Annotated in this window: 45 protein-coding genes (1 of these 45 running past the window's edge); 30 read left to right on the top strand and 15 right to left on the bottom strand. The window is 74.4% G+C overall.

Annotation, left to right across the window (positions count from 1 at the left end; genetic code table 11):
• The 13 genes from PUR61_RS25075 to PUR61_RS25015 form a co-directional block, all read left to right on the top strand.
• Window positions 1-513, top strand: partial view of a right-handed parallel beta-helix repeat-containing protein gene (locus tag PUR61_RS25075; protein WP_443035231.1) — the final stretch only. The gene continues 1,011 nt to the left of window position 1, outside the view; only the last 513 of its 1,524 coding nucleotides appear in the window; the start codon falls outside the window, past its left edge; the stop codon is at window positions 511-513.
• A 16-nt stretch (window positions 514-529) separates the two neighbouring features.
• Window positions 530-1,834 carry an O-antigen ligase domain-containing protein gene (locus PUR61_RS25070; protein WP_329881668.1) on the top strand — a complete coding sequence of 435 codons (1,305 nt, stop codon included), beginning with the start codon at window positions 530-532 and terminating at the stop codon, window positions 1,832-1,834.
• A 2-nt stretch (window positions 1,835-1,836) separates the two neighbouring features.
• Window positions 1,837-3,111 (top strand): glycosyltransferase, encoded by a 1,275-nt coding sequence (locus tag PUR61_RS25065; RefSeq protein WP_329881637.1) that lies wholly within the window; start codon window positions 1,837-1,839, stop codon window positions 3,109-3,111.
• On the top strand, window positions 3,112-4,347 hold the full coding sequence (locus tag PUR61_RS25060; protein WP_329881636.1) for a class I SAM-dependent methyltransferase: 1,236 nt from the start codon (window positions 3,112-3,114) through the stop codon (window positions 4,345-4,347).
• Window positions 4,344-5,168 carry a glucose-1-phosphate cytidylyltransferase gene (locus PUR61_RS25055; protein ID WP_329881635.1) on the top strand — a complete coding sequence of 275 codons (825 nt, stop codon included), beginning with the start codon at window positions 4,344-4,346 and terminating at the stop codon, window positions 5,166-5,168. The genes PUR61_RS25060 and PUR61_RS25055 overlap by 4 nt, the downstream gene beginning before the upstream one ends.
• Complete coding sequence (locus PUR61_RS25050; RefSeq protein ID WP_329881634.1) at window positions 5,165-5,812, top strand: PIG-L deacetylase family protein; 648 nt, start codon at window positions 5,165-5,167, stop codon at window positions 5,810-5,812. The genes PUR61_RS25055 and PUR61_RS25050 overlap by 4 nt, the downstream gene beginning before the upstream one ends.
• A 3-nt stretch (window positions 5,813-5,815) precedes the next feature.
• Window positions 5,816-6,841, top strand: a complete 1,026-nt coding sequence (locus PUR61_RS25045) for an NAD-dependent epimerase/dehydratase family protein (RefSeq protein ID WP_329881633.1) — start codon at window positions 5,816-5,818, stop codon at window positions 6,839-6,841.
• Complete coding sequence (locus tag PUR61_RS25040) at window positions 6,838-8,112, top strand: DUF4910 domain-containing protein (RefSeq protein ID WP_329881632.1); 1,275 nt, start codon at window positions 6,838-6,840, stop codon at window positions 8,110-8,112. Before PUR61_RS25045 ends, PUR61_RS25040 begins: the two co-directional genes overlap by 4 nt.
• A 5-nt stretch (window positions 8,113-8,117) precedes the next feature.
• Window positions 8,118-9,440: a hypothetical protein gene (locus PUR61_RS25035; protein ID WP_329881667.1), complete on the top strand. Its 1,323-nt coding sequence runs from the start codon at window positions 8,118-8,120 to the stop codon at window positions 9,438-9,440.
• Entirely contained in the window at window positions 9,437-10,384 is a 948-nt protein-coding gene (locus tag PUR61_RS25030; RefSeq protein WP_329881631.1) for a glycosyltransferase family 2 protein, read from the top strand. Before PUR61_RS25035 ends, PUR61_RS25030 begins: the two co-directional genes overlap by 4 nt.
• Window positions 10,381-11,706: a polysaccharide pyruvyl transferase family protein gene (locus PUR61_RS25025; RefSeq protein WP_329881630.1), complete on the top strand. Its 1,326-nt coding sequence runs from the start codon at window positions 10,381-10,383 to the stop codon at window positions 11,704-11,706. The genes PUR61_RS25030 and PUR61_RS25025 overlap by 4 nt, the downstream gene beginning before the upstream one ends.
• Complete coding sequence (gene rfbC / locus PUR61_RS25020) at window positions 11,703-12,260, top strand: dTDP-4-dehydrorhamnose 3,5-epimerase (protein WP_329881629.1); 558 nt, start codon at window positions 11,703-11,705, stop codon at window positions 12,258-12,260. The genes PUR61_RS25025 and rfbC overlap by 4 nt, the downstream gene beginning before the upstream one ends.
• Window positions 12,261-12,331: 71 nt before the next feature.
• A complete protein-coding gene (locus tag PUR61_RS25015; RefSeq protein ID WP_329881666.1) occupies window positions 12,332-13,636 on the top strand; it encodes a glutamate-1-semialdehyde 2,1-aminomutase in 1,305 nt (434 codons plus the stop codon).
• 7 nt (window positions 13,637-13,643) lie between these two features.
• Here the strand turns inward: PUR61_RS25015 and PUR61_RS25010 are convergent, their stop codons facing one another.
• Complete coding sequence (locus tag PUR61_RS25010) at window positions 13,644-14,345, bottom strand: phosphatase PAP2 family protein (RefSeq protein ID WP_329881665.1); 702 nt, start codon at window positions 14,343-14,345, stop codon at window positions 13,644-13,646.
• Between the two features lie 240 nt (window positions 14,346-14,585).
• Window positions 14,586-15,950, bottom strand: a complete 1,365-nt coding sequence (locus tag PUR61_RS25005; RefSeq protein WP_329881628.1) for a glutamate decarboxylase — start codon at window positions 15,948-15,950, stop codon at window positions 14,586-14,588.
• A 288-nt stretch (window positions 15,951-16,238) separates the two neighbouring features.
• Here PUR61_RS25005 and PUR61_RS25000 point away from each other — a divergent pair, with 288 nt between their 5' ends.
• A complete protein-coding gene (locus PUR61_RS25000; protein WP_329881627.1) occupies window positions 16,239-17,567 on the top strand; it encodes a DUF2254 domain-containing protein in 1,329 nt (442 codons plus the stop codon).
• A gap of 28 nt (window positions 17,568-17,595) precedes the next feature.
• On the opposite strand, the gene PUR61_RS24995 is transcribed toward PUR61_RS25000, so the two are convergent.
• Window positions 17,596-18,138 carry a gluconokinase gene (locus PUR61_RS24995; RefSeq protein ID WP_329881626.1) on the bottom strand — a complete coding sequence of 181 codons (543 nt, stop codon included), beginning with the start codon at window positions 18,136-18,138 and terminating at the stop codon, window positions 17,596-17,598.
• Window positions 18,139-18,450: 312 nt separating this feature from the next.
• On the opposite strand from PUR61_RS24995, the gene PUR61_RS24990 reads away from it, so the two are divergent.
• From PUR61_RS24990 to PUR61_RS24980, 3 genes are all read left to right on the top strand, one after another.
• Window positions 18,451-19,287 carry an SDR family oxidoreductase gene (locus PUR61_RS24990; RefSeq protein ID WP_329881625.1) on the top strand — a complete coding sequence of 279 codons (837 nt, stop codon included), beginning with the start codon at window positions 18,451-18,453 and terminating at the stop codon, window positions 19,285-19,287.
• Between the two features lie 70 nt (window positions 19,288-19,357).
• Window positions 19,358-20,773 (top strand): cytochrome ubiquinol oxidase subunit I, encoded by a 1,416-nt coding sequence (locus PUR61_RS24985; protein WP_329881664.1) that lies wholly within the window; start codon window positions 19,358-19,360, stop codon window positions 20,771-20,773.
• Window positions 20,770-21,789: a cytochrome d ubiquinol oxidase subunit II gene (locus PUR61_RS24980; protein WP_329881624.1), complete on the top strand. Its 1,020-nt coding sequence runs from the start codon at window positions 20,770-20,772 to the stop codon at window positions 21,787-21,789. The genes PUR61_RS24985 and PUR61_RS24980 overlap by 4 nt, the downstream gene beginning before the upstream one ends.
• 16 nt (window positions 21,790-21,805) lie before the next feature.
• Here the strand turns inward: PUR61_RS24980 and PUR61_RS24975 are convergent, their stop codons facing one another.
• The 6 genes from PUR61_RS24975 to PUR61_RS24950 all read right to left on the bottom strand — a co-directional run bounded on the left by PUR61_RS24975 (window position 21,806) and on the right by PUR61_RS24950 (window position 28,065).
• On the bottom strand, window positions 21,806-22,831 hold the full coding sequence (locus PUR61_RS24975; RefSeq protein WP_329881623.1) for an LLM class F420-dependent oxidoreductase: 1,026 nt from the start codon (window positions 22,829-22,831) through the stop codon (window positions 21,806-21,808).
• Between the two features lie 87 nt (window positions 22,832-22,918).
• A complete protein-coding gene (locus PUR61_RS24970) occupies window positions 22,919-24,550 on the bottom strand; it encodes an ABC transporter substrate-binding protein (RefSeq protein ID WP_329881622.1) in 1,632 nt (543 codons plus the stop codon).
• 68 nt (window positions 24,551-24,618) lie between these two features.
• Window positions 24,619-25,404 carry an ABC transporter ATP-binding protein gene (locus tag PUR61_RS24965; RefSeq protein ID WP_329881621.1) on the bottom strand — a complete coding sequence of 262 codons (786 nt, stop codon included), beginning with the start codon at window positions 25,402-25,404 and terminating at the stop codon, window positions 24,619-24,621.
• Window positions 25,401-26,189: an ABC transporter ATP-binding protein gene (locus PUR61_RS24960; protein WP_329881620.1), complete on the bottom strand. Its 789-nt coding sequence runs from the start codon at window positions 26,187-26,189 to the stop codon at window positions 25,401-25,403. The genes PUR61_RS24965 and PUR61_RS24960 overlap by 4 nt, the downstream gene beginning before the upstream one ends.
• Window positions 26,186-27,118, bottom strand: a complete 933-nt coding sequence (locus PUR61_RS24955; RefSeq protein ID WP_329881619.1) for an ABC transporter permease — start codon at window positions 27,116-27,118, stop codon at window positions 26,186-26,188. The genes PUR61_RS24960 and PUR61_RS24955 overlap by 4 nt, the downstream gene beginning before the upstream one ends.
• A 2-nt stretch (window positions 27,119-27,120) precedes the next feature.
• Window positions 27,121-28,065 carry an ABC transporter permease gene (locus PUR61_RS24950; RefSeq protein WP_329881618.1) on the bottom strand — a complete coding sequence of 315 codons (945 nt, stop codon included), beginning with the start codon at window positions 28,063-28,065 and terminating at the stop codon, window positions 27,121-27,123.
• A gap of 646 nt (window positions 28,066-28,711) precedes the next feature.
• On the opposite strand from PUR61_RS24950, the gene PUR61_RS24945 reads away from it, so the two are divergent.
• The 3 genes from PUR61_RS24945 (at window position 28,712) to PUR61_RS24935 (ending at window position 34,175) form a co-directional block, all read left to right on the top strand.
• Entirely contained in the window at window positions 28,712-29,572 is an 861-nt protein-coding gene (locus PUR61_RS24945) for a helix-turn-helix domain-containing protein (protein WP_329881617.1), read from the top strand.
• 109 nt (window positions 29,573-29,681) lie between these two features.
• A complete protein-coding gene (locus tag PUR61_RS24940) occupies window positions 29,682-31,511 on the top strand; it encodes a glycoside hydrolase family 15 protein (protein WP_329881616.1) in 1,830 nt (609 codons plus the stop codon).
• Between the two features lie 525 nt (window positions 31,512-32,036).
• Window positions 32,037-34,175 carry a phosphocholine-specific phospholipase C gene (locus PUR61_RS24935; RefSeq protein WP_329881615.1) on the top strand — a complete coding sequence of 713 codons (2,139 nt, stop codon included), beginning with the start codon at window positions 32,037-32,039 and terminating at the stop codon, window positions 34,173-34,175.
• A gap of 109 nt (window positions 34,176-34,284) precedes the next feature.
• On the opposite strand, the gene PUR61_RS24930 is transcribed toward PUR61_RS24935, so the two are convergent.
• Window positions 34,285-35,904, bottom strand: coding sequence for an ABC-F family ATP-binding cassette domain-containing protein (locus PUR61_RS24930; RefSeq protein ID WP_329881614.1), 1,620 nt, complete (start codon window positions 35,902-35,904; stop codon window positions 34,285-34,287).
• Between the two features lie 342 nt (window positions 35,905-36,246).
• On the opposite strand from PUR61_RS24930, the gene PUR61_RS24925 reads away from it, so the two are divergent.
• Entirely contained in the window at window positions 36,247-36,468 is a 222-nt protein-coding gene (locus PUR61_RS24925; protein WP_329881613.1) for a DUF5988 family protein, read from the top strand.
• 94 nt (window positions 36,469-36,562) lie between these two features.
• On the opposite strand, the gene PUR61_RS24920 is transcribed toward PUR61_RS24925, so the two are convergent.
• Window positions 36,563-36,982 (bottom strand): winged helix-turn-helix transcriptional regulator, encoded by a 420-nt coding sequence (locus PUR61_RS24920; protein WP_329881612.1) that lies wholly within the window; start codon window positions 36,980-36,982, stop codon window positions 36,563-36,565.
• Window positions 36,983-37,104: 122 nt separating this feature from the next.
• Here PUR61_RS24920 and PUR61_RS24915 point away from each other — a divergent pair, with 122 nt between their 5' ends.
• The 7 genes from PUR61_RS24915 to PUR61_RS24885 all read left to right on the top strand — a co-directional run bounded on the left by PUR61_RS24915 (window position 37,105) and on the right by PUR61_RS24885 (window position 46,578).
• A complete protein-coding gene (locus PUR61_RS24915; RefSeq protein ID WP_329881611.1) occupies window positions 37,105-38,613 on the top strand; it encodes an MFS transporter in 1,509 nt (502 codons plus the stop codon).
• 350 nt (window positions 38,614-38,963) lie between these two features.
• A complete protein-coding gene (locus PUR61_RS24910; RefSeq protein ID WP_329881610.1) occupies window positions 38,964-40,607 on the top strand; it encodes an ABC transporter substrate-binding protein in 1,644 nt (547 codons plus the stop codon).
• Window position 40,608: 1 nt separating this feature from the next.
• Window positions 40,609-41,571: an ABC transporter permease gene (locus PUR61_RS24905; RefSeq protein ID WP_329881609.1), complete on the top strand. Its 963-nt coding sequence runs from the start codon at window positions 40,609-40,611 to the stop codon at window positions 41,569-41,571.
• A complete protein-coding gene (locus PUR61_RS24900; RefSeq protein WP_329881608.1) occupies window positions 41,568-42,425 on the top strand; it encodes an ABC transporter permease in 858 nt (285 codons plus the stop codon). Before PUR61_RS24905 ends, PUR61_RS24900 begins: the two co-directional genes overlap by 4 nt.
• Window positions 42,426-42,520: 95 nt before the next feature.
• The gene (locus PUR61_RS24895) at window positions 42,521-44,299 is read left to right on the top strand and encodes an ABC transporter ATP-binding protein (RefSeq protein ID WP_329881607.1); all 1,779 of its coding nucleotides are present in this window, start codon (window positions 42,521-42,523) and stop codon (window positions 44,297-44,299) included.
• Entirely contained in the window at window positions 44,296-45,519 is a 1,224-nt protein-coding gene (locus PUR61_RS24890) for an acyl-CoA dehydrogenase family protein (protein WP_329881606.1), read from the top strand. Before PUR61_RS24895 ends, PUR61_RS24890 begins: the two co-directional genes overlap by 4 nt.
• 24 nt (window positions 45,520-45,543) lie before the next feature.
• Window positions 45,544-46,578, top strand: a complete 1,035-nt coding sequence (locus PUR61_RS24885; protein WP_329881605.1) for an LLM class flavin-dependent oxidoreductase — start codon at window positions 45,544-45,546, stop codon at window positions 46,576-46,578.
• Here the strand turns inward: PUR61_RS24885 and PUR61_RS24880 are convergent.
• Window positions 46,568-49,519, bottom strand: coding sequence for a BTAD domain-containing putative transcriptional regulator (locus PUR61_RS24880; protein ID WP_329881663.1), 2,952 nt, complete (start codon window positions 49,517-49,519; stop codon window positions 46,568-46,570). The two genes, PUR61_RS24885 and PUR61_RS24880, sit on opposite strands and share 11 nt — an antisense overlap.
• A gap of 515 nt (window positions 49,520-50,034) precedes the next feature.
• On the opposite strand from PUR61_RS24880, the gene PUR61_RS24875 reads away from it, so the two are divergent.
• On the top strand, window positions 50,035-52,851 hold the full coding sequence (locus PUR61_RS24875) for a helix-turn-helix transcriptional regulator (protein WP_329881603.1): 2,817 nt from the start codon (window positions 50,035-50,037) through the stop codon (window positions 52,849-52,851).
• Window positions 52,848-54,068: a 3-deoxy-7-phosphoheptulonate synthase gene (locus PUR61_RS24870; protein WP_329881602.1), complete on the top strand. Its 1,221-nt coding sequence runs from the start codon at window positions 52,848-52,850 to the stop codon at window positions 54,066-54,068. Before PUR61_RS24875 ends, PUR61_RS24870 begins: the two co-directional genes overlap by 4 nt.
• Window positions 54,069-54,381: 313 nt before the next feature.
• Here the strand turns inward: PUR61_RS24870 and mhpA are convergent, their stop codons facing one another.
• The 3 genes from mhpA to PUR61_RS24855 all read right to left on the bottom strand — a co-directional run.
• Window positions 54,382-56,052: a bifunctional 3-(3-hydroxy-phenyl)propionate/3-hydroxycinnamic acid hydroxylase MhpA gene (gene mhpA / locus PUR61_RS24865; RefSeq protein ID WP_329881601.1), complete on the bottom strand. Its 1,671-nt coding sequence runs from the start codon at window positions 56,050-56,052 to the stop codon at window positions 54,382-54,384.
• Window positions 56,049-56,846: an arylamine N-acetyltransferase family protein gene (locus PUR61_RS24860; RefSeq protein WP_329881600.1), complete on the bottom strand. Its 798-nt coding sequence runs from the start codon at window positions 56,844-56,846 to the stop codon at window positions 56,049-56,051. The genes mhpA and PUR61_RS24860 overlap by 4 nt, the downstream gene beginning before the upstream one ends.
• A partial coding sequence (locus PUR61_RS24855) for an acyltransferase domain-containing protein (RefSeq protein ID WP_329881599.1) occupies window positions 56,843-57,671 on the bottom strand: 829 nt, incomplete at its 5' end. The genes PUR61_RS24860 and PUR61_RS24855, both read right to left, overlap by 4 nt.

Genomic DNA, 57,671 nt, shown 5'->3' with positions numbered 1-57,671 from the left:
CGCACCGACAGGATCGACATCTACCGGAACGTTCTGGAGGACAACTGGTCCGGCATCACCCTGTGGGAGAACGCCGACCGGTTCTGCAACAGCCCGGCCAACACCTCGACCGGCTACTGCACGTTGCTGGTGAAGGACACCCGGCAGTGCGCGAAGCCGGCGATCGACACCGCACCGCTCTACGCCGACTGCCGGTGGAAGACCCAGCGGGTGGACATCCACGACAACCGCTTCGCCCTCGACACGTCCGTCGTCAGGTGCGCGGTGGAGTGCGCCCGCATGGCGGTGCTCTCCAACTACGGCACCTACCCGGACTGGTCGCCGTACCAGGGCAAGCGGGTGTCCCGGGCGATCACCCTCGAACAGGACAACCGCTGGCACGACAACGCCTACCGCGGACCGTGGAGCTTCGTCGTCGACGACCCGGACCGGAAGCTCGACGCCGGGCGGTGGCAGGGCACGCCGTACCAGCAGGACCAGGGCAGCACCTTCGCCCCGCAGGCCGGTGGTTGAGGTGACCGGGGAACCGATGCGCGGCGGGCCCACGGGCGGCCGGCCGGCGGGCGGACCGGGCACGGCGGTCCCCCGGCCCGGCGCCGAACGACGCCCCGGCGGCACGCCGAAGGCCGTCTGGATCGTCTGGGCCCTCCTGGGCCTCAACACGCTCGGCTCCGCCGGGGCGAAGACCATCGTGAGGCTGCCCCGCTCCCTCATCCAGATGGCCACCATGGGCGCGCTGGTCTCCGCGTTCGCGCTGGCCCTCGCGCTCAACCTCCGGCTGCGCATCCGCGCCAACGCCTTCCTGTTCCTGCTCAGCCTGCTGCTGGTGCCGAGCCTCATCTCCAGCCTGCACCTGGAGGTCGGGGTCGGCGCGCTGTTCCGCTGCACCCGGCTGGCCCTCTTCGTCGGCACCCTGTGGCTGCTCAGCCGCTGGTGGACCGGCAGCCTGATGCTCGTCCGGACCCACATCCGGATGTACTTCGCGGTGCTCGTGTCGGTGGCCGCCGGCCTGGTCATCTCCCCGGGCACCGCCATGCCCGAGTACTACGGCGGGCGCCTGGTCGGCGCGCTGTGGCCGCTCACCCCGCCGCAGATCGGTCAGTACTCCGCGGTGATCATCGGGCTCACCGTGCTGCTCCTGCTGGACCGCCGGACCACCGGGACCGGCGCGGCGGTGGTCATCGTGCCGACGCTCGTCCTGCTCGCGATGACCCACACCCGGACGGCCACGGTCGGCCTGCTCGTCGGGCTGGCGCTGGCGATCGGCTCGCTCGTCCTGACCAGCGCCGCCGCCCGCAGGTTCTTCGCCTGGGCGGTGGTGTGCGCCACGGTGGCCGCGGTGGCGTTCTCCTCCGCGCTGCAGGCGTGGTTCATGCGCGGGCAGAGCAAGGAGAACTTCTCCAACCTCACCGGCCGGGCCAAGGTCTGGGACGCCCTGCTGACGGCGCCCCGGACGCTCCCGGAGCGGGTGTTCGGCACGGGTCTGGGCGACAAGTCGTTCGGCGGGCTGCCCATCGACAACAGCTGGCTGGCCGTCTACAACGAGCAGGGCCAGCTCGGCATCGTCCTCGTGGCGGCGATCCTCCTCTCCCTGGGCGGGATCGCGCTGCTGCGCCCGCCCTCGCTGCCGAGGGCCTGCGCGATCTTCCTCATCAGCTACGTCGCGATGTCGTCGTACACCGAGGCCGGGCTCGGCGACGCCTCGCCCTACCTGCTCCACCTGGCCCTGGCCGCGTCGCTGCTCACGACACCGGCCGCGGCCCCGCCCTTGACGGCGCCCGCGGTACCGCGGCGACGCATCCCCCGCTGGGACCGGAACCGGGAGGTGACCTGACCATGCACGTCCTCGTGGTGCACAACCGCTACTCCTCGGCGCAGCCGAGCGGCGAGAACAGGGTCGTCGACGAGGAGGTGGGGCTGCTGCGCGCGGCCGGCCACCGGGTCGACGTGTTCGAGCGGCGCAGCGACGAGATCGCCGCGCGGTCCCTGCTCGGCAAGGCCGCGGTGCCGCTCCTCGTGCCGTGGAACCCGGCGGTCCGCACGGAGCTCGCCGCCCGGCTCCGCACCGATCGGCCGGACGTGGTGCACGTCCACAACGTCTTCCCGCTCCTGTCGCCGGCGGTGATCGCCGCCTGCGCCGACGCCGGTGTGCCCGTCGTCGCCACCCTGCACAACTACACCCAGGTCTGCCCGCCCGGCACGCTGCACCGGGACGGCGGGGCGTGCACGGAGTGCGTCGGCACGCGGGCCTCGATGCCCGCCGTCCGGCACGGCTGCTACCGGAACTCCCGGCTCGCGACGGTGCCGCTCGCGGTCAGCCTGGCGGTCAACCGGCGGCGGTGGTGGTCCGGCGTGGAGCGGTTCTTCTGCATCTCCGCGGCGCAGCGCGACATCCTGGTGCGGTCCGGCATGCCGGCCGAACGGCTGGTGGTGAAGCACAACTTCGTGCCCGACCCCGGCACCGACCGGGCGGACGCCGGCGAGCACCTGCTCTTCCTCGGCCGGCTGACGGAGTCCAAGGGCGTGCGGCTGCTCATGGCCGCGTGGGACGCGCTCGCCGCGGAGGGCGGGGTCGGCGTGCCGCTCGTGCTCGCCGGCGCGGGGCCGCTGGAGTCCGAGGTGACGGCGTGGGCGGCGGGCCGGGCCGACGTGCGCTACGCCGGCCTGTACGACCCGGCCCAGTGCCGGCAGGCCGTCGCGCGGTCGGTCGCGGTGGTGGCTCCGTCGATGTCCATGGAGACGTTCGGCCTGGTGGTCGCGGAGGCGATGGCGGCGGGGGTCCCGGCCGTCGCCGCCGGTCACGGCGCCTTCGTCGAGCTCGTGCAGGACGGGCTGACCGGGTTGCTGCACCGGCCGGGGGACGCGGGCTCGCTCGCGTCCTGCCTTCGCCGGGTCACGGCCGATCCGGCCGGCAACCGGGAGATGGGCCGGACGGCCCGGCACCGTTACGACCAGGCGTTCAGTCCGGCGGTCGGACTGGAGCGCCTGGTGGAGGAGTACCGCGCCGCGATCGCGGGGCGGGCCGGCGGCGCGGACGGCGCGCCGCCGGTGGTGAGGACGAACGCTGGCTCGCGGCGGGACACCCGCGCGAGCAGGAAATGGGGGCAGTAGATGACACGATGCCGACTCTGCGGCTCGACGGCGCTGGGGAGCGTCGTCGATCTGGGGGCTACCCCGCCGTGCGAGAGCTTCCTCGCCGCGGACCAGTTGGACCGGCCGGAACCGACGTACCCGCTGCACCTGCGGGTCTGCACGGACTGCTGGCTCGCGCAGATCCCTCCGCTGATCACGCCGGAGGAGACGTTCACGCAGTACGCGTACTTCTCCTCGTACTCGACCTCCTGGGTGGAGCACGCGCGCACCTTCGTCGCCGAGGCCGTGCCGCGGCTGGGTCTCGGCCCCGACTCCTTCGTGGTCGAGGTCGCGAGCAACGACGGGTACCTGCTCCGGCACGTGGTGGACCGGGGCATCCGCTGCCTCGGCGTCGAGCCGTCGGTGAACGTCGGTGCCGCGGCGCGGGACGCGGGCGTGCCCACGCTCACGGAGTTCCTGGACCCGGCCACCGGTGCGGCCGTCCGTGCCGAGCACGGCCCGGCGGACCTGGTCGTCGCCAACAACGTGTACGCGCACATCCCCGACGTGGTCGGGTTCACCCGGGGGCTGCGCGCCCTGGTCGCCGACGACGGCTGGGTCTCCGTCGAGGTGCAGCACCTGCTGACCCTGATCGAGGAGAACCAGTACGACACGATCTACCACGAGCACTTCCAGTACTACACGGTCGCGTCCGCGGCCCGGGCGCTGGAGAGCGGCGGACTCGCGCTCGTGGACGTCGAGTTGCTGCCCACGCACGGCGGCTCCATCCGGCTGTGGGCCCGGCCGGCCGAGGTGGCCGGCGAGCCGAGCCGGCGGGTGGCCGACGTGCTGGACCGGGAGAAGGCCGCGGGGCTGCGGGAGCTGTCCGGGTACACCGAGTTCTCCGCCCGGGTGGCGAAGGTGCGCAGGGACCTCCTGCGCTTCCTCGTCGAGGCGGCCGAGCGTGGCGAGACGGTCGTCGGCTACGGCGCCCCGGGCAAGGGCAACACCCTGCTGAACCACTGCGGTGTCCGGCCCGACCTGCTCCCGTACACGGTCGACCGGAATCCCTACAAGCACGGCAGGTTCACACCGGGCACCCGCATCCCGATCCTGCCGCCCGAGCAGATCGCCACCGACCGGCCGGACTACGTCCTCGTCCTCCCGTGGAACCTGCGGGACGAGCTGGTCGAGCAGTTGTCCTTCGTGCACGCCTGGGGCGGCCGGCTGGTCTTCCCCATCCCGGAACTCAGCATTGTCGAGGTCAAGCCGTGAAGGTCGTCCTGTTCTGCGGCGGTTACGGGCTGCGCATGCGCAGCGGAGCCTCCGACGACGTGCCCAAACCGATGGCGATGGTCGGCCCGCGGCCGCTCATCTGGCACGTGATGCGCTACTACGCGTACTTCGGGCACACCGAGTTCATCCTGTGCCTCGGGTACGGGGCCCACCACATCAAGGACTTCTTCCTCAACTACGAGGAGACGACGTCCAACGACTTCGTGCTGCGGGGCGGGCGGACCGAGCTGCTGTCCACCGACATCGCCTCCTGGACGATCACGTTCGCCCAGACGGGCATCGAGTCGCCGATCGGCGAGCGGCTGCGCCGGGTGCGGCACCATCTGGACGGCGACGAGATGTTCCTCGCCAACTACGCCGACGTGCTCACCGACGCCCCGCTGCCGGAGATGATCGACTCGTTCTCCCGGCGTGACGCCGGTGCGTCGATGATGGTGGTGCCGCCGCAGTCCTCGTTCCACTGCGTGGAGCTGGGCGAGGGCGGCCTGGTGGGGGGCATCACCGCGGTGAGCGAACTGCCGCTGTGGGAGAACGGTGGCTACTTCGTGCTCCGTCAGGAGGTCTTCGACCACATCCCGGAGAACGGGGACCTGGTCGCCGACGGCTGCACCCAACTGGCCAAGCGCGGCCGGCTGGTGGCGCACCAGCACCGCGGCTTCTGGAAGCCGACCGACACGGTGAAGGAGCGGGCCGCGCTGGACCTCGCCTACTCCCGGGGCGACCGCCCGTGGGCCGTGTGGGAGCGGGACGCCGCGGGGGCGGGCGGCGGCGGGACCGGCGGCGCGGCGAGGACCGCGTGATCCGGCTCGGGTCCGGGCGCCCGGACCGGGTCGTCGCGGTGGGGGCGCACTGCGACGACATCGCCATCGGCGCCGGCGGCACGCTGCTGACGGTGTGCCGCGCGCGGCCGGGCCTGCGGGTCGACGCGCTGGTGCTCTCCGGCGGTGGCGGCGAGCGGGAGCAGGAGGAACGGGACGCGCTCGCCGCCTTCTGCCCGGACGCCGACCTGCGCCTGACCGTGCTCAAGCTCCCGGACGGCCGGCTGCCCGCACACTGGGACGAGGCCAAGGCCGCGGTCGAGGAGCTGCGCGGGCGGAGCGAGCCGGACCTGGTCCTCGCACCGCGCACCGAGGACGCGCACCAGGACCACCGCGGCCTGGCGCGGCTGGTGACCACCGCGTTCCGCGACCACCTCGTGCTCGGCTACGAGATCGTCAAGTGGGACGCCGACCTCGGCCGTCCCACGGCGTACCAGCCGCTCTCCCCGGAGGTCGCCGAGGAGAAGGTGCGGCTGCTGCAGGAGCACTACCCGTCGCAACGGCACCGGCCCTGGTACGACCGGGAGGCCTTCCTCGGGCTGGCGCGGATCCGCGGCATCGAATGCCACGAGCGCTACGCCGAGGCGTTCGCCGTCACCAAGCTCACTCTCAATCTGGGGGGATGAACCATGCGCGTACTGCTGACCGGACACCAGGGCTACCTGGGCACCGTGATGGCCCCGGTCCTCGCGGCCGCCGGGCACGACGTCGTCGGGCTGGACGCGGGCCTGTTCGCGGACTCGGTCCTCGGCCCGGCGCCCGCCGACCCGCCGGGTCACCGGGTGGACCTGCGTGACGTCACGGCCGACCACGTGGCCGGGGTGGACGCCGTGATCCACCTGGCCGCACTGTCCAACGACCCGCTGGGGTCGCTGGCGCCGGACCTCACCTACGACATCAACCACCACGCCTCCGTGCGGCTGGCCCGGCTGGCCCGCGACGCCGGGGTGCGGCGCTTCCTGTACGCGTCGACCTGCTCGGTCTACGGTGCCGCCGGCGGCGGCGACCTGGTCACCGAGGACGCCCCGCTGCGCCCGGTGACCCCGTACGCGGAGTCCAAGGTGCGGGTGGAGGACGACCTGCACGCGCTGGCCGACGACGACTTCAGCCCGGTGTACCTGCGCAACGCCACCGCCTTCGGCTACTCGCCCCGGCTGCGCGCCGACATCGTGCTGAACAACCTGGTGGGCCACGCGCTCCTGTCCGGCGAGGTGCTGGTGCTCTCCGACGGCACGCCCTGGCGCCCGCTGGTGCACGCCGCCGACATCGCGCGGGCCTTCGCGGCCTCGCTGGTGGCGCCGCGGGAGGCGGTGCACGACCGGGCGTTCAACATCGGCAGCGAGACCAACAACGTCACCGTCGCCGAGATCGCCGAACAGGTCGCCGAGGCGGTGTCCGGCGCGAAGGTGGTGATCACCGGGGAGAACGGTGCCGACCCGCGCTCCTACCGGGTGGACTTCTCCCGGTTCCGCGCCGCGCTGCCCGGCTTCGACTGCGAGTGGACGGTGAAGCGGGGAGCGATCGAACTCGCCGACGCCTACCAGAAGTTCGGTCTGACCCGGGACGACTTCGAGCGACGCTTCACCCGGCTGGCCGTGCTGCGCGCGGCAGCCGACGCCGGCACCGTCGACGACACCCTGCGGTGGCGCCGATGACCACGGCGGGCGACCGGATGCACGCGCTGGTGGAGCGGCTGTACCCGATCTGCCGGAGCATCACCGGCGACGGCGTGCGCGCCACCCTGGACATCGTCGGCGAGTACCTCCCGCTGCAGGTGCACGAGATACCGACCGGGACACGGGTGCTCGACTGGACGGTGCCGCAGGAGTGGAACATCCGGGACGCGTACATCGCCGACGCCACCGGCCGCCGGGTCGTCGACTTCGCCGCGTCCAACCTGCACGTGCTCGGCTACAGCGTCCCGGTGGCGGCGACCGTGCCACTGGCCGAGCTGCGCGAACACCTGCACACGCTGCCCGACCACCCGACCTGGGTGCCGTACCGCACCAGCTACTACACGCCGCAATGGGGGTTCTGCCTGGCCCAGGAGACCTTGGACGCGATGCCGGACGGCGAGTACGAGGTGCGCATCGACTCCACGCTCGCGGACGGCCACCTCACCTACGCCGAGCACGTCGTCCCCGGGCAGGTCACCTACGAGGTGATCGTCTCCTGCCACGTCTGCCACCCGTCGCTGGCGAACGACAACATGGCCGGCGTCGCGGTGGCGATCTTCCTGGCGCGGGAGCTGGCGGAGCGAACGCCGTACTACACCTACCGGTTCATCTTCGCGCCCGGCACCATCGGGGCGATCACCTGGCTGGCCCGCAACGCGGAGCGGGTGGAACGCGTCAAGCACGGGCTGGTACTGGCCTGCGCCGGCGACCGGGGCAAGCTGACGTACAAGCAGAGCCGGCGCGGCGACGCGGAGATCGACCGGGTCCTGCGGCACGTCCTGAACGCGACCGAACGACCGCACCAGGTCAACGGGTTCACGCCGTACGGCTACGACGAGCGGCAGTACTGCTCGCCCGGGTTCGACCTCGGCGTGGGCTCGCTCAGCCGGACCCCGTACGCCGGGTACCCCGAGTACCACACCTCGGCGGACAACCCGGACTTCGTCTCCCCGGAGGCGCTGGCGGACACCCTCGCGGTCTGCCGCGAGGCGTTCTCCGTCCTCGACCGCAACCGGCGGTACCTCAACCTCAGCCCGTACGGCGAACCGCACCTGGGCCGGCGCGGGTTGTACGACTCGCTCGGCGGCCGCAGCGACGCCAAGCAGGCCCAGCTGGCCATGCTCTGGGTGCTCAGCCTCTCCGACGGCGAGCAGAGTCTGCTGGACGTCGCCGAGCGGTCCGGGCTGCCGTTCGACACCGTCGCCGCCGCGGCCGACGCCCTGCACGGCGCCGGGCTGATCAAGGCATGACGCCGATGACCGCCGAGGGGACGGAGACGACGGCGCCGCCGGGCCCGCCGGGGCGGGCCGCCGGCCGGGGCATCGCCGGCCGGCTGTCCTGGGGGCTGGCCGACCAGGCGGTCTCCAGCATGACCAACTTCGCGGTGGGCGCCTTCGTGGCCCGCTCGCTGGGGGTGACGGCGTTCGGCGTGTTCAGCCTCGCCTGGCTGACCTACGGCCTGGTGCTCAACGTCGCCCGCGGGCTGGCCACGGACCCGCTCGTGGTGCGGTTCAGCGGCGTGCCGGAGGCGGTCTGGCGTGCGGCGGCGGCCCGGTCGTCGGGGACGGCGCTCGTCATCGGCTCCTCCCTCGGCGCCGTGTGCCTGCTCACCGGGCTCGGCCTCGGCGGTCGGATCGGGCCCGCGTTCGTCTGCCTCGGCGCCGCCCTGCCGGCGCTGCTGCTCCAGGACTCCCGGCGGTTCGCGTTCTTCGCCGCCGGCGCGGGGCGGAAGGCGTTCACCAACGACCTGGTGCAGGCCGTCGCGCTCGTCCCGGCCATGGTCGTGGCGGCGCGCGTGAACACCGTGGCCGCCTTCCTGCTGGCCTGGGGCGCCGCCGCCGCGGTGGCCGCCGGGTACGGCTTCCTCCAGTCCGGCATCCGGCCCCGGGTGACCGCGGCCCGCGGGTGGCTCCGCGAGCAACGGGACCTCGGTACCCGGTACCTGGCCGAGAACGTCAGCCTCAGCGCCGCCGGCCAGCTCCGGGCGTACGGGCTGGGCGCGATCGTCGGGGTCGGTGCGGTGGGGACGGTCCGGGGCGCCGAGCTCCTGCTCGGCCCCTTCCTCGCCCTGCTGATGGGGCTGTCCCTGGTCACCGTGGCGGAGGCGGCCCGGGTACTGCGGCAGGCACCGCACCGGCTCGGCGGGTTCTGCCTCCGGCTGGGCGGCGGCCAGGCCGTCGCGGCGCTGCTGTGGGGCGCCGCCCTGCTGCTGATGCCCGACCGGATCGGCGAGCTCGTCCTCGGCGACGTCTGGCACGCGTCCTCCGAGCTCATCGTGCCGGCCACCCTCGGCGTCGCCGGCGCCGGCCTGGGCAGCGGCGCGGCGGCCGGGCTGCGCGCGCTCGCCGCGGCCCGGCGCAGCCTGCGCTGCCAGCTGTTCGCCTCCGCCTGCTACCTCGGCGGCGGGCTCGGCGGAGCCGCCCTGGCCGGCACCGCCGGCTCCGCCTGGGGCGTCGCCACCGCGACCGCCTGCGGCTCGGCCGTGTGGTGGTGGCAGCTGAGGGCCGCCCTGCACGAGCACCACCGAGCCCCCACCCCCGAAGTAGAGGACGACACCCCCGAAGTGAGGACTCCATGACCGCCGTACCCCGATTGAGTATCGGGCTGCCCGTCTACAACGGTGAGGAGTACCTCGCCGAGTCCCTCGACGCCCTGCTCGGCCAGACCTACGAGGACTTCGAGCTGATCATCTCCGACAACGCCTCGACCGACGCGACGCAGGACATCTGCCGCCGCTACGCCGCGCGGGACTCCCGCATCCGCTACCTCCGGCTGCCCCGGAACATCGGCGCCTCGCCGAACCACAACCACGTGTTCGCCGAGTGCCGCGGCGAGCTGTTCAAGTGGGCCTCGCACGACGACCTGTACGCCCGGGACCTGCTGCTGCGCTGCGTGGAGGCGCTGGACGAGCGGCCGGACGTGATCCTCGCGCACGCCGACCAGGCGGTCATCGACGGCGACGGCCGGGTGAAGGTCCCCTACGAGTACGGGCTCGCCACCGCCTCGCCGCACGCGCCGGAGCGCTTCCGCAGCATGCTGTTCGAACCCGGCGGCGACGACTTCTACGGCGTGATCCGGGCCGACGTCCTGCGCCGGGTCAAGCCGCTCGACAGCTACCACCACGCGGACCGCACGTTCGTCGCCGAGATCGGCCTGCGCGGGCGCTTCCACCAGGTGCCGGAGCTGCTGTACTTCCGCCGCGACCACCCCACCCGCGCCGAGCGGGCGAACCCCTCCAAGCGCTCCCGGTGCGTCAACCTGGACCCGCGCCGGGCCGGACCGCTGCACCCGACGCCCCGGCTGCTCGCCGAGTACGTCTGGGGCTTCGTCGCGACGATCCGGCGGGTGCCGCTCTCCCCGGCCGACCGGCGCGCGTGCTACGGCCACCTCGCCGCCTGGGCGACCAGCCGGGCCCGGCCGGGCGCCGGCGAGCGGGTCGAGGACCGCACCCCGGTCGACCCGGACCGCCTCGCCGTCTCCGTGGACGCCGTCGTCGCCGGCCGCGAGGGGCGGCGGCCATGACGTCCGCGGCCGAAGGCCGGGTGCGGGTCGGGGTGTTCGGGCTGCTCGGCTCCGGCAACCTCGGCAACGACGGGTCGCTGGAGGCCGTGCTCGGGTACCTGCGCGCCGCGCACCCGGACGCGGTCGTGGACGCGCTGTGCGGCGGGCCCGAGGCCGTGACGGCCCGGTTCGGGATCCCCGCGACCCGGCTGCACTGGAACCGCGGCGAGTACCGGACCGCGTCGCGGGCGGGCTCGATCGCGGCGAAGGGCGCGGGCAAACTCGTCGACGCCTTCCGCACCGCCGCCTGGGTGCGCCGGCACGACGTGGTGATCGTGCCGGGCATGGGCGTCCTGGAGGCCACCCTTCCGCTGCGGCCGTGGGGCTTCCCGTACGCGCTGTTCCTGCTCTGCGCGAGCGGCCGGCTGCTGCGCACCCGGGTCGCGCTGGTCAGCGTCGGCGCGGCCGAGATCCGCAGCCGGCCGACCCGGGCCCTGGTGCGCTGGTCGGCGCGGCTGGCCGCGTACCGGTCGTACCGGGACGCCCCGTCGCGCGACGCGATGCGGGCGATGGGTGTGGACACCGGCCGGGACGAGGTCTACCCGGACCTCGCCTTCTCCCTGCCGGCGCCGTCGTCGGGCGCGCCAGACGACGGCGCACCGGGCCCGGTCTGCGTCGGCGTCATGGCCTTCCACGGCGGGAACGACGACCGCGCCCGGGCGGAGGAGATCCACCGGCGCTACCTCGACGGGACGACCCGCTTCGTCCGCGCGCTGGTCGAGGACGGCAGACGGGTCCGGCTGCTCATGGGCGACGACGTCGACAGGCCGGTGGTCGCCGCGATCCTCGACGCGGTGGACTCGCCGCTGCTCACCGCCGCCTCGCCGGCCTCACTGGCCGACCTGATGAGGGAGACGGCCGCGGCCGACACCGTGGTGGCGACGAGGTACCACAACCTGATCTGCGCGCTGAAGGCCGGCACGCCGACGCTCGCCCTGAGCTACGCGGCGAAGAGCGAGGCGCTGATGGCCCGGATGGGGCTCGGCGAGTACTGCCACCCGGCCCGCGAGGTCGACGCCGACCGGCTGATCGAGCAGTTCCGGGCGCTGGAGAAGCAGTCGCCGGAGCTGCGGCGGACCCTCGCCGAGCGGAACCTGACCGCCCGCCGGGAGCTGGAACAGCAGTTCAGCGCCTTGACGGCGGCCCTCTTCCCGGCGGCCGGCCACGCCCGCTCCCGTTCCGACGCCCCTGACCCGTACCACGCCGAGAACCACGCCCACGACCAGAACCGTGCCCACGCACACGACCACACCCACGACCACGCACCACGGGAGGCTCCATGAAGGCGACCGAAGTCCCGGCGATCGCCGGCGCATACCTTTTCGAACCGACGCCGTACGCCGACGAACGCGGCTTCTTCTGCCGGACGTTCGACGCCGAGGTGGTCCGCTCGGTCGGCCTCGACCCGGCCGCCTTCGTCCAGCACAGCGTGTCCCGCTCGGTCCGCGGCGTGCTGCGCGGCCTGCACCTGCGCTCCGGCGCCGGTGAGGCCAAGCTGGTGCGCTGTTCCTACGGGAAGGTCTTCGACGTCGTCGTGGACCTGCGCCCGGATTCGCCGACCTACCGCAACCAGGCCTTCTTCGAGCTGAGCGGCGAGACGCAGGTGAGCGTGTACATCCCGGCGGGGTGCGCCCACGGGTTCCAGGCCCTGACCGACACCGCCGACGTCTCGTACCGGATCGACCGCCCGCACGATCCGGCCGAGGACGTGACGATCGCCTTCGACGACGTGGAACTCGCCGTCCCCTGGCCGCTGCCCGCCGTGTCCGTGTCCGAGCGGGACCGGAAGGCGCCGAGCCTCGCCGAGGTCCTGCGGCACGAGGGGCGGTCGGCGTGAGCACCCAGCAGAGCCAGGGCGCCCGGGGCTCGCGGGGTTCCTCGGGCCCGCAGGACGCCGACGGGTTCAGCCTGCCGCGGTCGCGGACGGCGAACGAAAGGCTGCACGCCGTGGTCCCCGGGGGCGCGCACACCTACGCCAAGGGCGACGACCAGTACCCCGAGAACCTGGCCCCGGTCATCAGCCACGGCCGCGGTGCCCACGTGTGGGACGTCGACGGCAACCGCTACGTCGAGTACGGCTCCGGCCTGCGGTCGGTCAGCCTCGGCCACGCCCACCCGCGCGTGCTGGAGGCGGTGCGGCGGGAACTCGACCGCGGCAGCAACTTCGTCCGGCCGTCCGTCCTGGAGGTCGAGGCCGCGGAGCACTTCCTGGCCACGGTGCCGACCGCCGAGATGGTGAAGTTCGCGAAGAACGGCTCCGACGCCACCACCGCCGCCGTGCGACTCGCCCGCGCCGTCACCGGGCGCCCGCGGGTGGCCCTCTGCGGCGACCATCCGTTCTTCTCCGTCGACGACTGGTTCATCGGCACCACACCGATGTCCGCCGGTGTCCCGGCCGCGACCACCGAGCTCACCGTGGCGTTCCCCTACGGGGACCTGGCCGCCACGGAGGAGCTGCTCACCCGGTACCCGAACGAGGTCGCCTGCCTGATCCTCGAACCCGCCGGCCACACCGAACCGCCGCCCGGGTACCTCGCCGGCCTGCGCGAGCTGGCCGACCGGCACGGCTGCGTCCTGGTCTTCGACGAGATGATCACCGGCTTCCGCTGGTCCGAGGCGGGCGCCCAGGGCCTGTACGGCGTCGTCCCCGACCTCTCCACGTTCGGCAAGGCCCTGGGCAACGGGTTCGCCGTCTCCGCCCTGGCCGGGCGCCGCGACCTGATGGAGCGGGGCGGGCTGCGTCACTCCGGCGACCGGGTGTTCCTCCTGTCCACCACGCACGGCGCGGAAACGCACGCGCTGGCCGCCGCGATGGCCGTGCAGACCACCTACGTCGAGGAGGGCATCACCGCTCGGCTGCACGCGCTCGGCGAGCGGTTGGCCGCCGGTGTCCGCGAGGCCGCCGCGGGTGCGGGCGTCGGCGACCACCTCGTCCTCCGGGGCCGGGCCAGCAACCTGGTCTTCGCCACCCTCGACGAGGACCGGCAGCCGTCGCAGCAGTACCGCACCCTGTTCCTGAGCCGGCTCCTCGCGGGCGGAGTCCTGGCGCCGTCGTTCGTGGTGAGCAGCGCGCTCGACGACGCCGACATCGACCGCACCGTCGACGTGGTGGCGGGGGCCTGTGCCGTGTACCGGAAGGCGCTGGACGCCGGCGACCCCACCCCCTGGTTCGCCGGGCGGCCGGTGAAGCCCGTGTTCCGGCGCCTGGTGTGACGGAGCGTCACGTCTCGGGCAGCGACGTGACGTGACGTCGGTTCCGCTTCCGCCGGGCGACCTCGGCCACCCGGTCGACCGCCCACGCGGTCGCCGGCACCACCGCCAGCGCGGTGCACCAGCCGCCGAGGGCGTCGGTCGGGTAGTGCGCGCCCAGCGCGACCTGTGCCCAGCCCATGGCGGCGCCGGCGATTAGCGCCGCGGCGAGCACGAGCAGGGTGCCGGCCGTGCGGCCGAGACCGGGCCTGTCCCGGCCTCGGCCGCGGGTCGCGAGCATCGCCACCACGAGGGCGAGCGCGGTGGCGAAGGCGGTGTGACCGCTCGGGTAGGACAGGTACCCGCCGTGGATGGTGCGTCCCACCAGGTGCTTGAGCAGCGTCGTCGCACCCACGGAGATGCCGACGCCGACGACGAGGAACACCGCTGCGCGAGGTCGACGAAGCAGCAGGCAGCTCGCCACGAGTGCCGCGACCAGTGTCGCGGCGCCCACCGGCTCCCCCAGGGAGTCCGTCGCCAGCGCGACGTACCGCCACGGCGGCCCCGCGCCGTCCACCGCCGTCAGGATCCACGCGTCCGCCCTGCCGGGCCCGCCCGCGTCGCCGTACCGGATCCCGAGCAGGACGACCACCAGCGCGGCGAGGGCCGCGATCGACCCGAGCCCCACGCGCAGCGCCGGGGGCAGCACCACGGGCGCCGGCCGGCCGGTCACCCCCACCGCGTCCGATCGGCCTGCGGCCTCAACGGCGGGACGTCGCCTCCGCACCTCTTCAGGCATGGGCCGAGTATGTCAGCGGCTCACCGGCGCCGGCAGCCGTTCACGAAGACCGGCCCCGCCCGGATCGGGTCGCCGGATCGTGCCGGACGCCCGGCGCGTGGCGCCGGGCATCGTGGAGGACGGCCGGCGGGAGCCGCGCTGTCACCCGGCCCGGAAGGGCGCCGGCCGCGACCGTCAGTAGCCGCTGCCGCGCTTGACCTGGGCCCGCTCGACCTCGGTGGTCGCCCCCTTGCGGTCCAGGGTGGCACACGCATCGGCGATGTCCTGGGTCAGGCGGTCGATCTGACCGCGGCTCAGGGTCTCCTTGACCAGGGCCCGCAGGATCTTCACCCGCTCCGCGTTGGGCGGGAGCGTGTACGCCGGCACCATCCAGCCGCGCTCGGCCGAGAGCTGCCAGGCGATGTCGGACTCGTCGTAGGAGTGCTCGCCGGCGAGGCGGAAGGCGACCAGCGGCAGCTGTTCGAGACCGCTGCCGATCACCTCGAACCGGCCGCTGTCCCGCAGGTTGTCCGCCAACGCGCGGGCGTTCGTCTGCATCGTCTCCATGACGTAGGTGTAGCCCTGACGGCCCAGCCGCACGAAGTTGTAGTACTGCGCGAGCACCATCGACGCGCCGGTCGAGAAGTTCAGCGTGAACGTCGCGTCGGTCTTGCCCAGGTAGTTCTCGTAGAACACGAGGTCCTCGGCCAGGTCCGACTCCTCGCGGAAGACCAGCCAGCCGATGCCGGGGTAGACCAGGCCGTACTTGTGTCCCGAGACGTTGATCGACCGGACCTGTTCGAGCCGGAAGTCCCACTTCGAGTCCGGGTAGAGGAAGGGCCACACGAAGCCGCCGCTGGCACCGTCGACGTGGATCGGGATGTCGAGGTCCCGCTTCCTGCGGATCCCGCGCAGGAGCTCGTCGATCCCGACGACGTCGTCCTTGTGGCCGGTGAAGGTGGTACCGACGACGGCGACGACGCCGATGGTGTTCTCGTCGAGGTGGGGCTCGACGTCCTCCGGGCCGATCGTGTACTTGTCCTCGGCGAGCGGCACGATCCGCGGCTCGACGTCGAAGTAGCGGCAGAACTTCTCCCACACGACGTGGACGTCACCGCCGAAGACCAGGTTGGGCCGGTCGACCGACAGGTTGGCCGCCTTGCGGCGCTCCCGCCACTTCCACTTCAGCGACAGCGCGCCGAGCATGATCGCCTCGGACGAGCCCTGGGTCCGGCATCCGGTGGTCCTGCCCGGCGCGTTGAAGAGGTCGGCGAGCATCCGCACGCAGCGCTGCTCGATCTCGGCGGAGATGGGGTACTCCGCGTGATCGATGAAGTTCCGGTGCAGGTTCTCGGCGATGATCCGCTGCGCCTCCGGCTCCATCCACGTGGTGACGAACGTGGCGAGGTTGCGCTGCGGGTCGCCCTCCATGACGAGGTCCTCGTCCACCAGCCGCATGGCGTCCGTCGCGGTCATGCCCGTCTCGGGAAAGGTCTCCGAGGGGGCGGGCACGGTCAGGAAACGGTTGCCGAACAGGGCTCCGACGTCACTCTTGCTCATGTCGGCGACTCAACCAGCTCCGGGCCGGGAGTCGCGCTCGGGACTCATGAGCCGAAATCGAAAACACCCGAACGGCCTACCGTCCCGGGCGGGCGGCGACACCCTCCGGCTGCGGCACCCCCGGTCCGCGGGGCGAACGTCCGCAGGGCCGATCAGGTGGCGGAGGCCGCGTCCGGCCCCGTCGGGCGGCTGCGGGACTCGTCGACGCGGTTGAATCCCACGGGCCCCGGAACTCACCGAGAGGACAACCGCGATGACCGGCGACACCACCGTGCTGCTGGGCCCCGCATGATGTCCTGGGCCACCCGGTTCCGGCTGCGGCAGTACGCCAAGGCGAGCCTGTGGATCGTCCCGCTGTTCGGGCTCCTCCTCGGCGTCGCGCTGGCCGAGGCGGCGGCGGCCGTGGACGGCGCGCCCTGGCTGCCGAAGAGCTGGGACTACTCCGCGACGACCGCGAGCACCGTCCTCAGCTCGGTGGTCGGCTCGATGATCGCGCTGCTGGGATTCGTCGTCACCATCGGCGTCCTCGTCATCCAGCAGGCCACCGGCACGCTCTCGCCGCGCTACATGCGGCTCTGGTACCGCGACCGGCTGCAGAAGGCCGTCCTGGCCACCTTCACCGGCACCTTCGCGTTCGCGTACACGCTGCTGCGGAGCATCGAGACCGACTCCGTGCCCAACCTCGGCGTGACCCTGGCCGGTGTCGCCGTCTCCGTGAGCCTCCTGCTCCTGCTGATCTACCTCAACCGCTTCACCCACAACCTGCGGCCGGTGGCCATCGCCGACATCGTGGGGCGCCAGGGCGAACAGGTCCTCGACCGCGCGGCGGCCCGCCTCCGGGCGTCCGCGCTACCGGGCGGGACGCCGCCGGCGGACGGCCCGGCGGTGCTCGTCCGCTCGGAACGCGGAGGGGTCATCCAGGCGTTCGACGCGCCCGGCATGGTCGAGCTCGCGGCTCGGCACGACTGCGTCCTCGTCCTGGCCGCCCCCGTCGGCGACTTCGTGCCCCCCGGCGCCACCGTCGTCCGGGTCCACGGCGGCGCGGCCACCCCCGACCCGCGCCGGGTGACCGGCTTCCTCGCGCTCGGCGCGGAGCGGACCATCGAACAGGACCCGGCCTTCGCCCTGCGCATCCTCGTCGACATCGCCATCCGCGCCCTCTCCCCCGCCGTCAACGACCCCACCACCGCCGTCCAGGTGCTGAACCACATCGAGGCGTTCCTGCACGCCGTCGGCCGCGTCGGACTGCGCGGTCACTACGTGCTCGCGGACGACCGCGGCCGGCCACGCCTCGTGCTGCCCGACCGGTCCTGGGAGGACTACCTCGAACTCGGCGTCACCGAGATCCGCGACTACGGCGCGAGCTCCGTCCAGGTCTGCCGGCGGCTCCGGTCCCTCCTCGAAGACCTCCTCGCGGCACTGCCCGACACCTGCCGGCCCGCTCTCCGTACCGAACTCCGCCTCCTCGGCGACGCGGTCGAGAGGGGCTTCGACGACGCCCCCCGCCGCGCCCGCGCACGGACGGCCGACCCCCAGGGTCTCGGGGGACGGCAGACCCGGGACGCGCTCCCCGACGCGCTCCCCGGCGCGCCGGCGGCCGACGGGCCCGGCCCCTAGGCCGCCGCCGAGGCCGGGGGCCGCCCGATCAGCCGGGCGGTCCCCCGGCCTCGAACTCCGCGACACCCGTCCGGGCCAGGAGCACGATCGCCTCGGGGTCGAGGGCGGCGTCGACGGTCAGCCCGGGCTCGTCCTCCCGCAGCGGCTCCAGCGCGTCGTACTGGGAGCCGAGGAGGGCGGGCGGCATGAAGTGCCCGGTCCGCCGGGCGATCCGGGTCCGTGCGACCGCCGGGTCCAGAGCCAGGTGGAGGAACCACACGCCGGGCCCGGCCGCCCGCAGGAGCCTCCGGTACTCGTACCGGAGGGCGGAGCACGCGATCACGGCCCCTTCCCCGCGCTCCGTCGCCGCGCGGACCCGGGCCGCGAGGGCCTGGAGCCAGGGCCGGCGCTCCTCGTCGTCGAGCGCCTCGCCGGCCGACATCCGCGCGATGTTCCCGGCCGGCTGGAGGTCGTCGCCCTCCACGAACGGGACTCCCCGGCGTCGCGCGAGCAGGCGGCCCACAGTGCTCTTCCCCGAGGCGGCGACACCCATCACCACCACGACCGCCGGGGTCGGCGCCGGTGTCCCCATCCTGCTCCTCGTGGTCCTCACCCCGGGGGCACCTCCCCCCGCAGCACCCTCCCGCACCGCGGGCGGATCCGGTCCGTCCACCGCCGCGCGGGGCGACCGGTGCACCCGGACGGGCCAGCGACCGGACCGGTCAGGGACCCGTCGGGGCCTGACCGGTCGGGCGCCGACGGGGAAGGACGGGCGGGCGGTACGCCCCGGGAGGGACGCCGCTGGGCCGGACGGCCCAGCGACCGGCGGGCCGAACCCCGACCCGCGGGCGGCGGCGGCACCGTGGCGCCGTACCGAACGCGAGCCCACGAACGGGAGACGACCATGGCCTCACCTGCGGACGAGCCGCGCTCGGAGCTGCCGCCCATCCTCCGGGGCCAGAAGGCCCTGGTCACCGGCGCGAACTCGGGGATCGGCAGGGCGACGGCGCTCGGGCTGGGCCGTGCGGGCGCCGACGTGGTCGTGAACTACGTCGCCGGCCGCGACGCCGCGGAGGAGGTGGCCGAGGAGATCAGGTCGTACGGCGTGCGGGCGTACGCACACGAGGCGGACGTCTCCGACGAGGGCCAGGTCGTCGCCATGGTCGGCCGGATGGTCGAGGAGTTCGGCACCGTCGACGTCCTGGTGGCCAACGCCGGGTTGCAGCGTGACGCCGCCAGCACCGAGATGACGCTCGACCAGTGGAACAAGGTCCTGGAGGTCAACCTCACCGGCCAGTTCCTGTGCGCGCGCGAGGCCGCGAAGGAGTTCGTGCGCCGGGGCGTCGTCCCGGAGGTGTCCCGCTCGGCCGGCAAGATCGTGTGCATGAGTTCGGTCCACCAGATCATCCCCTGGGCGGGCCACGTCAACTACGCGGCCTCCAAGGGCGGCGTCCTGATGATGATGCAGACCCTGGCGCAGGAGCTGGCCCCGCAGGGGATCCGGGTGAACGCCGTCGCGCCCGGCGCCATCCGCACCCCGATCAACCGCGACGCCTGGGACACCCCGGAGTCGGAGGCCGACCTGCTCAAGCTGATCCCGTACCGCCGGGTCGGCGACCCGGAGGACATCGCCCGTACGGTGGCCGTACTGGCCTCCGACCTGATGGACTACGTGGTCGGTGCCACGATCTACGTCGACGGCGGCATGACGCTCTTCCCCGGCTTCGCCACCGGAGGCTGACCCGCAGGTGGACACCGCGACCCAGCTCCTCGCCGGCACCCCGGCGCAGCTCCTCCCCGCCCGCGAGCTGATGGCGTTCACCCTCGCCTCGCACATCCTGCTGGTGCCGTTCGGCGTGGCGCTGCCGTTCATCACCCTGGTGATGCACCACCGCGGCCTGCGCCGGGGCGACGCGACGGCGCTGCTGCTGGCGCGGCGGTGGTCGGCCGTGATGGCCGTGCAGTTCGCCGTCGGCGTCGTCACCGGCACGATCCTGTCCTTCGAGTTCGGCCTGCTGTGGCCCGGCATGATGGGCCGCTGGGGAGACGTCTTCGGCCTCGGATTCGGCGTCGAGGCCTGGGCGTTCTTCCTGGAGGCGGTCCTCATCGCGATCTACCTCTACGGCTGGCGCCGGCTGAAGCCGTGGACGCACTTCTGGCTCGGCGTGCCGCTGCCGCTCACCGCCCTCCTCGGCGCGTTCGGCATCATCGCCGCCAACTCGTGGATGAACACCCCGCAGGGCTTCACCCTCGACGCGGACGGCGATCCCGTGAACGTCGACGTCCGGCAGGCGATCTTCACCCCGATCTTCGGGCCGGAGTACTGGCACTTCACCGTCGCGATGTTCCTCACCGCCGGGTACGTCGTCGCCGGGGTCTACGCGGTCGGCTGGCTGCGCGGCCGCCGCGGCCGCTACCACCGTCTCGGCTTCACCGTGCCGTTCACCGTCGCCGCCGTCCTCACCCCCCTGCAGTTCTTCCTCGGCGACAACATCGCACGGCAGGTCTTCCGGAAGCAGCCGGTCAAGTTCGCGGCCACCGAGCTGGTCTGGGACACCGACACCCATGTGCCGGAGTACCTCTTCGGCCGCCTCCAGGAGGACGGCACCGTCAAGGGCGGCCTCAGGATCCCCCAACTCGACTCCGTGCTGGCCGGATTCAGGCCGGACACGCAGGTCACCGGCCTCGCCTCGGTACCCGCCGCCGACCGCCCCACCGCCACCCAGGCCACCATCGTGCACTGGGCGTTCGACATCATGGCGACCATCGGCAGCCTCCTGATCGTGCTGGCCCTCTGGTACGCCTGGTGCTGGTGGCGCCGCCGCGACCTGCCGCGGTCCCGCTGGTTCTTCCGCTGCGCCGCCCTCGCCGGCGCCGCCAGCATGCTCTGCGTGGAGTGCGGCTGGATCACCACCGAAGTCGGCCGCCAACCGTGGATCGTCTACCAGAACATGCGCGTCTCGGAGGCGGTCACACCGACCCGCGCGGCCTCCCTGTGGGCGATGTTCGGCGTCGTCGTGGTGGTCTACGTCCTCGTCTTCGGGGCGTTCCTCACCGTGCTGCTCAAGATGCGCACCCGCTGGCGTCTGGCCGACGGCGGTGAGGCCGCGGCCGAGAACCCGGAAACGGACACCCCCTACGGCCCGCGCCACGAACCGGCCGGCGCCGGGGCGCAGCCGCCCCCTGCGGAAACCGGTCCCGGGCACACCCCCGGAGGTGCCGGGTGACCGCCGACATCCTCTCCTGGGTGCTCCTGCTGGCGATCGCCGCCTACGCCTGCGGCGGCGGTGTCGACTACGGCGCCGGGTTCTGGGACCTGCTGGCCGGCGGCGCCGAGCGGGGTAGGCGCCCCCGGTGGCTGATCGACCACGCCATGGCACCGGTCTGGGAGGTCAACAACGTCTGGCTGGTCTTCGTCCTGGTGCTGATGTGGACGGGCTTCCCCGAGTTCTTCCAGACCGTCTTCACCGCCCTGTGGCTGCCCCTGGCGCTCGCCGCCGTCGGCATGGTCCTGCGCGGCGCCGGGTTCGCCCTGCGCAAACCCGCCCGCCTTCTCGCCGCCCGCCGGGTCTACGGCGCCACCTTCGCCGTCGCCTCCCTGCTCACGCCGTTCTTCCTCGGCACCGTCATCGGCAGCGTCGCCTCCGGCCGGGTCTCCCCCGGTACCACCGCCTCCGCCGACGCCTGGGCCAACGCCACGTCGGTGACCGCCGGGCTGCTCGCCGTCTGCGCGACCGCCGTGCTCGGCGCGGTCTTCCTCACCGCGGACGCCCGCCGCTTCGGCGCCCACGACCTCGTCGGCCACTTCCGGCTGCGCGCCCGGATCGCCGTCGGGGCCCTGCTGGTCGTCGGCGCGGTGGGCCTCGTCGTGACCGCCGACGACGCCTCGTACGTGCACCACGGGCTCACCCACGGCTGGGGGCTGCTGCTCGTCCTGCTGTCGGCGGCGGCCGGAGCGGTCACCGTCGTCCTGGTCGGCGGGCCCGCCCCGGGCCGGGCCCGGTACAGCGCGGTGGCGGCCGTCGCCCTGGCGGTCGCCGCCTGGGGCGTCGCCCAGCGGCCCTACCTGGTGCCCACCTCACTGACCGTCCGTCAGGCCGTCGGGGCGAGTGCCACCCTGCAGTGGATGCTCGTCGTGTCGCTGGTCGCGCTGCTCCTGATCGGCCCGGCCGTGACCGTGCTCTACCGGCTCGACACGCGGGGCGTCCTGGAGCCGCTGACCGACGAGGACGTCGCGGGCTGACGGCGCTGCCGGGCGGTCAGCCCTCGGCGCCCGGGCCGAGACGGGCGAGGGTGTCCAGCAGCCGGTTCCGGTCGGCGAGCACCTCGGGCGGCAGCGAGACGTACAGCTGGATGGTGGTGACGCCGGGGCGGTGGTAGCGCAGGATCCGCCGGCGGCACTCCTCCGGCGAGCCGCTGACGAACAGCCCGTCGACCACCTCGTCCGGGAGCGCCCGCCGCGCGCCCTCGACGTCGCCCGCCGCCCAGCGCCGGTGGGTCTCGGCGAGGAGCTCGCCGTTCCCGAGCCACTCGTGGAACTTCCGGTACGGCTCCCGGTTGAGGATCCAGGCGAGGAACGGGCGGGTCGCGCGGCGCGCGTGCTCGGTGTCTTCGGTCGGGCAGACGAAGACCTTGACCACCAGTTCCTTTCCCGGCGGCTGCGGGCCGACGGCGTCCAGCACCTTCGGCACGTCCTCGGGGAACAGCAGGTTGGTGATCGCGCCGTCCCCCTCGGTGAAGCCGAGCCGCAGCATGCCGGGGCGCAGCGCGCCGAGGATCACCTTGACCGGCTCGGCCGGCGGCTCCGGCAGCCGGTAGCCGGCGATCGAGAAGGTGTCGAAGTCGCCGGAGACGTGCTCGCCGCGCAGGGCCCGGGTGACGAACCGCAGGACGTCCCGGGTGCGTTTGAACGGCTCGTCGAACGGGATGCCGTTGATGTCGGTGACATGGGCAGGCACCGAGGCCCCGATGCCCAGCAGTACGCGTCCGGGGGCGAGTTGGGCGAGCGTCGCGGCGGTCTGGGCGAGCACGGCGGGGCCGCGGGTGTGCACCGGCACGATGCCGGTGCCGACCCGCAGGCCCGGGGACCACGCGGCGGAGGCCGCCAGCGGGGTGAAGGCGTCGGAGCCGCCGCCCTCACCGGTCCAGACGTCGGTGTAGCCGAGGTCGGGGAGGCGTTCGACGAGGAAGCGGTGCCGGTCGAGGGACAGTCCCGGCAACGGGAGGGTGATGCCCCAGCGGGGCGGGTCGTGCGGACGGGGCGGCGAGGTCATCGGGACGGTCATCGGGGCGGTGGCCTTCCTGGGGCGGCCCGGTGCGGGCCGCCCCGGTGCGGGGAGGGGCGGGGAGGGCTGCGCGGGGCGGGGCGGGGTTCAGCGGCGGACCCAGACCGTGGTCAGGTCGAGGAACCAGGACTGCGGCTGGACCAGGCCCTGGACCTTCGGCGCGAGCGCCCGCGGGTTGCGGTCGTTGACGACGAAGAGCCAGGGCGCGTCCTGGGTGACCAGCGAGAGCGCCGTGCGGTAGTCGGTGGTCCGCTTCGCCCGGTCGGGCGAGGCGGCGGCGGACGCCAGCAGGGCGTCGACCTTCGGGTTGCTGTAACCGCCCGTCCAGAAGGGGCTCTTGGAGCCGACGAACAGCGGCAGCAGCGCCTCGGACTGGAACAGCGTGGTGGACTGCGCGACGGCGTCCGAGCCGAGCGCGACCTGGCCCTTGGCCTCGGCCCCGATCAGCGTGCCCCAGTCGGTGGTGCGCAGTTCGACCTTGATGCCGACGGCGGCGAGGTCGCGCTGGAGGGCCTCCGCGATGGGGACGGGCAGCAGGTTTCCGGAGCCCGCGGTGGGGACGGTGACCGAGGTGGAGAAGCCGTTCGGGACGCCGGCCTCGGTGAGCAGCAGCCTGGCCTTGGCCGGGTCGTAGGAGTAGAGGTCACCGGCCGGGTCGTACGCGCCGGTGGCCCGGGGCGCGGCCTGGTAGGCGGGGTCGGCGGTGCCCTGGAGCAGCTTCTCGGCGATCGCCTTGCGGTCGATGGCGTAGTTGGCGGCCTGCCGGACCCTCGGGTCCTGCCACGGGCCCTTGGCGGTGTCCAGGATCCAGTACCAGAGGTGGTCGTAGCTGTTGGCGGCGATGGTGGCCCCGTCGGACTTCAGGGTCCGGATGTCGTCCGGGTTGGGGTACTCGATCCAGTTGGCTCCGCCGGAGCGCAGGGCCGCGGTCCGGGCGGCGGCGTCCGGGAGGGACTTGACGATCAGCCGGTCGAGCTTGGGGGCGCCGCGCCAGTAGGCCGGGTTGGCGGCGAGCTCGATCTGCTGTCCCTCGGTCTGCGAGACGAAGGAGAACGGGCCGGTGCCGACCGGGTGCTCGGCGAAGTCCGCGGAGCCGGTCTTCCGGACGGCGGTGGGGCTGGCGATGAGGACGTGTGCGAGGTCCTCGGGGAAGTGGCCGTTGGGGTCCTTGGTGACGAGCTCGACGTGGTCGGCGTCGGTCTTGCGGTAGGAGGCGATCCCGCCCGCGTACTCCTTGGCGGCGGCGCCGAGCGCGTCGGTGTACTCGGGGCTGTTCCGGTCGAGGTAGCGGTCCAGGTTGAAGACCACCGCGTCGGCGTCGAACGGCGTGCCGTCCTGGAAGGTCACGCCCTTGCGGAGCCGGAAGGTCCAGGTCCTCGCGTCCGCGGCGACCTCCCAGGACTCGGCGAGGGCACCGGTGACGACCGGCGGCCGGTCGGTGTCCTTGAGCAGCTCGTAGCGGGTCAGGCCCTCGTAGATCTGGAAGCCGACCAGGCGCTTGCCCTCGAAGCCGGCGCCGCCGATGACGGTGTCGGGGTTGGGGAGCTTGCCGGTGGCCCCGATGACCAGGGTGCCGCCGCGCTCCGCACCGCCGCCCGTGTCGGCGGACCCGCCGGACCCCGGGCCGGACACGCAGCCGGTGGCGGCGAGCAGCAGGGCGGCGGCGGCCGGGAGGGCGGCGGCTCTGGAACGGACGGTGCGGTGGCGACGGTGTGTCATGGTGCTTCCTCGTTCGGTCTGCAGGTGTGCGGGTGCGGGGGGCTGCGGGGTGCGGGGGGGCGTGCGGGTCAGTCGGCGGGGTCCGGACGGGGGGCGTGTCCGGTGGCGGCTTCGAGCAGCGCGCGGGTGTAGGGGTGTGCGGGCGACGCCCAGAGGTCGGCGACCGGGCCCTCTTCCAGCACCCGCCCGTACCGCAGCACGAGCACCCGGTCGGCCAGGTGCCGGACGACCGCGAGATCGTGGGAGATGAAGAGGTAGCCGAGCCCGGTCCGTTCGCCGAGGCCGGTCAGCAGGTCCAGCAGCCGCAGCTGGGAGCCGAGGTCGAGCGCGGAGGTCGGCTCGTCGCAGACCAGCAGGTCGGGCCCGGGCGCCAGGGCCCGGGCGACGGCGACCCGCTGGAGCTGCCCGCCGGACAGCTCGCGCGGGTACCGGCGGGCCAGCGCGGGATCCAGCCCGACCTGCCGGAACAGCCCGGCGACGGCCTCGGCCAGTTCGGCCCGGGGCGTGCCGTGCAGCCGCAGCGCGAAGGCCACCGCCTCGCCGGCCCGCAGCGCGGGGTTGAGCGAGCCGCGCGGATCCTGCGGGACGAACTGGAGCCGGGCCCGGACGGAGCGGTCCCGGGCGCCGCGCAGCCGGTACGGGTCGCGGCCGGCGAACCGGACGGTGCCCGCGTCGGGCGCGAGCAGGCCCAGGGCGAGCCGGGCCAGCGTGGACTTCCCCGAACCGGACTCGCCGACCAGGCCCACGGCCTCGCCGGGAGCGACGCTCAGGCTGACCCCGTCGAGGGCGGGCCGACCGGCGAAGTGCCGGACGACCGAGCGGACCTCCAGCAGGGCGGGTGCGGGCTCGGTCATCGGCGGGCTCCGGGGTCGGCGGCGAGCAGGGCCGCGGTGAAGGGGTGCCCGGGCGCGGACAGCACCCGCGCGGCGGGGCCGGCCTCGACGACGCGTCCCTCGCACATCACCGCGACCTCGCCGCCCACCCGGCGGGCCACCGCCAGGTCGTGGGTGACGAGCAGCAGCGCGATGCCGCAGTCGGCGCGCAGGGTGGCGAACAGGTCGAGGATCCGGCCGCGCACCAGCGCGTCCAGGGCGGTGGTCGGTTCGTCCGCGATCACCAGGTCGGGGCCGCAGGCGATCGCGACGGCGATCGCGGCGCGCTGCCGCAGCCCGCCGGAGAGCTCGTGGGGGTAGGCGCGGGCCACCCGTTCGGGGTCGGGGATCCCGGCCGTGGCGAGCAACCGGACCGCCGCGTCGCCGGTGGCCCGGCGGGCCCGGGTGATCCGGTGCCGGCGCAGCACCTCGGCGAGCTGGGGACCGATGCGGCGCAGCGGGTCCAGCGAGCCGCCCGGGTCCTGCGGGACGTAGCCGATCCGCCGCCCGCGCACCCGGGAGAGCGCGCGTTCGTCCAGGGCCGACAGCTCGGTACCGGCGAGGCTGATCCGCCCGGTGACGCGGGCGGACCGGCCGGGCAGGCCGATCAGGGTGCGGGCCAGGGTGGTCTTGCCGCTGCCGGACTCACCGAGCAGGACGAGCGCCGCGCCGGGTGCGAGCGCCAGCGACACCCCGTCCACGGCCCGGACCGGACCCGGGTGGACGACGGAGAGGTCGGTGACCTCCAGGAGGTCGGTCGGGCTCATCGGACGGTCTCCGGCAGCGCGCTCCACCCGGTGTCGCCGACCCTCCGGCGCAGGGTGTCGCCGAGGGTGTTGAAGACCACCGACACCAGCAGCACGGTGAGCGCCGGCAGCACCGCCACCCACGGGTGGGTGAGCAGGCTCGGCCTCAACTCGTCGATCATGGAGCCCCATTCGGCGGTGGGAGGTGCGACGCCGAGCCCGAGGAAGGAGAGTCCGGCGGCGTACACGACGGCGAGGCCGACGAGCGAGGAGCAGTACACGAGGACGACCGGGGCCACCACGGGCAGCACCTGCCGCAGGACGAGGGACGGCAGGCCGGCTCCGCTCACCCGGGCGGCCTCCAGGTACTCGGCGGTCCGGATCCGCCGCACCTCGGTGAAGGCGACCCGGGCGACGGCCGGGGTGAGGACCACGGAGAGGGCGAGCACGGTGGCGCCGAGTCCCGGCCGGAGCAGGGTGGCCACGGCGATGGCCAGCAGGACCCCGGGGAAGGCGTACAGCACGTCCAGTGTCCGCAGCAGGGCCTGTTCGAGCACCCGGCCGCCGAGGCCGGCCGCGATGCCCAGCAGGGTGCCCGCCGTGCCGGCGACGGCGACCGGGAGGAGCCCGGCGGTCAGCGACGTCCGGGTGCCCCAGACCAGCCGGCTCAGCATGTCCCGGCCCTGGCCGTCGGTCCCCAGCGGGTGGCCGGGGGCGCCGGGATCCAGCAGGCGGTCCTGGAGGTGTCCGGCGGCGGGGTCGTGCGGCGCGACCAGCGGGGCGGCCGCGGCGAGCAGCAGGAGCAGCACGACGGCGGTGACGGGCAGGGCGAGGGCCGTGCGGCGCAGCAGGGCCCGGGCCGGCGGGAGCGGGGCCTTCGTCGGCGGGTCCTCCACCGGCGGGGGCGTCGGGGCCTTCGCCGGCGGGGGCGTCGGGGTCGTCCCGGGCATCGTCAGCTCCTCACCCTGGGGTCGATCAGTGCGTGCGCCGCGTCCACCAGCAGGTTGACGCCGACGAAGGCGACGGCCACCACCAGCACCCCGCCCTGGACGAGCGGCAGGTCGCGGGCGGACAGCGCGTCGTACAGCAGCCGGCCGAGGCCGGGCCAGGCGAAGAGCGTCTCCACGAAGACCACGCCCTCCAGTAGGTAGGCGAGTTGGAGCCCGCCGATGGTCAGCAGGGCGGGTGAGGCGTTGTGGACGCAGTGCCGCAGGACGGCCGCCCGGCTCAGCCCCCGGGCACGCAGCCCGTCGGCGAGTTCCCCGACGAGCACCGTGCCGAGGGCGGTCCTGAACACGCGGGCGGTCAGGCCGAGCGGTACGAGCGCGGACGCCACGGCCGGCAGGACCAGGTGACGCAACAGGTCGGCCGGGCCGCCGTCGCCGAACGCGTCGTGCGTACCGCCCGCCGGCAGCCAGCGAAGCTGCACCGAGAGCACCGCGATCAGCACCAGGGCCACCGAGTACTGCGGGGCCGAGACGGCCAGGGTGGACAGTGCCCCGGAGAGCCGGCCGCCGGCCCCCCGCGGGTCGAGCGCGCCGATCGCGCCGAGCAGGACCCCGCCGACCAGCACCAGGACGAAGGCCGCCGCGGTGAGGGTCAGGGTCTGCCCCAGCGCGGGCAGCAGCAGGTCGGTGACGGGCCGTTGGGCGGAGACGGACGTCCCGAGGTCGCCGGTCGCCGCGTGGCCCAACCAGGAGAGGTAGCGGACGGGAAGGGGCTCCTCCAGACCGAGGCGCCGGGCCAGTTCGGCGCGGGCCTCGGGCGGGGCCCCGGGGCCGAGGAAGGCGGTGACCGGGTCGCCGGGGACGAGGGCCACGGTGGCGAAGACGACGACGGTGACGCCGAGCACGGTGGGGACGGCGAGCAGCAGCCGGCGCAGCAGGAACCGGGTCATCCGCGGGCTCCCTGGCGCGGGGCGCCGGGCGGTCCGGCGACCGGCGGGTGGGCGGGGGCGGGCATCTGCGGGGGTTCCTTCCGGCTCCGGGCACTGGGTCCGGCCGGGCGCTGCCCCGGGTCGGCGCGGACCGGGCGGGGCGGGCCGTACGGGGTGGCGGTGGCGGCCCGGCGGCGGTGCGGGCGAACGGCCGGCGCCGCCGCCGGGGGCTCCGGCGGATGTCAGGAAGCCTGCGCGCCGCCGGGCCGGACAGCCAGTCAGGCGCTTGTGCTGTTACCGCTGGTCATAGGCTGCGGGCGCGGCCCGGGGGCGGGGGCGGCGGCGCCCCCGGCGGGCCGTCCGGCGCCCGTCCGGTACTCGTCCGGTGCCCGTCCGTGACCGTCGCGGCCGGGCCCGCCGGGGGCCCGGTCCTGCCCTTGACCAGCGGCGATCCCCCGTCCTAGGGTGGCGCCATGGCGTATCGGCGGACCGGCTTCACCCTGGCCGGCATCGGCGGCTCGTGGCACCGCAGGTGCTTCGACGAGCTCTGTCGGCCGCGCGCCGCGCGCTGACCCCGGGCCTCCGCCCGCTCCCCCGCGCCGGCGCCCCTCCTCACGACCCATTCCCGGCGGCCGCCCGCGGTACGCCCCTCCGAGGAGCAGAACCCGTGTCAACCCCCGTCGCCGGCGCGGAACTCGGCGCCTTCCTGCGCGCCCACCGCGACCTCCTCAAGCCCGCCGACGTGGGGCTGACCCCGACCACGCGCCGCCGCACCCCGGGGCTGCGCCGCGAGGAGGTCGCCTCGATGGCCGGCGTCGGACTCGCCTGGTACACCTGGCTGGAGCAGGGCCGGGTGCCCGCCTCGCGGCAGGTGCTGGAGGCCGTCGCCCGGGCGCTGCGGCTCGACCCGGCCGGGCTCCGCTACGCGATGCGGCTGGCGGGCCACCACGACGCCGCCGCCCACGCCGGCCCCGGGACGGACCGGCTCGCCGCCGCCGTCCAGCCCGTGCTCGACTCCTGGCCGGCCAGCCCGGCCGTGCTCGTCGACCGCCATTTCGACCTGCTCGGCTGGAACACCGCGTGGGCCGTGCTGTGGGGCCCGCCCGAGGCCGTGCCCGCGGACCGGCGCAACCTGATGTGGCTGATGGCCGTGGACCGCAGGCTGCGCGAGGTCCTGCACGACTGGGAGCCGCTGGCCATGAACGTCTTCCAGCACTTCCGCGCACAGGCCGGGCCGGCCCTCGCGGACTCCCGGACGGAGGAGGTCTACCGGCACCTGGACGCGGACGCGCCGGAACTGCGGCACTGGTGGGGATGCCACTCGGTGGCGGACCTGACCGCCCGCACCATCACCGTGGAGCCGACCGGCACCGGACCCGTCCGGCTGACCCTCTCCTCGTTCCACCCGGTGGACGACCCGTCGGCCCTGGTGCTGCTGCTCACCCCGGCCGACGCCGTCGGGCACCTGCGGATGGCGGCGCTGACCACCCGGGCGGGCGCTCCCGCCGCCGCTCCGGCAGCGGGCTGAGGACCCGGTCGCCGGGGCTCCCGGTTCGCGGCGCGCCGGCCGCAACGGGCGCGTCCGCCGGTCCTGGCCGATAGTGAGACCAAGGGATCGCCCAGACCTTGGACCGCACATGGACCGCTACCCACCCATCGCCGAGCACGGCCTGATCGGCGACCTCCAGTGTGCCGCGCTGGTGACCTCGCGGGGCGTCGTCGACTGGTTCGCCGCTCCCCGGTTCGACTCCCCGAGCATCTTCGCAGCGCTGCTGGACCACGACCGCGGCGGCTACTTCAGGCTCGCGGACGTCAATCCGGACGCCACCTGCAAGCAGCTGTACTACCCGGACACCGCCGTCCTGGTGACCCGGTTCATGTCGCCCGACGGGGTGGGCGAGGTCATCGACTGGATGCCGCCGGACGCCGGACGGATCCCGAGCGGGCGGCACGCCCTGGTCCGCACCGTGCGCAGCGTGCGCGGCACCGTGCGCTTCGCCATGGAGTGCCGTCCCCGGTTCGACTACGGCCGGGCCGCCCACTCCCTCGACCTCCGCCCCGAGATCGCCGCCTTCCGCGCACCGGGCGTCTGCGCGTACCTCCAGAGCACCTTCCCGGTCGAGCGGGACGGCGACGACCTGCGGGGCGCCGTCACGCTGAGCGTCGGCGAATCGGCCGCGGTCATCCTGACCGTCTGCGACGCCGACGGCCAGAACCCTCCGCCGCCCCCGCCGCCCACCGTCGACGGGATCACGAAGCAGCTCTGGGAGGTCGCCGACTTCTGGCAGCGCTGGGTGCACGGCTCCAACTACCGGGGGCGCTGGCCCGGCATGGTCAACCGCTCCGCCATCACCCTCAAGCTGCTCACCTACGCCCCCACCGGCGCGCCGGTCGCGGCCGCGACCATGGGCCTGCCGGAGCAGGTCGGGGGCGAGCGCAACTGGGACTACCGCTACACCTGGGTGCGGGACGGCTCGCTCTCCGTCCGGGCCCTGCTCGACCTCGGTTTCGTCGAGGAGGCCACCGCCTTCACGCACTGGCTCGGTGACCGGCTGCACGAGGCGACGGGGCAGGGCAGCGAGCCGCTCCGGATCATGTACCGGGTCGACGGCGAACCGCTGCTGACCGAGGAGATCCTCGGCCACCTGGAGGGCTACCTCGGCTCCGCGCCCGTACGGCTCGGCAACGCGGCCTCCGACCAGTTGCAGCTCGACATCTACGGCGAGGCCATGTACGCCCTGTCGGAGGGCCGCGAGATCGCCACCCAGGCCGGCTACCGGGGCTGGAAGGTGCTCACCCGGACCCTGGACTGGCTGGCCGACTCCTGGGACCGCCCCGACGAGGGCATCTGGGAGACCCGCGGCGGCCGGCAGGACTTCACCTACAGCCGGGTGATGTGCTGGGCCGCCTTCGACCGCGGCCTGCGCCTGGCGGACGCCTTCCGCCGGCCCGCCGACACCGACCGCTGGACGAAGGCCCGCGACGCCGTCCTGCTCCAGGTCATGGAGCGCGGATGGAGCGAGGAGGACCGGGCCTACGTGCAGCACTACGGCGGCGACGCGGTGCTCGACGCCTCGCTGCTCCTGATGCCCCGGGTCGGCTTCGTCTCGCCCCGGGACCCGTCCTGGCTGTCCACACTCGACGCCATGGACCGCACCCTGGTCTCCGACAGCCTCGTCTACCGCTACGACCCGGCGGCCTCCCCGGACGGGCTGCGCGGCTCCGAGGGCACCTTCAGCCTCTGCACCTTCCTCTACGTGGACGCGCTGGCCCGGGCCGGACGCCTGCGACCGGCCCGGTACACCTTCGAGAAGATGCACACCTACGCCAACCACGTCGGCCTGTTCGCCGAGGAGATCGGGCCCAGCGGCGAGCAGCTCGGCAACTTCCCGCAGGCGTTCACCCACCTGTCGCTCATCATGGCGGCCTGCACCCTCGACGAGGCCCTGGACCGCCGGTCCGGCTGACCACATCTTCGGAGACGGCCGGTACGGTGCGCCCGTCGACCGCACGGTGAACGCGGCCGGGTCAGGGGCACCTCGCCCCGGCAGCTGACCCTCCCCGTGGGGGTCGACGGACGGTACGTGCGCGTCCAGCTCGCCGGGACCGGCTACCTCTCGCTGACCGAGGTCCTCGTCGACGTCCCCGGCTCCGCCTGAACCACGTGCGGCGACGTCCCCCCGGGGCTCCCTGTGCCCCGGCCCGGGGAGCCCCGTCCCTCTCCGGGCCGGCCCGGGTACCGCCGCGCAGCCGGCCGACTTGTCCAGCCAACCCGTGTCGATGTTCTCCCCCTGTTCACGTCCGGACCGCCCGTCGAGGGCCGACAGGACACCGGTCGGGCCGAATCTGGGCTGGCCGCCGCTCCCCTCACCACCGTGACTCCGGCCACCACCCCCGGAGACGCGCAGGCCACCACCCCCGTGCCGACCGGCTCGGCGGACCGCTCTTCCGAGGAGGTGCCGGCGGACACCCCCATCGATAGGAGTAGGTCCGTGGAGCGACGTATCGGACGTCGGAAGTTCCTGGTCGGCGCGACGGCGGCGGCGGCCGCCACCGGTGCGGGCTGGCCGGTGCTCGGGAGGGCCGGTGCGGCCCAGGCGGTGCCTGCGGCGGCGGTGCAGGGGGCCGTGGATCCGCGTCTGGCCCCGGTGAAGCACGTGGTGATCCTGATGCAGGAGAACCGCAGCTTCGACCACTACTTCGGCCTGCTCAAGGGCGTGCGCGGCTTCGGCGACCACAGCGTCGTCGACCTGCCCGGCTCCACCTCCGCGCCCTCCGGCCGGACGGTCTTCCAGCAGCCGAAGGGCAGCGGATCGATCCTCCCCTGGCCGCTGAGCGGCGGCTCCAACACCTGGGAGCGCTCCGAGTGCAAGGTCGACGGCGGCGGGCACGCCTGGAGCGACCAGCACAACGCGTGGAACGGCGGCCGGATGAACAACTGGTACGCGGCCAAGAGCAGCACCGGCATGACCATGGGCTACCACTCCCGCGCGGACATCCCGTTCAACTACGCGCTCGCCGACGCCTACACGATCTGCGACGCCTACCACTGCTCGTCGATGACCGGGACCGGTCCGAACCGCAACTACCTGTGGTCGGGGTCCATCGGCGCCGGTCTGCCGGGCGCGAACCGGGTCAGCCACAACGGCGGCGACTTCCGCCGCAGCGGGCAGAACTGGCAGACCTACGCGCAGGCCCTGCAGCTGGCGGGCATCGACTGGAAGGTGTACCAGGTCTACGACAAGGCCGGTGACCGCAACTACGGTGACAACGCCCTGGAGTACTTCGCCCCCTTCATGACCTCCGACCCCGCCAAGGACGGCACGGGGGACAAGGTCCTGTGGCAGCGCGGCGTGGCCGGGGTCCCCTACAGCGGCGGCGACGTGGCCGACGCCCTGGTCGCCGCGCTCCGCGCCGACGTGGCCGCCGGGACCCTGCCGAAGGTCTCGTGGATCGTCACGGACTACGCCAACTCCGAGCACCCCAGCGCCAGCCCCAGCGTGGGCGCGACCATGACCAAGCGGGTGCTGGAGGCCCTCGACACGAACCAGGACATCTTCAACTCCACCGTCTTCCTGCTCACCTACGACGAGAACGACGGCTTCTTCGACCACGTCCCGCCCGCCGTCCCCGCCAACACCGGGGACACCACCGAGCACGTCAACGGCCTGCCGATCGGGCTCGGCTTCCGGGTGCCGATGACCATCGTGTCGCCCTGGACCCGCGGGGGCCGCGTCAACTCGCAGGTCTTCGACCACACCTCCGTCCTGCGGTTCCTGGAGGCCTGGACCGGCGTGCAGTGCCCCAACATCAGTGCCTGGCGCCGCGCGGTCTGCGGTGACCTCACCTCGGCCTTCGACTTCGACAACCCGGTCTTCGGCCCGCTCCCCGCCCTGCCCGCCGTGGTCCCCGCCGGCCACTCCCTGATGACCGGCACGGCGTGCAGCACCACCAGCGCCCCCACGCCCCCCGCGAGCGGCACGCTGCCCGCCCAGGAGCCGGGCAACAAGGCCGCCTGCGCGCTGCCCTACCAGACCAACGCCTACCTGGACCGCTACGAGGGCACCGACGCGGGCGGCACCCAGAAGATCTGGGTCGCCATCGAGAACCTCGGTGCCCAGGCCACCGGCGCCGCCCACTTCGCCGCCTACGCCAACGCCTACCGCGGCGGCGGCCCCTGGCAGTACACCGTGGGGCCGAACGCCGCCACCGCCGACTTCTTCAACATCGGGGGCGGCTACGGCAGCGGCAAGTACGACCTGACCGTCGTCGGCCCCAACCGGTTCCTGCGCCGCTTCAAGGGCAACACCGGGGCGGGCAGGGGCCGGTACGCCAGGGTGAAGAGCTGGTTCGCCCCCCACAACGACCCCGTCGCCCTGTGGTTCCAGCTCCGCAACGACAGCCCGGCCGACACCGCCGTCTTCACCATCACCTCGAACCACTACCGCACCGGCACCTGGACCTACACCGTCGGCCCCGGCCAGGCCGTGGACGACTACTTCAACCAGGTCAGCAACGGGCAGGGCTGGTACGACTTCACCGTCACCGTCAACAACGACCCCGCCTGGTCCCAGCGCTTCGTCGGCCACATCGAGACCGGCCGGCCGAGTACGACCGGCTCCGTCGCCTGACACCCCCGCACCGCGGACGACGACTCCGGGCCGGCGGGTGGGGTGACGGCTCCGTCCGCCGGCCCGGGCCGTCCGTACGGCCGGGGCCGGCGGCCCGCCGACGGCGCGCTCACCGGGCCCGCTCGACCCTCCGCTCGTCCCACACCGGCTCGGGCGTCTCCCGCACCACGCCGTCCGAACCGAACACCAGGAACCGGTCGAAGGACCGGGCGAACCACCGGTCGTGCGTGACCGCCAGGACGGTGCCCTCGTAGGACTCCAACCCCTCCTGGAGGGCCTCCGCCGACTCCAGGTCCAGGTTGTCGGTCGGCTCGTCGAGGAGGAGGGCCGTGGTGCCCGCGAGTTCCAGCAACAGGATCTGGAACCGGGCCTGCTGACCGCCCGACAGCTTCTCGAAACGCTGCTCCGCCTGCCGTTCCAGCTCGTACCGCCGGAGCACCGACATCGCGCCGCCGCGGTCCTTCGCGTGCTCGGCCCACAGGATGTCGAGCAGGCTGCGCCCCAGCAGCTCGGGGTGGGCGTGGGTCTGGGCGAAGTGGCCGGGCAGCACCCGGGCGCCCAGCTTCCAGTCACCGGTGTGGGCCACGTCCTCGCCGGCCAGCAGCCGGAGGAAGTGGGACTTGCCGGAGCCGTTCGAACCGAGCACCGCGACGCGCTCGCCGTAGAAGACCTCCAGCGAGAACGGCCGCATCAGGCCGGTCAGTTCGACGTGCCGGCAGGTCACCGCCCGTACACCGGTACGCCCGCCCTGCAGGCGCATCCGGATGTCCTGCCGGCGGGGCGGCTCCGGCGGCGGGCCGATCTCCTCGAACTTCCGCAGCCTGGTCCTGGCCGCCTGGTAGCGGGAGGCCATGTCGTCACTGCGCGCGGCGTACTGCTGCATGTCGTGCACGAGCTTCTTCAGCTGGGCGTGCTTGTCGTCCCAGCGCCGGCGCAGCTCCTCGAACCGCTCGAACCGGGCCTGCCGGGCCTCGTGGAACGTCCCGAAGCCGCCTCCGTGGATCCACACCGTGGATCCGGCCGGACTCGGGTCCACCGCGACGATCTTCTCCGCGGCGCGGGCCAGCAGCTCGCGGTCGTGGGAGATGAAGAGGACCGTCTTCGAGGTCTCCTTCAGCTGCTTCTCCAGCCAGCGCTTGCCGGGGACGTCCAGGTAGTTGTCCGGCTCGTCCAGCAGCAGGACCTGGTCCGGACCGCGGAGCAGCGCCTCCAGCACCAGCCGTTTCTGCTCCCCGCCCGAGAGCGTCCGCACGTCCCGGAACTGGGCCCGGTCGTAGGGCATGCCGAGGGCCGCGGTCGTGCACATGTCCCAGAGGGTCTCGGCCTCGTAGCCCCGGGCCTCCGCCCAGTCGCTGAGCGCCTGCGCGTACTTCATCTGCGCGGCCTCGTCGTCCACCGTCATGATCAGGTGCTCGGCCTCGTCGACCGCCGCCGCCGTCTTCCTGATCCGCGGCGGCGCCACCGACACCAGGAGGTCGCGGACGGTGCGTTCGTCCCGCACCGAGCCGACGAACTGCGACATGACACCGACGCCGCCGCTGGAGGTGACCGTCCCGCTGTGCGGCTGCAGTTCCCCCGAGAGCAGTCTGAGCAACGTCGTCTTGCCGGCCCCGTTGGCGCCGACCAGGGCCACCACGGCCCCGTCGCCCACGTGGAACGACACGTCACCGAGCAGGATCCGCCCGTCTGGCAGGTAGTACTCCAGATGCGAGGCTTCCAGGTGTCCCATGGTCCACGATCCTTCCTAACCGCGCGGGGGCGGCGCAAGTCGATTGCGGGGCCCCCGACCGCCCCGGAGGTGCGGATTCGAACAGCCCGCGCACGTCGGACGTGACCGAACGTAGGGGGATCTGAGGGGTTAGAAGCGGACTACCGGACTGCTAACTTCCTGTAAGAAGCCTGCACCCGTCGCCCCCTTCACCGGCAGCAACACCCGGCAACTGCACCGGCCCGTCCCCCGCCGACCGGCCCCGCCCGCGGGTGTGCGGCGGCCCACCCGTTCCCCGCCCTGCGCCGGCCCCGCCGTCCCGGCCCTGCAGAGCCACCGAGACCTTCAGAACAGGAGTACGCCGTGGCGCTCGACACCGCACCGAACGCGATTCTGGAAGGCGGCCCCGCGGAGGCCTTCCCGGAGCACGAACGGCTCCGCTTCCTGGACGCGGAGCAGCACGTCCTCAAACTGCCGCGCGGGAACCGCTACGAGCACTTCCGCCGCTCGCACCGGACGGTCCGTCACCGGACGTCCGAGCTGTGGGTGTTCGAATGGACGGGTTCCACCTTCGTGGCGGAGTAGCCCGCGGCGCGAGGCCGCCTCGGTCCCGGTGGGGACGGGGGCGGCCTCGTGCTGCGCCCGGGCGCCGCGGCGGGCGCGGCGGGGCGGGGCCTGTTCAGAGGTCGACGGGGGCACCCGCCGCGTCCTGCTCGCGGTCGTACGCCGCGCGGGACGAGGCGATGGCGTCACGGTGGCGCTCCGCCCAGGCGGTGAGACCCGTCAGCGAGGTGTAGAGCTCGTCGGCCATCGCGGTGGCCCGGTACTCCACCTTGGGCGGCACGGTCGCGTAGACGGTCCGCACCAGCAGGCCGTCCCGTTCGAGGTTACGGAGCGTCAGGGTGAGCATGCGGCGGCTGATACCGGGGACGGCCCGTTCGAGTTCGGTGAAGCGGACCGGGCCGTGGCTGAGGTTGAGCAGGATCCCGATCGCCCACTTGCCGCTGATCCGGTTCAGCGCCTCCAGGACGGTGCACACCTCACGCTCGGCGCCCGGGGCTCCGACCGCCTCGATCACATCGGTGTTCCCTTGGAACATGAAAGTGCCTCCTTACGAGTGGACTTGATGGTCACACATGATGGGCGCTGTAACAAGAAGTGCCCTCAGGGAGCGCGGGCGCCACCGGGCGCCCCTCCCTGCCATTCCCCCGAAGGAATCCGATGACCACGCATGCCCCGCCGTCCCTCCAGCCATCCAGGTCACGCTGGTTGGCGCTGGGGGTCCTCTGCACCGGCAACCTGATGATCATCCTCGACGGCTCCATCGTGACCGTCGCCCTGCCGACCATCCAGAACGACCTGGGATTCACCCAGTCGGGCCTGGCCTGGGTCGTGAACGCGTACCTCATCGCCTTCGCCGGGCTGCTGCTGCTCTCCGGCCGACTGGGCGACCTGCTGGGCGGCAAGCGCGTCTTCGCCTGGGGCCTGGGCCTGTTCACGGCCGCCTCGCTGGCCTGCGGCCTGGCCTCCACCTCGACGGCGCTGGTGGTGTTCCGGTTCGTCCAGGGCGTCGGCGGCGCGCTCGCCTCGGCGGTCGTCCTCGGCATGATCATCACCCTGTTCCCCGACGCCGGTGAGCGCGGCAAGGCACTGGCGGCCTACGCGTTCGTCTCGGCCGCGGGCGCCTCCCTGGGCCTGATCCTCGGCGGCGTGCTGACCCAGAGCTTCAGCTGGCCGTGGGTGTTCTACGTCAACGTGCCGATCGGCCTGGCGGCGCTCGTCCTGACCCAGCGGGTGGTCCCCGGGGCGAAGGGGCTCGGACTGCGCGAGGGCGCCGACCTGATCGGCTCCGTGCTCGCCACCGGCGGCCTGATGCTGCTGGTCTACACGATCATCAAGGCCGAGGAGTACACCTGGGGCGACATCCGCACCCTCGGTCTGCTGGCCGGCTCGCTGGCGCTGCTCGCCGGGTTCGTCGTCCGCCAGGCCTACGCGGACAAGCCGCTGCTGCCGCTGCACATCTTCCGCTCGCGGTCGGTCTCCGGCGCCAACACCATCATGGTGCTGATGGTCGCCGGTCTGTTCGGCTACCAGTTCTGCACCGCGCTCTACTTCCAGAACGTGCTGGGCTACGACGCGCTCAAGACCGGCCTCGCCTTCCTCCCCGCCCCGGTCACCATCGCCGTCGTCTCACTCGGCTTCGCGGTGAAGCTGAACCAGCGGTTCGGCCCGCGCCAGGTGCTGGTCGGCGGCCTCCTCCTGGTGGCGGCGGCGCTCGCGCTGCTGGCCCGGGTGCCGAGCGACGGCACCTTCCTCATCGACATCGTCCCGCCGTTCGTCCTGCTCGGCCTCGGCTTCGGTGCGGCCATGCCCGCGCTGATCGGCCAGGCCATGTCGGTCAACTCGCCGAACGACGCCGGTATCGCCTCCGGTCTGGTGAACACCACCCAGCAGGTCGGCGCCTCGATCGGCACCGCCGTGCTCGCCACGGTGGCCGCCTCCCGGACGGCGACGCTCCTCGGGGAGCAGCGCAGCCCGGCCGAGGCGCTCACCGGCGGGTTCCACCTCTCCTACGGTCTCAGCGCCGTGTTCGTGGGCATCGCCGTCCTGGTGGCCGCCTTCGTCCTGCGCAGCCCCGCGTCCGAGCCCGCCCCCGCCGCGGCGGAGGGTGTCGAGGACGCTCCCGGACCGGACCTCAAGTCTGCGGATTCCCCCGTGCCGCAGATCTGACGGTCCCGGTGCGGCCGTTCCGGCCCCCGGAACGGCCGCACCGCCCCCGGCGGGTGGGACGCCGGGGGCACCACACCCGAACCGCCCGCACCACCCGAACCACGCGCTCCCACGCACCGCCACGCACACCCGCGCACCTCCGAACACACCGAGCGCGTCCCCCGGAACGGACGGCCCCCTCCCCGGAGTCAGGGCCCTCATAGGGGGACGGCCAGGGGGATCGGACCCGGACGGAGCCACCAGACTCGTCGCATCGTCCGCGGCCGGGGCCATCGCCTCCTCCCGCGGAGCGGGCAGGCCTGACGCCGCCCACCGTTCCCCCCGCCTCGCGCAGGATCGAGAAAGAACCCATGTACAGCAGACGTCGATTCCTCCGTCTCCCCGTTGCCGCCACCGTCGCCGGGCTCATCGGCCCGGCCGTCCTCGTGGGCTGCTCCGACTCCTCCGCCCCGCCCTCCGCGAAGAGCGGCGGCGGCACCCTGCGCTACGGCGCCGCCGTCGAGCCCGACAGCTGGGACCCGCACGCCGCGTCCACCGCCGTCACCGGCCGGCTGCTGCGGCCGGTGCTGGAGTCGCTGGTCTCGCTGGCGCCGGACGGGACGGTCAAGCCGTGGCTGGCCGAGTCGTGGACGGTGTCGCCCGACGGACTGACCTACACCTTCACGCTGCGCACCGGCGTGACGTTCAGCGACGGCACGCCGTTCGACGCGGCGGCGGTGAAGGCGAACTTCGACCACATCACGGCGCCCAAGACGGCCTCCAAGCGGGCGGCGGGCCTGCTCGGCCCCTACAAGGACACCGAGGTGGTCGACCCGCGCACCGTGGCCGTCCACCTGACGGCCCCGCACGCCTCCCTCCTCAACGCGGTGGGGAGCACCTTCCTCGGCTTCCACTCCCCCGTCGCGCTGCGCGACCACGTGGGCGACCTCTCCTCCGGCGGCCCGTTCGTCGTCGGCACCGGTCCGTTCACCTTCGAGTCGGTGACGCCCGGCCAGCAGGCCGTCTTCAAGCGCCGGCCCGACTACGCGTGGGCCCCGCCCACCGCCGCCCACCAGGGGCAGGCGAAACTGGAGAGCATCGTCGTCCTGCTGCTGAAGGAGGACGCCTCGCGGGTCGGCGCGCTGACCTCCGGCCAGGTCGACGCCGCCGAACTGATACCGGCGAACCGGCTCGCGGGCCTGCGCGGCCAGAACGGCGTCCAGGTGGTCCGCAAGGCGGTGCCCGGCGTGCCCTACACGTACTACCTCAACACCGCCCGCGCACCCTTCGACGACCTCCGCGCCCGTCAGGCCGCCCGGCACGCCATCGACTTCGCCGGCATCGTCAAGGGCATCTTCCAGAGCGAGTACGAGCAGGCCTGGGGGCCGCTGGCGCCCTCGACCCCCGGCGCCGACGCCTCGCTCGCCAAGGCCTGGGAGTTCAGCAAGGAGAAGGCCGAGCGGCTGCTCGACGAGATCGGCTACACCGGGCGGGACTCGGACGGCTACCGCACCAAGGACGGCAAGCGGTTCACCGTCGAGCAGCCGTACGTGCAGACCTTCGTGTCCGCCCAGAACCACACCTTCGACGTGGGCATCCAGGACGCGCTGAAGCAGGTCGGCATCGAGCTGAAGCTGGTGCCGCTCGACTCCGCCGGCTCCATCGGGCGCACCGGCAAGGGCGACTACGACGTCTTCGCCTTCGCCTGGCAGGGCTCCGACCCGAGCCTGCTGCAGAGCCTGTACCACTCCAAGTCCCAGTTCGGCGGCGGCGGGGCCAACGGCGCCCGGGTGCGCGACAGCCAGATCGACGGCTGGCTGGACCAGGCCCAGGCGACCGTCGACGCGGGGCAGCGGCTGGAGCTGTACCGCAAGGTGCAGCGGCGGATCGTCGAGCAGGCGTACTCGTTCCCGGCGTACATCGCCACCATGGACGTCGCCCAGCACGGCAAGGTGAGCGGTCTGGTCCTGGACGTCGACGCCAACACGGACTTCTACGGCATCGGGGTGGCCTGAGGTGTCCGACCGTGCCCGGTCCGTGCCGCCCTGGGCGAGGTTCGTCGCCCGGCGGCTGGCCGCGGGCGTCGTGGTGGTGTGGGGGACGCTCACGGTGACGTTCTTCGCCATCCACCTCGCCCCCGGCGACATCGTGGACGGACTGATCGGGCCGGGCGCGGCGGCCACGCCGGGCCTGCGCGACCAGATCATCGCCGAGAACGGACTGAACGACCCGCTGCTCGTCCAGTACGGCCGCCAGCTCGCCCAGTTGGCGAGCGGCGGCCTCGGCTGGTCGTACCAGCTCAACGAGCCGATCGAGCGGATGCTGGGCAGCCAGGTCGGGCCGACCGTCGAGCTGGCCCTGTCCGCCCTCGTCACCGCGCTGGTGCTGGCGGTGCTCGCGGCCACCCTGACGGCCGGCCGGGGCCGGGCGGTGCGCGGCGCGGCCGGCGTGGCCGAGCTGCTGACGGTCTCGATGCCGTCGTTCTGGCTCGGCATCATCCTGCTGACGGTGCTGTCGTACCGGTTCCAGGTGCTGCCCTCGATCGGGGCGGACGGGCCGGCCGCGCTGGTGCTGCCGACGCTGGCGCTGGCGCTGCCGCTGGCCGGGGTGCTGTCCCAGGTCATCCGGCAGGAGCTGGAGACCGCCGACGGCCGCCCGTTCGTCCTCACCGCGCGCTCGCGGGGCCTCGGTGCCACGGCGGTGCTGCTGCGGCACACCCTGCGGCACGCGCTGCTGCCGCTGACCACACTCGCCGGCTTCGTGCTGGGCAGCCTGTTCGGGGGCGCGGTCCTGGTGGAGAACATCTTCACCCGGCCGGGCCTCGGCCGGGTGCTGGCCAACGCGGTCGGCACGCGCGACCTGCCGGTGGTGACGGCGCTGGTGGTCATCTCCAGCGCGGCGTTCGTCGTCATCAACACCGTGGTGGACCTCCTCCACCCGTTGATCGACCCCCGCCTGCGCGAGGGGGGTCCCGCGTGAGCACCGCCACCGCACTGCTCGACCCCCCGGCCTCGGCGGCCGCCCGCCGGGGCGGGCTGCTGCGGTCGCCGGTGGGGGTGGCGCTGCCGCTCCTGCTGGTCGTGGTGGCGGTCGTGCTGGCCTTCCCCGGCCTGTTCGCCACCCACGCCCCCGAGGCGACGGACGTCGCGGCGGCCCTGCAACCGCCCGGTTCCGCGCACTGGTTCGGCACCGACCAGCTCGGCCGGGACGTCTGGTCCCGGCTGGTCCACGGCACCCGGCTGTCGGTGCTGATCGCCGTCGGCGCGACGGTGATCGGGGTGGGCGGCGGCGCGCTGCTCGGCCTGGTCGCCGGGTGCGGCGGGCGGCGCGTCGACTTCGTCCTGATGCGGGTCGTGGACGTGCTGCTGGGCTTCCCGGAGCTGCTGCTCGCTCTGCTCGTGGTGGCGCTGCTGGGCGGCGGAACCGTCAACGTGGCCATCGCGATCGGCATCGCCGGAGTGCCCAACTACGCCCGGCTGGTCCGCGGCCAGGCGCGGCTGGTGCTGCGCTCGGAGTTCGTGGAGGCGGCGCGGGTGCTCGGGGTGCCGGCCTGGCGGTCGGTGCTGCGGCACGTGCTGCCGAACGTCGGCGGACCGCTGGTCGTCCTGGCCTCCATCGGTCTGGGGTCGGCCATCATCTCGGGTTCCGGGCTGAGCGTGCTCGGTCTCGGTCCCGTCCCGCCGGAGGCCGACTGGGGATCGATGGTCGCCGACGGCAAGGACTTCCTTCAGACCGCCTGGTGGATCTCGATCGCGCCGGGCCTGGCCATCTCGGTCGTGGTGGTCTGCACCACGCTGATCGGCCGCGGTCTCCAGCTCAGGGCGGTGCGATGAGTACGGCGAGGACGACAGGTCCCACGGGGACGACGGATACGACGGACAGGGCGGGCAGGACGGAGCGGGCGGGGACGACGGGCGGGTTCGCCACCGTGGCCTCCCCGGCCGGGGAGGCCACGGCCGCCGGGCGGACGCCGCGCGACCTCGTCCGGGTGGAGGGCCTGCGGGTGTCCTTCCCCGGCGCGCCGCGGCCCGCCGTGGACGGGGTGTCGCTGGCGATCGGCCCCGGGGAGTGCGTGGCGCTGGTCGGCGAGTCCGGCTCGGGCAAGTCCGTCACCTCGCGCTCCCTGATCGGGCTGGCGGGCACCCGGGCGCGGGTCGGCGCCCGGACCCTGGAGGTCGGCGGGGCCGACACCACCGGCTTCGGCGAGCGGCAGTGGCGCGCGGTGCGCGGCCGGCAGGTCGCCATGGTCTTCCAGGACGCGCTCACCGCGCTGGACCCGCTGCGCACGGTCGGCGCCGAGATCGCCGAGGCGGCCCGGCTGCACGGCGGCGCCGGTGCGGACGGCGGCACGGCCCGGGTGGTGGAGCTGCTGACCGCGGTGGGCGTGCCGGAGCCGGAGGCCCGGCGCACCCAGTACCCGCACCAGCTCTCCGGCGGGCTGCGGCAGCGCGCGCTGATCGCCTCCGCCCTGGCCGCCGACGCCCCGCTGCTGATCGCCGACGAGCCGACCACGGCGCTGGACGCGATCGTCCAGGCCCAGGTGCTGCGGCTGCTCGGCCGGCTCAAGGACGAGGGCCGGGGCCTGCTCCTGGTCAGCCACGACCTCGCGGTGGTGGCGCAGTTGGCGGACCGCATCCTGGTGCTGCGGCACGGTGAGGTGGTGGAGAGCGGGGAGGCCCGGCAGGTGCTGTCCGCCCCGGAGCACCCGTACACGCGGATGCTGCTGGACGCGGTGCCCTCGGGCCGCCCGGCGACGCGTCCGCCCCGGCCGGCGGCGGGCGCCGGCGGGGACGAACCGGTGCTGTCCGGGCGGGGCCTGGTGAAGTCCTTCGGCCTCGGCGGCCCGAAGGCGCTGGACGAGGTCTCGTTCACCCTGCGGGCGGGCGAGGCGCTGGGCGTCGTCGGCGAGTCCGGCTCGGGCAAGACCACGCTGGCGCGGGTCGCGATGGGCCTCTCCCGACCGGACGCCGGGGAGGTCCTGCTGCACGGACGGCCCTGGTCGGCGCTGTCGGAGCGGCAGCGGCGGCCCGGCCGCTCGGCGCTCCAGTTCGTCCAGCAGGACCCGTACGCCTCCGCGGACCCGCGGTTCACCGTGGCGCGGATCATCGGCGAGGCGCTGCCGGGGCTGCGGCGCGCCGAGCGGACCCGGCGGTGCGAGGAGTTGCTCGCCCAGGTCAGACTCCCGGCGGAACTCCTCCCCCGGCGGCCGCACCAGCTGTCCGGCGGCCAGCGCCAGCGGGTGGCCATCGCCCGGGCCCTGGCGAGCCGCCCGGAGGTGCTGGTCTGCGACGAGCCGGTGTCCGCCCTGGACGTCTCGGTGCAGGCGGAGGTGCTGGAGCTGCTGGACCGGCTGCGGCGCGAGACCGGCATCGCGCTGCTGTTCATCACCCACGACCTGGCCGTGGTGCGGCAGGTCGCCGAACGGGTGATGATCATGCGCGGCGGGTCGGTCGTCGAGGAGGGCGAGACCGAGCGGATCTTCGAGGCCCCCGCCCATCCCTACACCCGGGCCCTGCTGGACGCCGTCCTGCGGCTGCCCCCGTCCACCGCGCCGGACGCGACGGACGGGACGGACGCGGCGGGCTCCGCGCCCGGCTCCGGACACGCGGGCACCCCGGACGACCAGGGCACCGGCCACCCCCCGGTGCTCCGCACCAGGCACGACACGAAGCTCGACACCGAGCCCGTCACGAAGTGGGAAAAATGACTGACACGACGACAGCAGGCGTCCTCGACGACGCCGCCGTCCACGCCGGCCCGGCGGTGGACGGGGCCGAGGTGTGGCTGCGGCGGGCCGAGGCGGTCGCCGTCCAGCTGGCGGCCGGCGCCGCCCGGCGCGACCGCGAGGGCACCGCCCCGCTGCGGGAGGTCCGGCTGCTGAAGGAGTCCGGGCTGGTGACCCTGCTCGGCCCGGTCGAGTACGGCGGCGGCGGCCAGGACTGGTCCACCGCGCACCGGGTGGCGCGGACCGTCGCGGCGGCCGACGCCTCCGTCGGCGAGCTGCTCGCGCACCACTACGTGTGGGTGTCGATCGCCGAGTTCATCGGCACCGACGAGAAGATCCAGCACATCGGCGAGGTGGCGGCCCGTGCCCGGTGGTTCTTCAGCGGCTCCGCGAAGCCCCGGTCGGCGCCCCTGGTGATCCAGGACGCCGGCGGCGACATGCTCTTCCACGGGCGGCTGGACCGCGCCCTGGGCCACCCGGTGTCGGACATCACCATCCTGGAGGGCTTCCTGGAGGACGGCGACACCCCGATCAGCGCGCTCGCGATGAGCGACCACCCGGGCCTGACCTTCGAGCCCGGGGCCGAGGAGTTCGGGCTGCGCGCGCTGGCGGCCGGCACCGTCGTCGCCGACCACGCCGACATCCCGTGGACCGGGGCGCTCGGCCACGTGGACAAGACCTTCGTGCCCCGCGTGTACAACACGTTCCTCACCCCCGCCTTCCAGCTCGCGCAGGCCAACGTGCTGATCGGCGCGACCCGGGGCGCGCTGGAGGCCGCCGCGGGGCACACCCGCGACCGGTGGTCGCGGGCGCCGCTGACCGAGGCCGCCGCGGCGGACGCGGCGCAGCACTACGGCGCACTCGCCTCCCTGCTCTGGGCGGTGGAGGCGTTCGCCGACGCCGTCGGCGCCGAGGCGGACGCCCTGCACGCCCGCCGCCGCACGGTGACCGAGGAGGAGCGCGGGTACCACGCCGTCCGGGTCGCCGCGCTGGCCGCGCAGGCCGGTGCCGCCGCCGACGCCGTCACCGCGGGCGTGTTCGGGGCGGCCGGCGCCGGGGGCGCCGAGGCGGAGGCCGGGCTGGACCGCTTCTGGCGGGACACCCGGGCCCGGCGGGTGCACGACGACGACCCGGGGCGCGGCCGGGTGGTGGGCCGCCACCTCCTGCACGGCGAAGTCCCCCGGCCCACCTGGTATGCGTAAGACCGCGAGAAGGAGCACCCCGGAATGACCAGCAGTTCCCGGACCCAGCTGTCCGTCCTCGACATCTCGTCCATCGACTCCGCCGGGCGCCCGGCCGACACCCTGGTCGACACCCGCCGACTGGTGGCGGCGGCCGACGAGCTGGGCTACGCCCGGTTCTGGGTGGCCGAGCACCACAACTCGCGCGGGATCGCCGGTTCCGTCCCGGCCGTCCTGCTGGCCGCCCTCGGGGAGCGGACCACCCGGATCCGGATCGGCGCGGGCGGGGTGATCCTGCCCAACCACGCGCCGTACGCCGTGGCCGAGTCCTTCCGGACGCTGGCCGCGCTCTTCCCCGGCCGGGTCGACCTGGGCATCGGCCGGTCGGGGGCGGATCCGGTGCTCGCCCACGCCCTGCGCCGGGCACCCGACGAGGACTTCCCGGCGGCGCTGGAGGAGTTGCTCGGCTTCGTCGGGGGCGGCTTCCCCGACGGGCACGTCTACCAGCGGCTGGAGGCCCTGCCGGAGCCGCCGCAGCCGCCCCGCGTCTGGCTGCTGGGCGCCAGTGTGCGCAGCGCGGTGGACGCGGGCCGGCGCGGGCTGCCGTACGCGTTCGCGCACCACTTCTTCAACTCGCGCGGCACCGAGGAGGCCCTGCGCGCGTACCGGGAGAGCTTCCGCCCGTCGTCCCGGGCGGAGCGCCCGCACGCCATCGTCACCGCCTACACCGTGTGCGGCGAGACCGCGGAGCAGGCCCGCCGGCTGACGTACCCGGCGCTCTTCCCGGTGCTGCGGCTGAACGGCGCCTCGCCGACCGCGCCGCTGCCCACCGTGGAGGAGGCGGCGGCCTACCCGTGGACGGACGCCGAGCGCGCCGCCGCCGACGCGCTGCTCAGCACGCAGGCGGTCGGCGACGCGGACGAGGTCCGCCGCGCCCTGGCGGACCTCCTGGAGCGCACCGGCGCGGACGAGCTGATGGTGACCAACAACGTCACCGACGTGGACGAGAAGATCCGCTCGCTGGAGCGGGTGCGGGAGCTCGCCGAGTCGCTGCCGGTCCCCGCCGGGGTCACCTCCTAGCGGCGGGCAGGGCGCGGTGCGCACGGGCCGGGCGGGCGGGGGACGCCGGCTCGCCGAGGCTGTCCAGGATGCGCCGGTGGTGGGTGGCGAGCCAGACCCGCTCGGGTTCTCCGGGCGGGCAGCGGTCGAGGGCGAGGCCGAGGCAGCTGACCGCGAGCGCGTCGTCGCCCGCGGCGGCGGCGCGCGCGGACGCCCCCACCAGCGCCTCCCAGGCCCGGCGCTCCATCGCCTCCACCGGGGCGCCGTCGGCCTCGGTGAGGGCGACGGCCCGGTCGTAGTGGAAGGCCAGCAGGGCGGGCCGGGGCACGTCCAGGAGGGCCGCCCAGGAGGCCGCCCGCAGGTGGCGCTCGACCAGGACGCGGCCCGGCAGCTGGGCCAGCGCGACGTCGCGGCTGACGGCGTACCGGAAGACGTACTCGACGTCGCCCGGCACGCTGCTGCGGCGCACCCGGCGCAGCAGTTCCCGCGACTCCAGGCTGTCCAGGCCGCGGCCCACCTCCTCGGTGTCCCGCAGGCTGACGGCGGCGACCGCGCCGCGCCACAGCGTCCCGCCGACGACGGCCGCGTCGCGCAGCACCGACCGGGCGGTCCGGTCGAGGTCGTCGAGCTGGGCGGCGGCGATGGCGAGGACGGCCGGGGGGTGGGCCACGGCCGGGTCGCCGCCGACGGCCTCGGCCCGGGCGTAGGCCTGCGCGAACAGCGGGTTGCCGTCGGCGAGCGCCGCGCGGCGGTCGTCGGCGGGCGAGGGACGGCGCCGTCCGGAGGCCGCGCCGATGATGGTGCCGGTGGCCGTGGTGGACAGCGGCGCCACGTGCATGAGGGCCGAACGGCGCTTGGCGCACCCCCAGGAGGGGGTGGTGTGGAGCAGCTCGGAGCGGGCGCCGGCGACCAGCAGCAGGGCCACCGGGCCGAGCCGGACGGTCAGGTCCTCGACGAAGGACCGGACGAATCCGGCGGCGCGGTGCAGGTCGTCCAGCACCACCACCAGCGGGCGTTCGGCGGCCGCCTCCTCGATCAGCTGGCGCAGCGCGCCGAGGACCTCCTCCCGGGGGACGGTCCCGCCGCCGGGCCCCTCGGGGGAGGAGGCCGGGGCGGGCAGGCCGAGGCAGGCGGCGAGAGCGGTGACGATCCGCCCGGCGACGGCGTGCGGGAAGAGGCCGCGCACGACGGCGGTCAGCGCGGGGACGACGACGGCCGCCGGGGCGCCCGGGCGGATGCCCGCGTAGGCGCGGACCACCCCGGCGAGCGGCTCGTACGAGGTGTGGGCGTCGAAGGCGGGCGTGCCGGCGTAGAGCACCCGGGGTGCGTCCTCCCCCGCCTCGGCGCGCAGCCCGGCGGCGAACTCCCCGATCAGCCGGGTCTTGCCGATGCCCGGCTCGCCGAGCACCGTGATCAGGTGGGGCAGTTGGCGGCGGACGGTGTCCTGGTAGGCGCCGCGCAGCAGGTTCAGCTCGTGGGTGCGTTCCAGGAAGGGCGGTTCGGCGGGGTGCCCGGGCGCCCCGGGGGCGGGGGGGCTCTCGGTCGCCAGGCGGTGGACGCCGGGGGTGCCGTCCACCGGGGTGAAGCCGAGGAGCGTGCCGCCGGCCTCGACGGTGGCGGCGCACGCCCACAGCTCCCCCCGGGGGACCTGGAGCAGCAGGTGGTGGCAGGCGTCCAGGACCTCGCCGGTCACCTCCACGGGCTCCGTCGCGCTGTCGTCGTAGGTGACCACCACCTCGCCGCTGCCGACCACGAGGTGGGTGACGAGCCGGGCACCGCCGGGGGCGGGACCGCTCCCGGCGGCGGGGCGGGGGCCGGATCCGGCCGGGCCGGATCCGGGAGCGGGCTCGGGGGACGCGAAGTGCCGCCGCAGGGCGAGGGCGGCGCGCAGGGCCCGCTCGGCGTCGTCCTCGTGGGCCCGGGGCACGCCGAAGACGACCAGCCACACCGACCCGAAGGCGCGGCGCACGAGGCCGCCGAACGGCGCGGTCTCCCGCCGGATGACGGCGGTCAGTTCCTTGGTGGCGTGGTCGATCCGCTCGGGGGCGACGGCGCCGCCGTCGGCCGTCCACCGGGCGCGGACCATGACCACACTGGCCCGGCGCCGCTCGACCCGCTCCCAGGAGGGGCGGTAGGCGTGCTCGGCGACGGGGGCGGCCTCCCCGTCGGCCGGTTCGGGCGTCGCGTGCGCCCCGGGGGTCTCCGGGGCGGCGGGCGGCGGCGGGACGGACGCCGCAGGCCGGGGACGGCGCTGCACCGGGGCCGGGGTCCGGTGCCCGTCCGGGTCCGGGGCCGGGTGCGGGACGGCCGCCAGGGCCCCGCCGGGGGACGGGGCCGCGCCGGCGGGGCCGCCGCCGCCCGGGCCGCCGGTGAGCCGCAGGGCGAGTGCCGGGTCGTGGCTGAGGATCGCGCGCTGGAGCCGCCGCAGGTCGCGGCCCGGCTCCAGGCCGAAGCGGTCGGCGAGGAGGTCCCGGGTGCGCCGGTAGCGGTCCAGCGCCTCGGGCTGCCGCCCGCAGTTGTAGAGGACGACCATGAGCTGGGCGACCAGCCGCTCCCTCGTCGGCTCGGCCTCCAGCAGCGTCTCCAGCTCTCCGATCAGCTCGCGGTCCCGCCCCATCGCCAACTCCGCCTGGATGCAGTCCTCGTGGACGGCGAGCCGGGTGCCCTGGAGGGCGGCCAGCTCGGGCCAGGTCAGCCCGGCGTCGGTCACGTCCGCGAGCACCGGTCCGCGCCACAGTCCCAGGGCCCGGCGCAGCAGTCCCGAGGCCTCCGCCCACTCGCCGGCCGCCAGCCGGGCCCGTCCCAATGTGACAAGCTCGTGAAATTCGGTGAGATCGAGCTGTTCCGGCTCGATTCTGAGGGTGTATCCGGGCACTATGGTATTCAGTGCCACATTCCCGCCCGCCGGATCCCCCACCGCCTGGAATGTACGGCGAAGACCGGCCACCGAGTTCTGCACCATTTTCCGGGCCGTGGACGGACGCTCGTCCCCCCAGAGCGCGGCGATTATCTCGTTGATTCCCACCACGCTATTCGCGCGGAGAAGGAGAACACCGAGCAGTGCCCGCTGCTGCAGACCGCGAACAGGCACCTCGACACCGTCGGAGAGCACTTCCAGCGGCCCCAGAACGTTGAATCGCACCCTGCCCCCTCGACTCGCGGTAAATCCGGAAAGCACCATTCCACAAATATGTTCCCGATGGTACATCAGGGCGCCCGGAGTTCTCCATTGACAGCACGTCAACTCCAATCCGGCATACCGGTCGACAACCCGCGTCGGTGACCAGCCCGGGCATTTCGCCGCCCCGCGCCGCAGAACGGCGGCAGTGCCCCGCTCATGGGCGGTCAGTTCCCCGCCGATGGGCGGGAAGTCCCCATGATGGGTCCGACCGGGAGGGGCGACCGCCGCCACCTCCCCGGGGAGCCGTCGGCGACCGACGGCCGAACGCCTACAAGAGATGAGGTCGGGGGTACCCGGTGCCTTCCCTGCTGGAACGTGACGCGCACATCGACCGACTCGACCACCTGCTCACCGAGTGTCTCGGCCGGGCGGGCCGGGCGGCCCTCGTCGACGGCCCCCTCGGCAGCGGCAAGACCGAGCTGCTGCGGGTGTTCGCCGCCCGGGCCGCCGACCGCGGGGTCCTCGTCGTCAGCGCCGACTGTTCCGCCCAGGAGCGGGACCTGCCCTTCGGCGTCGCCGACCGGATCGCCCGCTCCGCCGCCTGGCCGGCCGGGCACGCCGAACGGCTGGCGGCCCTCGCCGACCCGGCCGTCCTCGCCGACCCGAGCGACACCGCACACGGCCCCGACCCGGCCGGCCCGCCCCCACCGAAGCTGCTGCGCGCCTGCCGCGACCTCACCGCCGCGCTGCTCGCAGCCGCCGCGGACAACCCGGTGCTGATCTGCGTCGAGGACATCGGCCACGCCGACGAGGCGTCACTGCACTTCCTGCGCCACCTCGTCCGGCACCTGCCGCAGAGCCGCGTCCTGCTGGTGCTCACCGACGGCAGCACGCCGTGGCCCGCGCGCCGCCGGCTGCACGCCGAGCTCTTCCGCCACCCGCACGTCCACCGCCTCGCACTGGCCCCGCTCTCCCGGGCCGGCGCGCTGCGCCTGGTCACCGAAGGGCTCGGCGAGGAGTCCGCCCGGCACAGCGGCCCCGAGCTGGTCGACGTCGCCGGCGGCAACCCGCTGCTGCTGCACGCCCTCGTGGAGGAGCACCTCGACCGGGCCGACCCCGAACCGCGCTACGGCCCCGCCCTGCTGAGCTGCCTGCACCGCACCGAGCCCGGTGTGCTGCGGGTCGTCCAGGCCCAGGCCGTCCTGGGCGACGACGCCCCGGACGAGGACGTGGCGCGCCTCCTGGGCGAGCGGGAGAGCCCCGACGCCGTGGCGCGGATCCGCTCCGCGCTCGCCACCGCCGGGCTGCTCGACGGCGACGGGCGGCTGCGCACCGCGGCGGCGCGCACCACCGTCCTGGAGGACCTCGCCCCGCACGAGCGGACCGACCTCCGGCTGCGGGCCGCACAGCTGTGCTACGAGTCGGGCAGCCCCGCCGCCGAGGTGGCCCGGCACCTGGTCGAGGCCGGACGCGCCCCGATGCCGTGGGCGGTGGCCGCACTGACCGAGGCCGCCGAGCACGCCCTGCTGGACAACCGCTACCGCACGGCGGTGGCCTGCCTGCGCCTGGCCCACAAGGAGGCGGTCGAGGAACCCGACCGGGCCGTCCTGCGGCACCGCCTGGTGCAGGCCGAGTGGCAGCTCAACCCGTCCACGGCGGCCCGGCACCTGGCGCCGCTCACCGCGGCCGTCCGGGCCGGCCACCTCGGGCTCGCCGAGGCACTCGTCCTCGTCCGGCACCTGCTCTGGCACGGGCGCGGCGAGGAGGCCGTGGCCGTCCTGGACCTGCTGCGGTCCCGGACCGGCCCGGCGCAGCGGGCCACCCCGGCCGAGACGGGGGCGCTGCGCGACGTCGAGACCTGGCTCGCCTACACCCACCCGGGCCTCGCCCGGGGCCGCCGCGTCCCGGCCCTGCCCGCCGACCTCCGGCACACGGTGGCCCCGGACATCGACCCGCAGCTCCAGGCCGCCGCCGCGCTCGCCGGCGCACTGACCCGCGGCCGGGCGGCCGAGGCCGTCGACCACGCCCAGCAGGTGCTGCGCGACGCCCACCTGCACGGCCGGACGGCGTGGGCCGAGGAGGCCGCGCTGCTCGCCCTGCGGGTACTGCTCCAGGCCGGGCGCGCCGACACCGCGGCGGTCTGGAGCCAGCGGCTGCTGACCGCCGCCGCACGGCGCGAGGCGCCCACCGCGACGGCCCTGTACGCCGCCGCGCACGGCGAGTCGGCGCTCCGGCTCGGCGAGCTGGTGACGGCGGCCGAGAGCAGCCGGGCGGCGCTGACCCACCTCAGCCCGACCGCCTGGGGCATCGCGGTGGGCCTGCCGCTGGGCACGCTGGTGATGGCGGAGAGCCGGATGGGCGAGCACCGGTCGGCGGCCAAGCACCTGACCCACGCCGTCGGCGAGGCGATGTTCCAGACCCTGTACGGGCTGCACTACCTGTTCGCCCGCGGCGACCACTACCTGGCGACCCGGCACGGCCACGCCGCGCTCGCCGACTTCCTGTCCTGCGGCGAGCTCCTGCGCACCTGGGGCCTGGACGGCGCGGGCGTGGTGCCCTGGCGCACCCACGCGGCCGACGCGTGGCTGCGGCTGGACAACCGGGACCGCGCCTGGCGGCTCGTCCACGAGCAGCTCAGCCGGTCCGACGCCGACCTCCCGCACACCCGCGGTCCGGCGCTGCGGCTGCTCGCCGCGGCCGGGCCGCCCGGGCGGCGCGGCCCCCTGCTCACCGAGGCGGTCGACCTCACCGAGACCTCCGGCGACCGGTACGAGCAGGTCCGGGTGCTCACCGACCTCAGCCGCGTCCACCAGGCGACCAACAACAAGCGGCGGGCCCGGCTGCTGCTGCGCCAGGCCCTGCACGTGGCGAACATGTGCGCCATGAAGCCGCTCGCCCAGGAGCTGCTCTCGGTCTCGGCGGACCTCGGCGAGAGCGGCCCGGCCGCCGACGGCGCCGAGGACGCGGGCGGGGTCGGGGCGCTGACCGAGTCCGAGCGGCGCGTCGCCTCACTGGCCGTGCTCGGCTACACCAACCGCGAGATCGCCGGCCGCCTCTACATCACGGCCAGCACCGTGGAACAGCACCTCACCCGGGTCTACCGCAAGCTCGGGGTCCGCCGACGCAAGGATCTGCCCGCCGATCTGTGGGCCAACCTGAGGAAGACGGGATGACACCGATGACCACGACACCGACGGCGCACGAAGACGCCGCGCTCGCCCTGGCGCTGGCCGGTCGGGCCGCCGGCCAGCAGCCGCAGTGGCCGGACCCGGACCGGGTGCGGGAGGTGCGCACCGAGCTCGGCGCGCTGCCGCCCCTGGTGCAGCGTGCCGCCGTGGACCGGCTGCGGGAGCGGCTGGCCGAGGTCGCGCTCGGCCGGGCCCTGGTGGTCCAGGGCGGGGACTGCGCCGAGACCTTCGCCGGGAACACCCCCGAGCACGTACGGTCCAACCTGCACGTCCTGCTGCACTGCGCGACGCTGTTCGAGGTCGCGTCGGGGCTGCCCGTGGTGCCGCTCGGCCGCGTCGCCGGGCAGTACGCCAAGCCGCGTTCCAGCCCGGTGGGGCCGGACGGCCTGCCCGCCTACCGGGGCGACATCGTCAACGGCGAGGCGGCGACGGCCGGGGCCCGCACACCGGACCCGCAGCGGATGCTCACCGCGTACGCCGGGGCCGGGGCCGCACTCGACGTGCTGGAGGCGGTGTCCGCCGCGACCCGCACCGAGCTGTTCACCAGTCACGAGGCGCTGCTGCTCGACTACGAGGTGCCGCTGGTGCGCGACGGGTACGGCCTCTCCGGCCACTTCCTGTGGATCGGCGAGCGGACCCGCGACCTGGACGGCGCGCACGTCGCCCTGGCCCGGCGGATCGCCAACCCGCTGGGGCTCAAGCTGGGCCCGACCACGACGCCGGAGCAGGCCGTCGCCTACGCCGAGGCGCTGGACCCGGACCGCACTCCCGGCCGGCTGACGCTGATCAGCCGGATGGGCGCGGACCGGGTGACCGACGTCCTTCCGCCGCTGGTGGAGGCGGTGGAGGCCGCCGGGCACCCCGTGGTCTGGCTCTGCGACCCGATGCACGGCAACACCGAGGTGTCGGCGTCCGGGCTGAAGACCCGCCGCTTCGAGCGGATCGCCGCCGAGGTGACCGGCTACTTCGCGGTGCACCGGGCGTTGGGCAGCCACCCGGGCGGTCTGCACCTGGAGCTGACCGGGGACGACGTGACCGAGTGCCTCGGCGGTCGCGAGGACCTGCGCGAGGAGCAGCTCCCGGAGCGCTACCTGACCGGCTGCGACCCCCGTCTGAACGGCCGCCAGAGCATCGACCTGGCGCGGATCGTGGCCGAGATCCTGGTGGAGCGCCCCGCCCGGCGGACCCCCGTGGCGGTCTGACCGCGCACCGCCCGCCGGGTGGGCCGGGCCGCGCCCGCCCCACCCGGCACCCCGAGGCCGACGGCCCGTTCCTCGACGCGGACGAGGAACGGGCCGTCCGTGTGTCCGCGTGTCCGCCGCCCCGGGGCCGCGGCACGGCGGGGCCGGGGCGGCGGACACCTCGGCGGGGCCGGTGGCTGTGAGGGGCGGTGACTGTGAGGGCCGGTGACTGTGAGGGGCGGTGGCGGCGGGAACGACGGCGCCCGCCGGGCCGCCCGGGTGGGCGGGCTCGGCGGGCGGTCCCCGGCGGGCTCAGGAGTGGCGGGGCGGCGGGTCAGACGCCCAGGTCGGTGCGGAGCGCGGCGAACAACCCGGCCAGTGCCGTCCGGTCGGCCGCCGCGCCGTAGACGTAGAAGTCGGGCCGCACCAGCACCGCGACCGCGCCGGCCCCCGGCCCCGCTCCTACTCCCGCTCCCGCTCCCGCTCCCGCCAGGTACGGCAGGTAGACCCCGTCGACGTCGCCCACCGCGCCCGGCGGCGGCTCCTGCCCGCCGTCCTCGACGACCTGCACGGCGTGACCGCCGAGCTCCGCCAGCCAGGCGCCGTCCTCGGCGGAGAGGAGCGTCTCCGGCGGTTCGGTGGTGAGCAGCACGAAGCCGCGCCCCACCACGTCGTCGAAGCGGCCGGCCGGCCGCCCCGCCGCCGTGACGCGCCCCTGGACGACGAGGTCGCCGGCCGGGAAGCCGCCGTGCCGCAGGCCGGCGGTGAGCGGCTGGACCGGGGTGCGCGGGCGCGCGGCGCCGACCGCCGCGCCCTGCCGGGCGCGCTCCTGCGCGGCCAGCATCACGGTGTCGCGGTCGCGCGCCGCCGCCGGGTCGCTCTGGCAGATGACCCGCCCGAGGTCCATCGACATGGTGAGCGCGTGCCGCACGTGCTCGCGCCGCTCGGCGGCGTAGGTGTCGAGCAGCCCCTCGCCCGCCCGGCCGGTGAGCACCAGGTCGAGCTTCCAGGCCAGGTTGGCGGCGTCCCGGAAGCCCGAGCACATGCCCTGCCCGGCGAACGGCGGCATGAGGTGGGCGGCGTCCCCGGCGATCAGCACCCGGCCGCGCCGCCACTGGTCGGCGTACCGCGCCTGGAAGGTGTAGACGGCGTGCCGCAGCAGCGTGGAGTTGCCGGGGCCGATGTCGAACAGCGAGAGCAGCTTCCAGACGTTGGCCTCGCTGCCGAACTCCTCGGGCGACTCGTGGTCGAGCCGCATGAACTCCCAGCGCCGGTGGCCCGGACCGGCGGAGACGGCGGTACGCGGCCGGGCCGGGTCGCAGACCTGGAGGTTGTTGGGGACGAACTCCCGGCCGTCGTGCGGGACGACGTCGCAGGTGAGCCAGTCGTTGAAGAACGCGAAGTCGGTGGCGGTGAGCCCGGCCTCCTCGCGCACCACGCTGTTCGCCCCGTCGCAGCCGATCACCCACCGGGCGGTGAGCGTGCCGCCCTCGGGGCCGTCGACGGTGAGGGCGACCGCCTCGCCGCGGTCGGCGAGGGCCGTCACCCGGTGGCCGCGCAGCACGCGCAGCCCCGGTTGGCGCTCGCCGTGGGCGGCCAGCACGGCCTCCAGGCCCGGCTGGTAGACGGCGCTGGAGTCGGGCCAGCCGGAACGGCCGGCGTCCTCCACGTCCACCCGGAAGAGCGTGCGGCCGTCGGCGTTGTGCCACACGTAGTCCCGGGAGGACTCGACGTACTCGGCGAGCGCCTCCTCGACACCCGTGGCGGCGAGGATGCGGGCCGACTCGCCGTCGAAGGAGACCGCGCGCGGCATCGGGTAGGGCCGGGGGAACCGCTCCAGGACGGTGACCCGGTGGCCGCGGGCGGCCAGCAGCAGCGCGGCGGTCTGACCGACCGGCCCGTAGCCGACGATCGCGACGTCGGTGTCGGTCCCGGTGTCCCCGGTGCCGGTGTCGGGGCCCGGTGCGGTGTCCGGTACGGCGGAGGCGGCGGGTGCGGTCGTCATGCGGCGGCCGTGCCCTTCCGCAGGATGTCCGCGAGCACCCGGGCGTGCTCCTCGGGGTCGGCGAGGCCGCGCACCCGCTCGGTGCCGTCCTCGACGACCACCAGCCGGGTGCCGATCAGGATCCGCTGGCCACCCTCGAAGGCCCGGCCGCGGACCACGATCCCGGAGCCGGCCAGGGCCCGGGCGAAGCGGTCCAGCTCCGGCGAGGGGACGAGCCACTCCGCGAACGCGCGCGGCTCCGGGTGGAAGCGGTAGACGGCGCGCCAGTCACCGGTCCGGCCGCGGCGCTGGACGACGTGGTGGCCGGTGTCCGCGCGCACGATGCGGAAGTCGGTGCCGCCCTGCGACTGCACCTCGTCGAGCACCACCCGCAGCGGTTCCAGGTAGGACGGCCCGACGAAGCCGACGTCGACCAGCCAGAACTCGCCGTCCAGCCGCACGAAGCCGAGGACGTGCTCCAGATCCGGCCCGAAGGTGTCGTCGACCTGGCGGATCCCGGCCGAGAAGAGCCCGGTCTCGTAGCCCAGTTCGCGGAGCAGGGCGAGGAACAGTCCGTTGAGCTCGTAGCAGACGCCGCCCCGGCCGCCGAGGACGAGGGCGTCGAACACGGCGTCGACGTCGATGTCCACGCCCGCCCAGAGGGCCTCGCCGCGCGCGGTGTTGAGCGAGGAGTCGTAGGGGATGGCGATCAGGTGGCGCCGGTGCAGCTCACGCAGGGTGGCGGCGTCGGGTACGAGCGGCCCGTCGTAGTCGAGGGCCTTGAGGTAGGCGGCGACGTCGATCACGGCGGTCACTTCCCTTCGGTGTGCTGCTCGTCGAGCAGGACACGGAGGTGGCTGGCGAGCCTGCCCGGGGTGGGCTGGTCGAAGACGAGCAGGGCCGGCAGTTCGAGCCCGGTGACGTTCTGGAGGCGGTTGCGGAGTTCGACGGCGGTCAGCGAGACGAAGCCGATGTCGAAGAAGACGTCGTCGGTGCCGACGGAGTCGGCGCCCTCGTGCCCGAGGACGGCCGCGACCTCCGTGCGGACCACGTCGAGCAGGACGGCTTCCCGCTCCTCCGGGCCGCCGTCCGCCAGGCGGCGGGCCAGGGCGGCGCCGGGAGCCTCCTCGGCCTCGGCGGCGGTGCCGGTCTCGGCGGTGTCGATGTCCATCGGGGATTCTCCTGCGTGGGTCGTCACGGGCACCGACTCCAGCCAGTAGTGCCGGTGCTGGAAGGCGTAGGTCGGGAGTTCGGAGGGAGCGAGGGGTCCGGCCCCGGCGTAGGAGGCCGACCAGTCGACCTCCACCCCGCGGACGTGGAGTTCGGCGGCGGAGAGCAGGACGCGGTCCCACCCGCCCTCGTCGCGCCGCAGCGTGCCGGTGACGGCCGCCTCGCGCACGGAGGCCGCCTCCAGCGCCTCGACGATGCTGTGGGCGAGCACCGGGTGGGCGCTGACCTCGACGAACGCGCGGTACTCCGCGGCGGCGAGGGTCTCGACGGCCTCGGCGAAGCGCACGGTCTGCCGCAGGTTGCGGTACCAGTACCCGCCGTCCAGCTCAGGACCCTCCAACCACCGGCCCTCCACCGTCGACAGGAACGGGATCGCGGCGGGCCGGGGCCTCACCGCGGCCAGGAGCTCG

Source organism: Streptomyces sp. BE20 (genome assembly GCF_036322525.1).
Classification (GTDB): domain Bacteria; phylum Actinomycetota; class Actinomycetes; order Streptomycetales; family Streptomycetaceae; genus Kitasatospora.
Note: the sequence above shows the minus strand (reverse complement) of the source record. Positions and strands in the feature narration are given on the sequence as shown.

Bases quoted from the DNA above. Each gene is read 5' to 3' on its own strand.
- PUR61_RS25060 (WP_329881636.1), top strand. From the start codon at position 3,112: ATGACACGATGCCGACTCTGCGGCTCGACGGCGCTGGGGAGCGTCGTC.
- PUR61_RS24985 (WP_329881664.1), top strand. From the start codon at position 19,358: ATGGCGTTCACCCTCGCCTCGCACATCCTGCTGGTGCCGTTCGGCGTG.
- PUR61_RS25000 (WP_329881627.1), top strand. From the start codon at position 16,239: ATGATGTCCTGGGCCACCCGGTTCCGGCTGCGGCAGTACGCCAAGGCG.
- PUR61_RS25005 (WP_329881628.1), bottom strand. From the start codon at position 15,950: ATGAGCAAGAGTGACGTCGGAGCCCTGTTCGGCAACCGTTTCCTGACC.
- PUR61_RS24965 (WP_329881621.1), bottom strand. From the start codon at position 25,404: ATGACCGAGCCCGCACCCGCCCTGCTGGAGGTCCGCTCGGTCGTCCGG.
- PUR61_RS24955 (WP_329881619.1), bottom strand. From the start codon at position 27,118: ATGCCCGGGACGACCCCGACGCCCCCGCCGGCGAAGGCCCCGACGCCC.
- PUR61_RS24920 (WP_329881612.1), bottom strand. From the start codon at position 36,982: ATGTTCCAAGGGAACACCGATGTGATCGAGGCGGTCGGAGCCCCGGGC.
- PUR61_RS25035 (WP_329881667.1), top strand. From the start codon at position 8,118: ATGACCGCCGAGGGGACGGAGACGACGGCGCCGCCGGGCCCGCCGGGG.
- PUR61_RS24940 (WP_329881616.1), top strand. From the start codon at position 29,682: ATGGACCGCTACCCACCCATCGCCGAGCACGGCCTGATCGGCGACCTC.
- PUR61_RS24870 (WP_329881602.1), top strand. From the start codon at position 52,848: ATGACACCGATGACCACGACACCGACGGCGCACGAAGACGCCGCGCTC.
- PUR61_RS25045 (WP_329881633.1), top strand. From the start codon at position 5,816: ATGCGCGTACTGCTGACCGGACACCAGGGCTACCTGGGCACCGTGATG.
- PUR61_RS24880 (WP_329881663.1), bottom strand. From the start codon at position 49,519: ATGGTGCAGAACTCGGTGGCCGGTCTTCGCCGTACATTCCAGGCGGTG.
- PUR61_RS24995 (WP_329881626.1), bottom strand. From the start codon at position 18,138: ATGGGGACACCGGCGCCGACCCCGGCGGTCGTGGTGGTGATGGGTGTC.
- PUR61_RS24970 (WP_329881622.1), bottom strand. From the start codon at position 24,550: ATGACACACCGTCGCCACCGCACCGTCCGTTCCAGAGCCGCCGCCCTC.
- PUR61_RS25040 (WP_329881632.1), top strand. From the start codon at position 6,838: ATGACCACGGCGGGCGACCGGATGCACGCGCTGGTGGAGCGGCTGTAC.
- PUR61_RS24910 (WP_329881610.1), top strand. From the start codon at position 38,964: ATGTACAGCAGACGTCGATTCCTCCGTCTCCCCGTTGCCGCCACCGTC.
- PUR61_RS25070 (WP_329881668.1), top strand. From the start codon at position 530: ATGCGCGGCGGGCCCACGGGCGGCCGGCCGGCGGGCGGACCGGGCACG.
- mhpA (WP_329881601.1), bottom strand. From the start codon at position 56,052: ATGACGACCGCACCCGCCGCCTCCGCCGTACCGGACACCGCACCGGGC.
- PUR61_RS24975 (WP_329881623.1), bottom strand. From the start codon at position 22,831: ATGACCGTCCCGATGACCTCGCCGCCCCGTCCGCACGACCCGCCCCGC.
- PUR61_RS25025 (WP_329881630.1), top strand. From the start codon at position 10,381: ATGACGTCCGCGGCCGAAGGCCGGGTGCGGGTCGGGGTGTTCGGGCTG.
- PUR61_RS24930 (WP_329881614.1), bottom strand. From the start codon at position 35,904: ATGGGACACCTGGAAGCCTCGCATCTGGAGTACTACCTGCCAGACGGG.
- PUR61_RS24950 (WP_329881618.1), bottom strand. From the start codon at position 28,065: ATGACCCGGTTCCTGCTGCGCCGGCTGCTGCTCGCCGTCCCCACCGTG.
- PUR61_RS25030 (WP_329881631.1), top strand. From the start codon at position 9,437: ATGACCGCCGTACCCCGATTGAGTATCGGGCTGCCCGTCTACAACGGT.
- rfbC (WP_329881629.1), top strand. From the start codon at position 11,703: ATGAAGGCGACCGAAGTCCCGGCGATCGCCGGCGCATACCTTTTCGAA.
- PUR61_RS24885 (WP_329881605.1), top strand. From the start codon at position 45,544: ATGACCAGCAGTTCCCGGACCCAGCTGTCCGTCCTCGACATCTCGTCC.
- PUR61_RS24915 (WP_329881611.1), top strand. From the start codon at position 37,105: ATGACCACGCATGCCCCGCCGTCCCTCCAGCCATCCAGGTCACGCTGG.
- PUR61_RS24890 (WP_329881606.1), top strand. From the start codon at position 44,296: ATGACTGACACGACGACAGCAGGCGTCCTCGACGACGCCGCCGTCCAC.
- PUR61_RS24960 (WP_329881620.1), bottom strand. From the start codon at position 26,189: ATGAGCCCGACCGACCTCCTGGAGGTCACCGACCTCTCCGTCGTCCAC.
- PUR61_RS24990 (WP_329881625.1), top strand. From the start codon at position 18,451: ATGGCCTCACCTGCGGACGAGCCGCGCTCGGAGCTGCCGCCCATCCTC.
- PUR61_RS25065 (WP_329881637.1), top strand. From the start codon at position 1,837: ATGCACGTCCTCGTGGTGCACAACCGCTACTCCTCGGCGCAGCCGAGC.